We start from the raw sequence: 57,671 nt of genomic DNA, 5'->3' as shown, positions 1-57,671 counted from the left end.
GCAAGTTATGGGGAACTAGCCCAATACACTAAGGAACCTGCGATTAATCCCACACGCTGTGGCGGGAGGACTTATTCGCAAATCCCTTACCAAGCATAGAGCATAAAAAAAGCCCCTATTGTCAGCAATAGGGGCTTTTTAACACCTTCGAGAAAATAAGTATTACTTACTTTCTCGACGTGCTGCAATCTCTTCACGACGCACTCTTTGAGCAAGCTTGTCCAAAATACCATTCACGTATTTATGACTTTCAGAAGCACCAAAAGATTTCGCTAATTCAACAGATTCGTTAATCGCTACGCGGTAAGGGACATCCAAACGCTCAGCTAATTCATAAGAACCAATACGCAGAGTTGCTAGCTCAATCGGATCTAGCTCAGCTAGCGGGCGATCTAATAGCTCTTCAAATAAATCATCCAAACTTGTTGCTTTAGCAGTCACACCTTGCAGCAATTCACGGAAATATGCTTTATCACATTTACCAAGGTCGTGGTCTACAGCAAATTGCGCTTCAATATCATTTACTGGCGCGTGGTTCATTTGCCATTGATAAACAGCTTGTAATGCGAAGCTACGGGCTGCACTACGTAGTTGAGAACGTGAAGGCTTCTTCGCTTTACGCTTAGGCTGCTTTTTCTGTTCAGATGTTTTATCCACTTCGCTCATTTTTGCCTCAATATTGCAAATAGATGTACGCCTAACGCTTTTTAAGCAAAGCTAGGTCCACATCAATACTTGTCTTAGTCTATTCGATTTTTCTGTTTGTGCTGCAAGAATTTACAGCCCAAGAAAGAAGATGCGCGATTGTAGCAATTTTCATCAGACATTTCTTGGAAAATTGCCACAAAAAACGATAAATCTGAGTAGATTTATGAATATTTTTTAATCAGTAGTGAAACAAAAGGCGTTAGCTTAGCCCTCTCCCTCATCATCTTCATAACAAGGCTTAAGGGTTAATTTGATGTCTTTACCTAGCTGACTTAAATTAACCATTTCAAAATCAACTGCTTCCGCCATTGAGTCTAAAGGTAACTGCATTAAAGGGCGCGCATTCGAGCCTAAAAGTTTAGGTGCCATGTAAAGTACAACTTCATCAACCAACCCTTCTTGTAAAAAAGAGCCAGCAAGCACTGCCCCAGTTTCAACTAGAACTTCATTGATACCTTGATCAGCAAGACTTTCCATCGCAGCAACAAGGTCAATACCACCCTCTTCGGCGACTTGAGCATAAGTAACATCCACCCCTTTTTTCACTAACGCTTTATGATGGTCGGCTTCAGCAAGGTCTTCAAGGCAAAAAATTTGCACCTGATTGCTTGGGTACAAGATCTTAGATTCAGGAGGGATAGACAAGGCCGTATCCATAACAACACGTTTAGGCTGGCGTACACTCTTACTTTGCGCAGGTTGGTTATTACTATCAATGCGTACCGTCATACTCGGGTCATCAGCCATAACGGAACCAATGCCTGTCACAATCGCATCACTTTGTGCTCTCAGCTTTTGTACATCAAGACGTGCATCTGGCCCAGTAATCCATTGAGATTCACCCGATTCCATTGCCGTTCTACCATCTAGGCTCATAGCGAGTTTTAATCTCACATAAGGCAAGCCGTCTGTCATACGTTTAATAAAACCTGGATTCAAAGCCAAGACTTCGGCTTCCATAACTGGGCCAATAACCTCAATACCCGCTTCTTTAAGCATAGCCAAGCCACGGCCAGCAACTTCAGGGTTTGGGTCCTGCATACCATAGACAAGTCGACTTACATTCGCCTTAATCAAAGCTTTGGCACATGGACCTGTTTTACCCTGATGACTACATGGCTCTAAAGTAACGTAAGCAGTGCAGCCTTGTGTATCGCCATTAGCATTCGCGATAGCATTCACTTCAGCATGCCCTTCACCTGCAAACTTATGATATCCCTCTGCGACTAACTGAGAGTCTCTCACCAAAACACAACCCACTCTTGGGTTTGGATGGGTGGTGTATAGACCTTTCTTAGCCAGTTGAATTGCCTTGGCCATCCAATAATGATGGTTGTGATGGTCTGCAGTACTCATAATTCACCTAATTGAGGTTAACTTTTTTTATGATTTGAAAGCGTCTCTTGGGAGTCATTTTCAAGTCGTTCAATTTCGTCTTTAAATTCACTGATATCTTTAAAGCTGCGATAAACAGATGCAAAGCGCACATAAGCAACCTGATCCAGCTTTTGTAATTGTTGCATCACAGCTTCGCCTACAGCACGAGAAGAAAGCTCTCGTTCGCCCGTCGCTTGTAACGCTTCTTTGATTCGAATAATCGCCGTTTCAATATTTTCGATACTGACAGGCCTTTTTTCTAAGGCTCTTTGAATACCTCGACGCAGTTTTTCCTCATCAAAAGGTACTCGACTACCATCATTTTTAATGAGTTTAGGCATTTGCAGTTCAGCGAACTCAAAAGTAGTAAAGCGCTCTTGGCAGGCATTGCAAGTACGACGGCGTCGAACTTGAGCTCCTTCAGACACCAATCTGGAATCTAAAACCTTAGTCTCTTGAGCGCCACAAAAAGGACATCGCATGACTCATCCTATCGATTTTATTGTAGAGGTCTGGTTGCTTAAAAAAGTGAATAACCACAACCATTTAATTAAGATTCATAATATCAACCCCAGCCTCAGATAGCTACTAGATGCCCGCTCCCACCTAGGTTAAAACCAGACAGATAAAAACCTAGAAATCCCCCTCAAGTATTGCTACCTTGGATCAGTTATTAACGGCTTAAATTAAGGAAAAGGAATGTCATTAGTTGAGCTATCCGGTCTTGTCGCGGCACTATGTTGGACTATCACCAGCCTAATGGCCCCTAAGCTCATTATCGACTTTGGTATATTCCGTTTTAATACACTGCGTATTGTCATGTCTAGCATCGTGCTTTTGCTCATCGCTATGGTAACGCAAACCTTTGACGCCAGTTTATGGGCGCACAAAGGGCAACTGATAATTTCAGGACTCATCGGCATATTTATCGGTGACACTCTTCTATTTAGCTCAGTTCACAGATTAGGGCCAAGACGTGCTGGCGTTCTGTTTGCTACCAATGCCCCCATGTCCATCATCATTGCTTGGTTCATATTTGACGAATCCTTAAGCTATATAGAACTATTCGCCTGTGCATTAGTGACCTCTGGTGCCATGATTGCCATTCTTTATGGTAAACGTAAGAACCTAGTGGAAAACAGCAAAGCAACCCCTTTAGAAGAAACAAGAGGCAATTTATGGGTTGGAGTGGCAATCGCCCTGAGCGCTGCTTTATGTCAGGTATTTGGCGCTATTTTAAGTAAACCAGCCCTCCTCGCAGGCGCTGACCCTATGGCAGCCTCAGCTATTCGATGCACCGCCGCGGCACTTGCGCTGCTGATTGCTTACAACCTTTATTTTCACAAACAAAATAAAACCGCATTGTTTTCTTGGAAAGCTATTTCGTTTACTTCTTATTTAGGAGCCTTTGCCACAGGGTTTATTGGCATGGTGATTGGCATGAGTATTTTAGTTTGGGGCATAGGTAACGGAGACATAGGCATAGTCACAACCTTATCTGCGACTGTACCTGTACTTATCCTGCCGATTCTCTGGATTACCACAGGCCAAAGACCTGCCATAGGCGCTTGGATAGGAGCATCACTGGTAGTTGTTGGCGCTGCTCTTATTGTGCTTTATTAAGGTGCCTTCTAATTACAGGCTTTCACAGATTAATGCGGTTAAAATATTTTGACCGCATTGCCCCTGTGCTATCCTTAGTCCACTTTCATCTTTGTAGCGGGTTCTCGACCTTTCAGATAGCTTCGAGAACACATATCAACCCATTAAAAGTAAGTATTCACTCATGGCTCAATTCGTATATAGCATGAATCGCGTAGGTAAGATTGTTCCACCTAAACGCGAAATATTAAAAGACATTTCTCTTTCTTTCTTCCCAGGTGCAAAAATTGGTGTTTTGGGTCTAAATGGCTCAGGTAAATCCACTTTACTACGCATCATGGCAGGTGTTGACCAAGAACACGTGGGTGAAGCTCGCCCTATGCCCGGCATCAAGATTGGTTACCTAGAACAGGAACCTAAACTTGATCCAACGAAAGATGTACGTGGCATAGTAGAAGAAGCATTTACAGATGTGATCGAAGCCATGGCTCGCTTGGATGCCGTCTATGCAGAATACGCAGAACCAGATGCTGACTTTGATGCCCTAGCTAAAGAGCAAGGCCAACTTGAAGCCCTGATCGAAGCAAAAGAAGGTCATAACCTTGATCGTGCCTTAGAAGTTGCAGCAGATGCTTTGCGTCTTCCTGCTTGGGATGCAAATGTCGAGCACCTTTCAGGTGGTGAGCGTCGCCGTGTTGCCCTATGTCGCCTATTACTAGATAAGCCAGACATGATCCTTTTAGACGAGCCAACTAACCATTTGGATGCTGAATCTGTTGCCTGGTTGGAACGCTTCCTAAAAGATTACCCAGGTACCGTTGTGGCTATTACCCACGACCGTTACTTCCTTGATAATGCTGCAGGCTGGATTCTAGAGCTTGACCGTGGCCATGGTATTCCATACGAAGGTAACTACTCTTCTTGGCTAGAGCAAAAAGATGCTCGTCTTGAAATGGAAGCTAAACAACAAGCATCCCATAAACGTGCCATCAAATCTGAACTTGAATGGGTTCGTCAAAATGCGAAAGGACGCCAGTCTAAATCTAAGTCGCGTTTAGCTCGCTTTGAAGAGATGAACTCTAAAGACTTCCAAGAACGTAATGAAACTAACGAACTATACATTCCACCTGGTCCACGTCTAGGTAGCAAGGTTATTGATATCGAAAATGTCAGCAAAGGCTTTGGTGATAGAGTACTCATCGAAGACCTAAACCTATCTATGCCACAAGGTGCGATTGTTGGGGTTGTAGGTGGTAACGGTGCGGGTAAATCAACCTTATTCAAAATGATCACAGGTCAAGAACAACCAGACTCAGGCACAGTAACGCTAGGTGAAACAGTACAACTTGCCTATGTAGATCAGATGCGTGAACTGGATGGTGAAAAAACCGTATGGGAAGAAATTTCAGACGGTTCTGACATGATAATGATCAACAACTTTAAAGTGTCTTCACGTGCTTATATTGGCCGCTTTAACTTTAAAGGGTCTGATCAGCAAAAGCTTGTGAAGCACCTATCTGGTGGTGAGCGTAACCGTTTACACCTAGCAAAACTGCTAAAAGAAGGCGGCAACGTTTTACTATTGGACGAACCGACCAACGACTTGGATGTGGAAACATTACGTGCTCTGGAAGACGCCCTATTGGCTTTCCCAGGTGCAGCGATTGTTATTTCCCACGACCGTTGGTTCCTAGACCGTATCGCCACTCATATTCTTGCATACGAAGGTGACTCTAAAGCGGTCTTCTTTGAAGGTAACTATGCGGAATACGAAGTTGACTACAAGCAACGTACTGGTAACGAAGCAACACCAACTCGTATCAAGTACAAGCGCATTGACGCTTAAACGACGCCCTGAATAACGTTTAAGTCGCCAGACTAGATTAAGCCCTCAAACATGATATGTTTAGAGGGCTTTTTTCATTTTGGCATTCAGTAAACAGCTGAAATTCAAATGCTTGAACACTCTAATTCGTCTTTTGAAAAGGATTTTGTATGCAGTTATCCGCGCAAGAAGTTAAAGCAGCTCTCCCATGGCAGGACCTTGTTGAAGCCTTAAGAGACATCTTTACCCGTAAAGTTACCTCCCCTGTCCGTCATCACCATGTACTGAATGTTCCTCAAGAGAAAGACGCCATGTTATTGCTAATGCCGGCTTGGCTTGAAGGTGAATACTGTGGTGTAAAACAAGTATTTGTATTCCCCAGTAATAATGACAAAGGGCTGCCAGGCCTTACCAGTAACTACTTATTGAGCTCAGGTAAAACTGGCGCCAACCTCGCCCAACTAGAAGGTAATGAATTAACTTCACGCAGAACAGCCGCAGCCTCAGCATTAGCCTCTTCCTATTTATCAAGACAAGATGCATCTCGTCTGCTTATGGTGGGCTCAGGGCGCATGGCACGTAATCTTATTGCCGCACATAGATCCGTTCGCTCTATTACCCACGTCAGTGTGTATAACCGCAATTTAGCAGGCGCAGAGAAGCTCGTTGAAGACTTGATAGAAGCAGGCATCACAGCCAAAGTTTGCAGACCTGATGAACTAGCCCAAGAAGCAGCAAACGCTGATATCATTAGCTGTGCCACCATGAGCAAAGAGCCCATCATTAAAGGTGACTGGTTAAACCCTGGCTGTCACCTTGATTTGGTGGGTGGTTTTACCCCAGAGATGCAAGAAGCCGATAACGCAGCATTGAAAAAAGCCAAGGTATTTGTTGATACCAGAGCAGGAGCGTTGAGCGAAGCAGGCGATATTATTATTCCGTTGAAAGCCGGTGTGATTCAAAAAGAAGACATTCAAGCCGAGTTTACTGAGCTTTGCTCCAATGCTCATAAAGGGCGAAACGCTTATCCAGATGCAGAGAAAATTATCACAGTTTTTAAGTCAGTAGGTGACTCAAGAGAAGACCTCGCCGCCGCAATATTAGCCTATCAAAGTTTAAGTAAATAGAACCTAAAACCTCACCATAAAAAAGCCTGATTAAGTGACTTAATCAGGCTTTTTACTTTTCACGCAAAAATACCAGCAGAGACTAAAAACCCGTGACCGCCAAAAGTTTCTCAGCGATGTAATCTATGTGAGCTTCTTGCATGCCAGCGATATTAATTCGACCGCTATCAACAAGGTAAATAGCATGCTCCTGTCTCAAGGCTTGTGCATGCTCTGGGGTAATACCTAAAACAGAAAACATACCCTTATGCTGAGCAATAAAGTCAAAGTGTGGGTTACCACTCTTCTCTCGTAAAGCACCGGCTAGCTGCTCTCTTAAACCTTGCACACGATGGCGCATCGCATCTACTTCATCAAGCCAAGTCTGCTTTAGCGTTTGATCTCGCAAAATCATATCCACCAAGGCAGCACCATGGTCAGGTGGCATGGTATAGGTACTTCTCGCACACTCTAACATGCGAGATTTGATCTTATTGCTTTGCTCAAGACTCTTGCCCACTATCACAGCCAAACCTGTACGTTCACGATAGAGGCCAAAGTTCTTGGAGCAAGAGCTTGCCACTAAATAAGACTCAACTCTTTCGGCCAGATACCTAAAACCCGTGACATCAGCATCCATACCATCGCCAAAGCCTTGGTAAGCAATATCAATAAAGGGTAAAAAGCCCTGTTTCTGAGCTAATTCAGTGACAGCTTGCCAATCTTCAAATGATAAATCAGCCCCTGTTGGGTTGTGGCAGCAGCCATGCAAGAGAACCACATCATTAGCACCCGCTTGGCTAATGTCTGCCAACATAGCTTGGCTATTGACCAACTTAGTTTCAGGGTCAAAGTAAGCGTAATAACGCACTTTAAGACCAGCTGTTTTCATAATTGGCGCATGGTTAGCGTAACTAAGATCCGACAGCCAAACGGTTGCATCTGGGGCAGATAGCTTAATCACATCAGCTAACATTCGAAGCGCACCACTTGCACCCGGTGTTTGAACACCAACCGAACGCGCTTTACTCTCGCCCTCACCAATTAATAAATCCATCATGGCAGCATTAAAGGATTCGTTTCCTGGCATGCCGACATAGACTTTAGAGTTTTGTTCTTCAAGCAAACGTGCCTCAGCCTGTTTGATCGCCTGCATAACCGGAGTATTACCTTGATTATCGCGGTAAACCCCTATGCCCAAATCAATTTTATGGGCTCTTTCATCCGCGCGACAAGCTACCGACAAAGATAATATCGGGTCTGCGGCAGCAGCATCCAAGTTGTCTAAAATCATCTTATTACCTTAACAAGCTAATTATTTATTTTTTGAAAAACCAAATTTTATTTAGTTTTACACCACTAGCACATAGAACACCAAAACAAATCAAAGACATGGACAAAACACCATTGATAGATAATGTCTCCGCCAAAATAGGATAAGCAGCCACAGAGGCAATGACAGGGGTTAAAGAGCCAATAGCCGCCGTATTTTCTGCTCCAATTTGGCGAATAGCAAAGCCATAGCTAAAACCCGTCACCAAGCCCACCATGATTCCTTGAATCAAAAACTGTGTTCCAATCAGAGACATATCTAATGTTTGATTTGCTCCGAACACACCTGAATCTAGTAGCCCAAAAGCAAAAAGAAGCAGTAACAAACTACAAGACACTAAGCCTAATAATCCCGTAGCAGCCAGTGGAGGCAGGCCGGACACACGCAGGCTAACAGTAAACAAAGCCCAGCAAAAACTTGCCCCTAAAAAGTATAAATCCCCTGTTAGAACCTGGCCTGAGCCTGCAAAAAATGACTCAGCAAGTAAGGTCAGTATGCCTATCGCAATGGCAGCAAGTCCCATAAAGCGTTGTGAGCTTAAAGGTTCCTTGTATATCAAAACCGCAATCCCAGTCACAAATAAGGGAAAGGTACCTGGAATTAATAGCCCAGCATGGGAAACGGGAGCGAAATGCATACCTTGTGAAGCAAGATAGAAAAAAGGTACTCCTGCACCCAAGCTTATTCCACCCAAAATATGCAATGGCACTTTACGAATTTGCGCGCGGGCTTGATATGTAAAGTAAGCAAAGATAAGAGCTGGCATGCCATATCGCATCATAGAAAGATCGAACATAGTCAGGCTTGAAGTCGCCCCCATTTTGACAGAAATAAGCCAACTGGCCCAAATACAGGCGGTCACTAGGGCTGACATTACCCCTAAATGGTACTGTCTTCCTTGGGCGAGGACGCGATAAGCAGGAACAGTATTTGAACTAGACATGGAACACCTCAAGATCGAAATTGGCTTAACAAAAGACTTAAGTAAACGTTTTTAAAGTAAACTGAATTAATCTCATTATTAATCAAAGTCGACGAGCATGTCCTTGCTAAATTAGCCAATATAAAAGGCATATTTAGCAGATATCACTCATTTTAAATGCTAATATTTTCAAACATGCCAATATCAAACACATATGAGAGAGACGAGATGGATGCGATCGATTTTAATATCATTCAAGCGCTGCAAGAAGATGGCCGCTTAAGCAATGTTGAGTTGGCTGAAAGAGTAAATTTATCCCCTTCTCCTTGTTTACGTCGCGTAAAACGACTGGAGCAAGAAGGCGTCATAACCAGCTATAGAGCAAATTTAGATAGAGAGAAGTCAGGCCTGCCCATGACTATCTTTGTTGACGTTACCTTAGACAACAATAAGGACCATGCCAGTACCGAATTTGAACAGGCCGTGCTTGAAAAAGACTATGTCATTTCTTGTTTTCTTGTTTCCGGCGTGGCCGACTATCGCCTTGAAATTGTCACCAAAGATTTAAAAGGTTATGAAAAGGCTTTGCATCAAACCCAAGCACTACCCCATGTAAAAAGTATCAATAGTAACTTTGCTATAAGAACCGTGAAAACAGCCGCCAGCCTACCACTTGTTTTTGATGGCTAGCAGCTTTTTATATAAAAAGGCTTTTACCTGCTCGCTGAGGCGGGAGAGCTTATTCACATACATCTCAAGCTTGGTTATTAAAATTAGCTTCTAACTTGATACCTGACGGGTCATGAAAAAATACTTGGTAGATTCCTATCTGAGATACTTCTTGAAGATGATACTCAACGCCAAGCGTCTCTAATTTGTGGGTAAAAGCTTCGAGCCCTGTGAGGCTAAAAGCGATGTGATCCAGCGCACCTAGAGCATGCTTTCTGTCTTCATCCTGTGTTAAGTGCAGTATGGGTTTAGCATCAAAATATAACCAATACCCTTGGTTAGAAAAGTTAGGCCTAAACCCCACTTCCAGTCCAAACAGATGAATATAAAAGTCTTTTACTTCCTCTAACAAGGCCATAGGAGCAGAGATATTAAAATGTGCAAACTGCATTTTTTTAGTCCATTTAAATTGTAACCAACACAATAAAATAGCCCCATCAATAATGCAGCTTTTATTTAACCTTTTAACCGACACAAATTGTATTTTTACCCTCTTTTTTGGCCTGATAAAGTGCGGAATCAGCCGCTTGGCACATTTGCGTAAAGTCCTGAAAATCGCAACACTTTGCCCAACCAGCACTAAAGCTCACATTGAATTGAATTTGATTATGATGAAATATGAGCTTAGAAAAGCTTTCCCTAATCTCATTCATAAACTTAAGCTGCTGTTTATGGCTATCACTCTTTAATACCAACATAAACTCTTCACCACCGTAGCGGCCAATCTTGTCTGTTTTACTCAAACGACCTTTTAACAGCTGACTTAATGCAACAATCACCTTATCTCCCGCAGCATGACCGTAGGTATCATTCACAAATTTAAAGTTATCGAGATCTATCATCATGATGGAGGTAGACATTTGCGTCTGCCTAGAAAAATTAAAGGCCTTCAAAGCAGCTGAAACAATATTTTTATGGTTGAGAAGGCCAGTTAAACTATCTTGCATAGTCAACCGCCGAATATTCAGACTGCGCTTTATACGGCTTTTGACTTGCAACACGATTGCCTCAATCGGTAGGTTTTTAGGCAACAGGTCATCACACTCACCCTTAATTGCCTCAAGCTTATTATCTAGCGAGTTATCCGAGCTCAAAAAGATAATGGGAACAGCACTAAAATGCTCAAATTGGCGAATAATCCGCGCTAGCTCTATCCCAGTTACTTCAGGCATATTGATATCAAACATAAATAAATCGGGCTCAAATGACTGCATTTCCTTAATCAAAACAATAGGATTAGTTGTAGCAAAAACATCCAGCCCCTCATTTTCTAACGTTGATTTCAAATAGTTTAATACCGAAATTTGATCATCAACAATGCAAACCCTTGAGTTAGCACTCTTATCTAGTTTCAATTCTGTTCGTACATGATTTACCACCCGAGTAAGCTCAAGAGGCTTGACATAATGCTTTCTAAAGTGCGATCTCACACTCCTTAATCGACTATAAAAATCATCATGAGTTAAATATAAAAAGCAGGGGATTTTTTGCAGATACAAACGCTCAGCCAAGGCGAATGCGTCTTCGTCTAGTCTATCTATAGCTGACTGGCCTATGATCACCAAGTCTGGTGTACGTTGCTGTATTTCAATATTCGCGACGTCAAACGAAGAAAACGCTTGAGCATCAAAGTTAAATTCCACAAGGGATTGGGCCAAACTTTGAGCTTCAGAAAAAATATTATCTATGATGGCAATAAAGGTAAGAGAGTCACTTACAGGTGAAGACGAGTCAATTTTCATTCAATGATCCTTTTGATAAACAAAACCATTCCCTATGTCTAAAAATATAGCCTTTCTATGCAGAACTGCAGAAAGTATTTAAAGATTAGTAAAATTTATAGTTTTGAGTATTTAAAAGAGAAAAAAACTGAATTGATTTACAAAAAATTTCACCCAAGTAGTGAAAAGAGCCACACCTTTATTATCTTAAAAGTGTGGCATATGGTGATTATTTCTAGACCTTTTTACTTAGAAAGTACTCTTAAACGGCTTTCAAACTCGCCCCTATCTACATAACAACCATGCAGATAACGCGCACCAGATTGAGGATCGAAGGCATCACGGCCATGTAGTACACGACGATTATCAAACACCACCATTTCACCACCTTTAAGCATAACGGACACCTTATATTCTGGGTCCTTCGTCATTTTCATAAAGGTTTGATAAGCCCGATAGTAAGCGTGCATTAATTCAGGTGCGATATCCAAAGTGCTGGCTAAATGAGGGTTAAAACAAATTTCATTAACCTGCCCTTGATCATCAAGGTTGATAACGGCTTTACGACTGCGTATGTCATAATCTTCGTCATGAAAACGACAAGGGATCTGGGTGTTCACTAATAAATCAAAGGCGACAATATCCGCACGGCGTAAATCTTCTGCGACAGCAAAACCATCACAAAAAATAGAACCGCCCCCTTCTGCATCATTGGTCAAACAATGTAAGAATTGATAACCAGGCGGTAACTCCTGATTAGTTAGATCCGTATGTAATGGTAAAGCAATTGAAGTATAAGCCAGGTTATTTGGCTTAGGTTTTGACTTAACTTCAAACTCCACACCAAAGTTTGTCTCTCTTAAAAAGCCAACTTTTTGTGCCACCTGAGTACCCGCTTTAACATCATCAGCGAGTCCATCGACGATAGACAAACCATAGGCTTGGGTATCTCTTAACCAAGTAAGCAAGGCATTATCTTGCGTTAAAATGTCATTCGCATTAGAACGAGGAATATCACCTCCTGTAAGATCACTACGCCACAAGGTCGCATCACTTAAAGCAGGATCAGGTACGGTTTTACCTGGCTGATTCGCAAATAACCAAGCCAAACTAAATTCTGCGGTATAAGATTCCTCTAGCCAACTTAGACGTATATGCTCTTGGTCTAGCGCAAAATCACAAATATCATCGTCCAAATTAATGCGGGTTAAATCAAACTGTCGCTCTTTTGTGTCCGGATGAAAGCCTGCAGGGTCATTATCTCTCAGCCACACATAAGGGAAGTAGCTAGATTCAGTGTTTGTCCAGTGAATCACTAGCATACGAAGTGACGAGTCAAGTTGGGCTTTTAATACAGTAGGCACAGCATTATTAAATACAGAAGTCGTCATGAAGACACCATTCATAAAATTGATTAATTAGAAAAATAGAAAAGATTCGCACAGGGGCGAATAAAGCAAATTAATACTGTGGGGAAGGCCACCAATCGCTGGCTTTAAGATGAGGATGGCCTGCTCGTTGGCCAATCACAGTGATCATATCAATCCATTACTCTGTAATAAGGTATCTAAGATTTTGAATGTAAATTTTCCCTGTAAACAAGTCAATCCATTAACCTAGATGATTTCATTTTTATGGCTAAATAACGCATGAATCATAATGAAGAAGCAAAGCCCATCAAAACAATGTCTAAATTGGCGCTTCATCCGCTCTTAATGTCAGTACTTCATAGCCAGTTTCCGTCACTAAAATAGTATGTTCCCACTGAGCAGAAAGCTTTTTATCTCTGGTGACGACCGTCCAACCATCTTTTTTCGTTTTCACCTTAGCCTGACCCTGGTTAATCATAGGTTCAATCGTGAATGTCATACCTGGCTCCAGTACCAACCCAGTGCCAGATTGACCATAATGTAAAACCTGTGGTGCTTCATGCATTTCACGGCCAATACCATGGCCGCAATATTCTTTGACGACAGAATAACCGGATGATTGCGCATGAGCTTGAATAGCAGCACCTATATCACCAAGACGAGCACCAGGTTTAACCTGACGAATACCAAAACAAAGGCATTCATAAGTCTTTTTAACCAAGGCTTTAGCTATGGGGCTAGCGTTAGGCATAAGGTACATCTTACTAGAATCAGCAATAAAACCGTTCTTTTCTAAGGTCACATCAATATTGACTATATCGGCACCTTTTAAGCGATACGTACTTGGCACACCATGACACACCACCTCATTGACCGAAGCATTAAGACTAAACTGATAATCATATTGCCCTTTGCTTGCGGGTCGAGCAGCAAGCTCATTACAAATATAGCTTTCTACCTTTTGATCTATCTCTAGCGTCGTAGTTCCAACCTTTATATAGCCATCGAGCATATCAAATACCTTAGCTAACAGTTGGCCAGATTCACGCATCAGATTGATTTCTGTTTCAGACTTAATGATGGCTTTATCCATTTTTTATTCCTTATGAGTGCCTTTAAGTTAAAGCCCGCAACTGTGTTTCTTCTACTTGATCAGTTTGGCTGATCTCATCTTCTAGCTTCAGCTGCATCTGAATAATGTCATTAAAAGTTAAAGTTGGATTCATCTCAGCTAAACGTCCCATTTTTAACCAAAATTCAGCCTGCGAGTTGATTGACCGTGACATGACATTGCTCGTTTTACGAATCTCATCATGTAAAGGGTCCGAAATTTTTACTATTCCCATAATTTAAACCTTATACGAATTGCTATATTTTATATATAAATCGAATCATAACGCTATATTTTATATTTAGATAGTGTTTTGCCCTTTTCTATTCACCTAACAAGATAAGCTGCAGAAAAAGTTAACCTTTTTGTAAATACTGAACTAATCTTAAATTACACAGCTTAGCTGGCGCGATTAAGCTTTTGAGTTTGCCAATGATCTAACAGGGAAAAATAAGAGCTTTAATCTTTGATATGGTTTCCTTAGTTCACCTCTTCTTGCACCCTATATCACTGATATAGGGTGCTTTTTTATATTAGGCTGACAAAATATTGGCAAACTAACTATCGTTCTCATTAACAACTGAGACCCTACCTCATAATGATAACGAAAACCATTCGTAAGAGATTGAAAAATAACACTTTTTCATAAGATTTCACTTTCTTTATTTGAAATTCACACTATAATTGCGTACAAACTTTAAACAATCATATCTGTGTTGCGAGGGTATTATGCAAGGTAGCAAGCAGGTCATTACGGCCTTAAACAAAGTTCTTAAAACTGAGTTAACCTCGATTAACCAGTACTTTTTACATGCACGCATGTGCAAGAATTGGGGCTTAGACGCGCTTAATTCTAAAAACTACAAAAAATCGATTAAGGACATGAAACAATCTGACGACCTGATCGAACGTGTTCTTTTTCTAGAAGGTTTACCTAATCTTCAACAACTAGGCCACCTAAATATTGGTGAAACACCGGTTGAGATTATTAGTTGCAACCTTAAGTTTCAAACAGAGCAAATTGCCGAGCTAAAAGATGCAATTGCCTTGTGTGAAAAAGAACAAGACTATATTAGCCGCGACTTATTAGAAGATATTCTTGAATATGAAGAAGAGCATTTAGACTGGCTTGAAACGCAAGAATACCTTATTGCCAATACTGGCTTAGAAAACTACTTACAATCTCAAGTTTAACAAGGAGAGCTTAGATGAAAGGCAACCAACAGGTTATCGATGCACTAAATAAATTGCTTGCCAATGAGCTGACAGCAATGGACCAGTACTTCATTCACTCTCGTATGTATGATGATTGGGGTTTAAGTAAGCTGTATGAGCGCATTGATCACGAATTTGATGATGAAAAAGGCCATGCTGCCAAATTGATCGAACGCATTCTTTTCTTGGAAGGCACACCTAACCTAGTCACACGTGAAGCTATCCGTGTCGGTAAAGATGTACCAGAAATGCTAGAAAACGACCTTAAAGTCGAATATGAAGTAGCAGCCATGCTAAAAGAAACCATCAAGATCTGTGAAGACGTACAAGACTATAACACGCGTGAAATGCTAGAAGTTTTACTGGATGATACAGAGATTGATCACGCTTACTGGCTAGAAAAGCAACTTGGGCTTATCAAGATGCTTGGTTTACCAAACTACCTTCAGTCGCAAATGTAAGCTGAAAGTTCGTCTTTTTTAGCGATTAGGCAATAAAAAACCACCTTATGACCTAGATTCATAAGGTGGTTTTTTTATGTCTAATTTTATATCTAGTTATTAGCAGTGTTTCTAATCGATTTCCTTAAATAGGACGGCCTAAAAGGCGATTTAATTCTTGATGTTTTTGTGACATAAGCTCAGCGCATTTCGACATCAATGCAGGCACATCCCTTTCGGTTAATCCTTTAGTCGAAATAGGCGCCAACATCTCAACCAATACCTTGCCATTATTCCAACGATGCCAATTCACTTGTCTATGAGTATTACTACACACAACAGGAACGATAGGAACCCCAGCTTGAATAGCAGCATGAAAAGCCCCTGCTTTAAAAGGTAAAAAACCACGCCCTCGACTCCTTGAGCCTTCTGGAAACATCCATATGGATAAGCCTGTTTCACGCATTTTATCCACCACTTGATCTATGGTGGCAATAGCCTTTTTACGGTTTGATCGATTGAGCAAAAAATTCCCAGTAATCCAATATAAAAGACCAAAGATAGGAATCCAAACAATACTTTTTTTACCAATCGTAACGGTTCTTTTAGGGACAGCATGCACCAGAGTGAAGAGATCAAAGTTGTTTTGATGATTTGCAATATAAACGGCTTGTCCTACACTTTCAGCAACCTGATCTTTAATGACATTTACCTGCAAACCAAATACTCGGCTTGCCTGCTGAAACCACTTAGTAACAAGGTATACCCTGTTTTTAGATTGATAATAAAAAGGAAAAACCAACAAACCGTAAAAGGTAACCGCAAGTAGTAATAGAGTAAGTAGAATCACCCTAATGGGAAATAGCATAAATAAACCTAATTAGAACGAATAGATCATTATAGCGTCATTCAGTTTTATTAATAAGTTTAATTGGATATTAAGTGATTAAAAGTACAGGTTTGACACAAAAACAACACAAACCTGCATTAATCCTACCTTTTGCAATAAAAAGGTACATAAGATTTCAAACTGTAAAAAAAATACAATTATACTTATGACTTAATCATGGACATGACGTTATGATTATTAACATAATATTAATCATTTTTAGATGAAGTCTAAAATTCTATTATCAGTTATTTTTTTACAAGATCTTTAAGAAGTAAATCAATAACCTAATTGAGATATTTACCATGCTTAATCGTATTAAAATTGCTCATAAAATCTATTTCCTAGGGGCTTCTTTATTAGGCCTTATTTTCCTTGTGGGGATGCTTGGTTTAACTCAGATGAAGAAAATTGGCGTTGAAATTGTCGATATTGCTGAAGTTAATATCCCTTTAAATAATCTAATGACTCAAATTACTGAGCACCAATTAGCTCAAGTTATAGAGCTAGAAAGGTCTGTTTTATACGGCGTTCTAATTGAAACGAACGCTGGTGAGTATAAGAAAAGCAGAGATAAACACATCAAAAAAATGAAAACTCTTTCTAAAAAAATAGAACATGAAATTGCTGAAGCAGAAGAGTTGATTCAAGCGGCATTGGACATTGCTCACTCACAAGCGGCCATTGATAAACTTGAATCTTTAGCAGTTACGATGAAAGTCATTGAAAAAAGCTTTTTACAAACTGAAAAAGAATCTTTTCAGGTTGCTGACTTATTGGAAAGTCATAAGATGAAAGAAGCGTTAACTCTTCTGCCTACCTTAGAAAAGCATCAAGATGAACTTGATAAAGAACTTATCGGTGTATTAGCTGACATTCAAGAATTCACAGCAAAGTCAGCATTGAAAGCAGAACATGACGAGCTTAATGCAATCAATATGATTACCGTATCATTAATCGCATCAGTCATTTTTGCTTTGGCTATTTCTATACTCGTTGGTAAAACGGTTATCAAACCAATAGCAAATTTACAAAACCGATTAACAGAAATTACAACAGGTGATGGCGACCTAACCTTAAGAATTAATAGCAATAGCCTAGATGAAATAGGTAAGCTTTCGAACTCGTTTGATAGTTTTATCGAACGCTTGGCAAACACCATTCAAAGAATTACGGATTCATCAACAGCGCTTGCTGACTCATCAAATACTGCCTTAAGAATCACAGCAGAAACTCAAAGCTCAATCAAAACCCAACAAGGTGAAACAAGTATTGTTTCTAATGCTGTCTCCGAGATGAATACAGCCACTCAAGAAGTTGCACTTAACACAGCATCAGCGGCACAAATCGCCGAAAGAGTGAAAGAAAGCGTTGATAAGGGCAAGCGTTCTGCCAATGAAACACAAGAAATCATCAGAGAAATGGCTGATGAAGTGACACGCACTTCAAAAGATATTGAAACACTAGCCAAAGAAACAGAAAGTATCGGCACAGTACTGGATGCCATTAGAGGTATTGCAGAGCAAACTAACTTACTCGCTCTAAATGCTGCCATTGAGGCAGCCCGTGCAGGTGAAACAGGTAGAGGCTTTGCAGTTGTTGCCGATGAAGTACGATCTTTAGCGCAAAGGACACAAGAATCAACGGTAGACATTCAAGAATTGGTTGAGAAACTACAACGCGAGGCAAGCCAAGCGGTTGCCAGTATGCAAAATGGCAATACCACTACAGAAGCTTGTCTTGCGAAAAGCACTGAAACCAGCCATTCATTTGAAGAAGCTTATGAAGCTGTTAGCCAGATTTCTGATTTAAATACACAGATTGCAGCCGCTGTTGAAGAGCAATCTCAGGTAGCATCAGAAATAACCAATAACCTTAATAACATACAAGAAATTGCATTACAGACCACTACAGGCGCTGAAGAGTCAGCAGAAGCGAATCAACAAATAGCTGATCAAGTGATTGAACTAAATAATAATATCCATCAGTTTAAAGTTTAGTTCCCTTACTATTCGATCATAAAATCAAAGCCAGCTATGCTTTGCATAGCTGGCTTTTTTTATACTCTGCTCACCATTTCCTTTCTTACATCGCTTTTTAACTTCGGCTTTATCACCATAAAGTATCTAATTACGTCAATATGTTGCAGTATTGTGACAGCAACGACATAGATACTATTTATATCAAACGTCTTTGTTATGTAATAGAAGTGACATCTTTTGCGGTTTAAATAGCTTCGCTATTGAATGCAGCAAAATGTTAACCAAGAAAAGCGTTACCTGATATTCAATAAGCGTCATACAAAATAATCATAAAAAAACAATCAAACGTTTGTAAGAGGGATATATGAATAAGCTCAGTAAAGCACTATTAACCGGAACATTAATAGCTAGTTTACCTATGACATCTGTTGCATCAGAGATCAAAAATGTGATCTTGATGATAGGCGATGGCATGGGGCCGCAACAGGTAGGTTTATTAGAAACCTATGCCAAACATGCGCCTAACTCCATTTATAAGGGACGCACAACCTCCCTAGCTCAATTAGCAAAAGAAGGCGTTATCGGCGCTTCTTTAACTAACCCAAGTGATGCCATAGTCGTTGACTCAGCGTGCTCAGCAACTCAACTTGCTACCGGCATCTATACAGGCTCAGAAGTAATAGGGATAGATGAAGACGGTAACCATGTTGAAACCATTCTAGAAAAAGCTCAGCGTCTTGGTAAAGCGACAGGGCTTATTTCAGACACTCGTCTTACTCATGCGACACCTGCCGCATTTGCAGCACACCAGCCCCATAGATCACTTGAAAATGACATTGCGGTCGACATGCTAGAAACAGGCGTTGATGTCATGCTATCTGGTGGATTAAGAAACTTTATTCCAAAGTCCACCAATGATAAGGGTGCGGTTTATAACGAATTGAAAGACATGACAGAAGGTAGTGTTTATCTAAAGTCTAAACGTAAAGATGAACGTAACCTACTCGTTGAAGCCGAAGATGCAGGTTATGACCTAGCCTTTAACCGTGCTCAATTAAATGCTCAAACAGGTGATAAGTTACTCGGTTTGTTTGCTTATTCAGGCATGGCGGATGGTACTGAGCATCGTCTAAACAAGGATTCCGCTGAACGAACACAACCCACTCTAAAAGAAATGACAGAAAAAGCCCTATCTGTATTAGAAAAAGATGAAGACGGCTTCTTCCTCATGATTGAAGGTGGGCAAATCGACTGGGCAGGCCACTCAAATGATGCAGGTTCCATGCTCAATGAGTTAGTAAAATTTGATGAAGCTGTCGGCAGTGTTTACCAGTGGGCAGCGGGTCGTGATGATACACTAATCATAGTAACGGCAGACCATGAAACAGGCTCATTCGGATTTAGTTACTCCTCTGAGAACTTACCAGAAGCACAAAAACGTTCAGGGAAAGCTTTTGAGAATCAAGACTACAAGCCTAACTTCAACTTTGGTGGGTTTGATATTCTAGATGCCCTTTATAATCAAAAAATGAGCTTCTATGCTATGACAAGCAAGTTTGGCAAACTGGATAAAGCAGAACAAACGCCTGCAAACTTAGTCAAGATTGTTAACGCTAATTCAGACTTCAAAATTGATGAAGCACAAGCCAAGCGCATTCTTATGGATAAGGAAAACCCTTACCATTCACAAGGCCACAAGTATTTGTCAGCCAAGACAGTCCCTGCTATTACTGATTTCGATGCTTTCTTCCCTTACAACGATAGAGGCAACCTGATCGGTCGTGAGCTTGCTACCTCGCAAAACATTGTTTGGGGCACAGGGACTCACACAGCAGTGCCAGTGAATGTCTTCGCTTGGGGGCCTGCAAATAAAGTGCTGCCTGTTTCTTCTATCATGCATCACTCTGAACTGGGCCAGTACATGAAGAATCAGATCAACTAAGCTTTTGGTTGCTAAGAGGCTTCACCCTCAGCGCCATAAAAAAAGTCAACTTAGGTTGGCTTTTTTTATGGCTGAATGAGCATTTTATTAGCTAAATCAATAACAAAAGCTGTAACAAAACTATGTTAGTAAATCATATAAGCCTTGCTATTAAGGTTAAAGCTCGTTAGATTTATAATCATTGTTAATCATATAAACTTTTGTTAGCGAGGTACTTTATGTCTGAACAAGAAAACAGAGTATTAATGGCTGTCAAAAAGAGCCCATTAGCCTCTCAACAAGAGCTTGCTAATCAGCTTGGCATGAGCCGTGAATCAGTGGCAGGTCACATAATGCGACTCACCAATAAAGGCTTCATTTTAGGCAAAGGCTATATCGTTCCTAAAGATAACAATATCGTTGTTATCGGTGGTTGCAACTTAGATATTTGCGGCCGTTCATTGACAGAGCTACGGCTTGAAGATTCAAACCTTGGCCAGATACACCAAAGCCCAGGTGGAGTAGGCCGAAACATAGCTGAGAACTTATCTCGCCTTGGGCAAGATGTCTCACTTGTCAGTGCGATTGGCCAAGATAAGTCTGGTGATTGGTTATTAGAGCAGTGTCGCTCTAGTGGCATCAATATGGATGCCGTCATTCGCCACCCTGATTTTAGTACCAGTACCTACTTAGCCATCAATGACCCTCAAGGCCAGCTTGTAGCCGCTGTATCTGATATGGAAATAATTGATACCTTAGATGGCGCACAGTTAAGTAACAAGCAGTCTTTGTTACTGTCAGCTCAGACACTCTTACTTGAAGCAAACTTAAGTGAATCCTGCATTAGTTGGTTAGCTCAGCTTAATTGCCAAGGCAAACTTTATGCGGATGCGGTTTCAGTACAAAAGTCGACTCGCCTTAAGCCAATACTAAAAAGGCTGACGGGATTAAAGGTTAACCGTGACGAAGCAAAAGCCATCACAGGGTTAACCGAAGCCCACGACTCAGCACTCATTCATGCACTACTCTCGTTGGGTGTAAAAAACATTTTACTTAGCCTTGGCTCTGAAGGTGTGATCTTTGCGAATGCTCATCAAAGCGTGTCTTATGGCGTATTTGAAATTGATGCAGTGAGTGACACAGGTGCAGGCGACGCGCTATTTGCAGGCTTTATTCACGCAGAGCTTAACGGATGGCCAATTGATAAGGCATTAGAGTTTGCCAGTGCATGCTCAGCCATGACACTAGAATCAGATGCCGCCAACAACCCAAATATTAGTCAAAAAAATATTGAAAAATGGATAGCCAAGAAATGAAACAGTATCTAGATATCAGCCCAGAAGTAGCAGAAGCTCTTGCCAACAACAAGCCTGTTGTCGCCTTAGAAAGTACCATTATTTCACATGGTATGCCTTGGCCTCAAAATGCTGAAACAGCAAAAAAAGTAGAACAGATCATTCGTGATAATGGTGCAGTACCAGCCACCATTGCAATTCTAGATGGTCGTTTAAAAGCAGGCCTTAGTCATGAAGAAATAGACACACTAGGCCAAGCAGGCCTTTCTGTTATCAAATGCTCTCGTCGTGATTTACCTTTTGTTGTGGCAACTAAGCAACATGGTGCAACCACAGTAGCGGCAACCATGATAGTTGCCGCAATGGCTGGCATTAAAGTCTTTGCGACAGGCGGTATTGGTGGCGTTCACCGAGGCGCTGAAACCAGTTTTGATATTTCTGCTGACTTGCAAGAACTTGCTAAAACCAATGTTGCTGTTGTCTGCGCTGGCGCGAAATCCATTCTGGACCTTGGTCTTACCCGTGAGTACTTAGAAACTCAAGGTGTCCCTGTATTAGGTTTTAATACAGATAAACTGCCTGCATTCTATACCCGTGAAAGTGATCACACAGTAGATTACAACCTTAGTAGCGCAACTCAGATTGCCGATTTCCTAAAAGCAAAATGGGATATGAAGCTAGAAGGTGGTGTGGTTGTCACTAACCCGATTCCACATGAGTTTGCTATGGATAAAGCGGCGATTGACCAAGCGGTTGAACAAGCTTTAGCAGAGTCTGTGGAACAAAACATCGGTGGTAAAGAATCAACTCCTTTCTTACTAGCCCGTGTTGCTGAGTTAACGGGCGGTAACAGCTTAGCAAGTAATATAGAGCTCGTCTTTAACAATGCTAAACTTGCCTCTAAAATCGCTGCTGACCTGGTCACTGACTAAGTCATAAACGATCGTGTTAAAACTAAAAAGGCGCATCCTGCTATAGGATGCGCCTTTTTATTGGCTCTCAAACGGGTTGTTTATTTCCAGTAATTATCTGCCCAATAATCTCTTTGATCTGGCATTAAGAAGGTCCAAGCGACAAACCGGCTAACCTTTTGACCTTGCGCCATTTCAACCGTTTTCACTTCCTTGGCACCCACCTGCTTTAGTTTGCGGTATATGCCAGATAAGTTTGCCTGTTTAGAGACTAAACTGGTAAACCAGTAACAATGCTCACCAAAGTCGACACTTTGGGTAATCATGTCATTAATAAAGCGCTCTTCCCCACCTTCACACCAAAGCTCATTGTCTTGGCCGCCAAAGTTAAGGCCTTGCTTAGACGGTATTTTTTGCCCCTGATTTAAGCCTTTCCACTTACGCTGAGATTCCGCTTGCATCTTCGCATTAGAGCTATGAAAAGGAGGGTTACATAATGTCAGATCAAAGCGCTCATCTTGTTTCCAAATGCCTTCAAACATGAGCCTATTAGACGTCTGCAATCGACAATCTATATTGCCATTTAAGCAGGTATTTGAAGACACTATCGCGTTAGCTGTATCGATTGCGACCTTGTTAATGTCACTACCAACAAATTGCCACTGATATTCCCTATGACCAATAATAGGGTAAACGCAGTTAGCACCAACACCAATATCCAAGGCCTTTATCCCCTTGCCTCTGGGAATGTCTCCTTGATTACTCGTAGCAAGAAGATCCGCTAGATGGTGAATATAATCAGCACGCCCAGGAATAGGTGGACACAAGTAACCCTCAGGTATGTCCCAAAAGCTCACCCCGTAAAAGTGATTCAGAAGGGCTCGATTAAGTGCCTTTACCGCTTTTGCATCAGCAAAGTCGATAGACTCATTACCAAACTTGTTGGTTCTGATAAAAGGTGCCAGTTCAGCACTAGAATCAGCTAGCAAGGCAAAGTCATACCTCGCCCTATGGGGGTTACGAGGATGTAACTCTAGCTTCTGATTACGTGAACCACGTTTTGGTTGATGTTTTGCTTTGGTCATAAAGGCATCAATAACAATAGGAAAGGCCTAGTATACCCCATCAATAGTCTCTCTGGCAGGTTATAAAAAATACACAACTAAGGTCTCTTAGCTTTGCTTTAAGCTCTGCTACTCAATAACAAGCCAATAAAGCCTCTTAACAGTTAAAAGCTATTAGCCTTATTTATAAAATTTTAGTTTTTGACAAGGCATTTTAAGCAGACACCCTCTAAACTTAGATTTAGGACAACTCTTACATATCAAGCTCTAAAAGGAGAAACAGTGTATGAAAGAGACATTGCAAATACGAGATATCATGTCTAGAGATGCTTATTATGTGACTCAACAGACCAGCATCAACGATCTAATACAAGGTCTTTCAAGTCATAAGTTATCGGGTGCCCCCGTGGCGGATAAGTACGGTAATCTAATTGGATTTGTATCAGAGCAGGATGTACTGCCACAACTTCTACAGAATGCCTATTATTGCAATCAGCCCAACTCTATCGAATCTGTCATGCAAACGGATGTGCTAACAGTGAAACCCACTGATACCGTCATGACCTTAGCTAAAATGATGTTAGATAGAAAACCGAAAGTTTATCCTGTCGTAGAAGACAGACGCATTATTGGCATAGTAACCAGGCATCAGATAGCGGTTGCCTTAATTGAAAGCCAAAAGAATTGTGTGCCTGTCTAGACCATCAAGGTCTTCTTGGCTTTAGGCAATCAAACTAGCCAGAAGGGCCAAAGCGTTAGGCCTAACACAAAGACGATGGCAACTAGGGTAAAACCAAACTCAACCGGATTATGGCGGCATTGTCGCCATAAGGAAGGCAGCAGCCTCATGTCAGGCATATTGGCTTGATAAGCTTCTCGCCTTTCTTTTTGATCCGCTTCAATTAACGCTCTAGCCTTGTCGAAATCTTCATTATTGCGAATCCAAATTGCCGCCAAGGAAATTTGCCAGCGACCTGCTGTGGTTTCATAAAACTCAATTTCATTCTCCATAAGCAACTGACGAATGTCATTTGCTTCATCCTCTTCCACATATTTTAGCGAGAAGATTATTTTGGCCATACTGGAGCTTCCTTCGAGTGTCTTTAAGGTGGCACATAATAAGCAAAAGCTTTTTATAAAGGTATCTTTTAGCTTAAACATCATTAAAAAAAGCCCATAACCTAAAGGTTATGGGCTTTGCTCTTTCTTACTCGTCAACCTGATTTACTTTAGCAAGGCAGCAACAGCATCCGCATAAGCTTGATCCGCTTTGGCAAATTGCGCCAACATACGAGATTGAATCGACTCATTTGCCTGGGATAGACCACCAGCAATATTCTTTGCTAGCTGTGCTTTTTGATCATCATTCATCAAGCGGAATAAGTCCCCAGCTTGAGAGTAGTAGTCTTCCTCATCTTGGCTGTGAGCACCTATCCAAGCATCTTCAAGCACTGGCATCATAGGCGCTTGTAAATTGGCATTTGGTTTAGGCTCATTAGCTCTGTCATTAGGATAGAAGTTCACTTCAGGCTGTGAACCGTGACCATAAGGGCAAGCACTCGCCCCCGCATTGACGCTAGCAAACGCACCATCTCTTTGATAATGATTCACTGGGCATTTAGGTGCATTAACCGGAATATGGCTTGCATGAGTCCCAACACGATATCTATGAGCATCTTGATAAGCTAACAGTCTTGCCTGTAGCATTTTATCTGGAGAGGCACCTATGCCAGGCACCAAATTACTTGGCGCAAAGGTCGCTTGCTCTGTCTCAGCAAAGTAGTTATCAACATTACGATTAAGCTCTAGCTTACCCACTTCGATCAAAGGCACATCAGCATGTGGCCATACCTTGGTTAGGTCAAAAGGGTTAATCGCAAAGTTAGCCGCTTGACTCTCTGTCATCACCTGTAACTTGACTGTCCAACTCGGGAAATCACCGCTATCAATTGCTTCAACTAAATCCTGCTGAGCGCCATGGGCAGGTTTTAAAGCGGCCTCTTCTTCCGTTAATGTCTTCACCCCCTGATCTGTTTTCAAGTGCCACTTAACCCAGACTCGTTCCCCGTCTTGATTCCAAAAACTCAAAGTATGAGAACCAAAACCATGCATGTGCCTAAGGCTGGCTGGAATGCCTCGATCCGACATAAGAATGGTCATTTGGTGCAAAGATTGTGGGTAGTTCGCCCAGAACTCAAACATGTTTGCTGGGTTAGGTAAGTTGGTTCTGGCATCTTTTTTCTGAGAATGAATAAAGTCAGGAAACTTAATCGGATCATTTAGGAAAAAGATGGGGGTATTATTCCCCACTAGGTCAAAATTACCTTCTTGAGTGTAAAACTTAACAGCAAAGCCTCTAGGATCACGTGCATAATCTGATGAGTCTTGTCCTTATGAGCAATAATCAATTTCAATATAATATATGAAATACAATTAATTCATTAGAATACAGTGACTTATGAAACCTATATATAATTTTATCTTTACCACTTTTATAGATTTTGTTAAAAACAATCGACTACTCTCGATTCCAGCAGTAAAGTGATCGCTTATCTTTTACAGAAAATTTAGATGTTGAAAAATATCATTATTAGGTCCAAAATTTAAGTAGTTGGAAACATACCCAACTAAGAGTAAGAGCGAGATCGTTTTGATTGCGAGTTTAACCACTCTAAATACCTCGCCTCCCGTTGACTACTTAACTACCTAGATAAATACCATACCTAGTATGCTTTTATCTATTGTGGATGCCAGCGCCCTGCAAGACAGAGATAAACAACAAAAGTTGATAATAGGAATCATAGAATAAACGAGGGCCTCTTTTACGACAAAGTTCAAGAGGCCTTTTTGTCTGCTTTATTCAGAAAAAACCTAAGTAAAGTAATGGCAATTGTAAATTCGGTAAGCACTATTAGTGATAGTGACTGAAAAAACTAAATAATCCAAGGAGTTACCTTCAAGTTTAATTATTGAGTCTACTTTGTGGAAGGACGACTCAAGAATAATCCTAAAAAACCACCAACTCCTACAGCTAGTAAAATCCAAAACAGTTTTGGATTTTTTTCTACGAGTGTATATATTGCGGCTAGAGTGGTTGCGCCTGTGATGGTATAAAATACTTGTTTAGAGCTTATCTTTTCGTTTCCGGCCCAGTTAACAAAATGCTCACAATTCTGTGATGTAACGGAGTATTTCCAAACCCCTATTTTAGACCTAGCTCTTTTAATGATATTTTCAGGAGATAATATAGGTGTATCCGCAACAACTTTAGTAGGCTGGCCATTTACCACTTTATCCCATGGCTCTTCCATTACAGTACCAGTTCTTTTAGTAGCAGAAATAAGCATCAGCTTTCCCTCTGAACAAAGTTTATCTGAAACAATGGACCAATGTTGATACGTTGAAAAATTAGATACGATGAAATCCCCTGGCTTTGCAATTGCTTCCGCTTCAGTTCCTATTTCAAAGTTCATACTACTTAAAAGCAAAGATTGTTCACTCATTAAATCATCCTTAATTATTTATTTTTTACAGCCTACATAAATTAGATTCATATTGTATTTAACTTAAAACTATTACAATAATATTTGGGCCACTTACTCTTTTTCAAGAGCTTAAGCTGTTTATCAAAGTATAGGAATCTCATTTACCCCATGTGGTGATTGTTTAATCTGATGAGTTGTTTTGAACGACATAAAAAAAGGTGAGAGCCTAGCCCATAAGCCTAAGTTCAAGCTTTAGATACCTCAGAATTGAACTTAGAGCTGCTGACTAGTTCCCTCTATCTCTGGCAATAAAAAAGACTTAAGATTATCTACTTAATCATTAGTCGCTGATGACATTAAGTAAAAGTTCTTAGGGAGAAGATATAGATGATATTTATACGAGATAATGGGGAACTAAAAAATATTGTTAGATGGGAAGATATCATTGAGCGCGCTAATTTCAAAGACAACCATAATCTAGCTAATGCTTCTTTGAGTGATATTATCGGATATTATGAACTACCAACCATGATTCGCTGTGGTTTAAGTAGCTGTCACACCGAACACAAAAAAGGCTACTTGGTTAGCCTTAATGATGGATGTGAAATAAATATCGGTCATACATGTGGAAGCAATGCATTCGATGTCGAATTTGAAAAATTATCAAAAGAGTTTCAAAACTTTAGACAGATCGAAGAATGTAAGGTTACGATAAATAAAGCTAAAACGAAAACAGCTCAATGGGATAGAGACCTTAATAGAATACTTGATGGTAAACGTGGAGCGAAATGGGCAAGTAGACAGTTAAAAGCGTTGGTTACCGGTTCAATAATTGGTAAAGCCACTGCCAACTACCTAAATCTTATGGTTAAGCATCGTAATGCAAAAATAGAAATTAATGAAGAGCTTACTGACAAATGGGAAATTGCACAGAGAAAAGAAGCAAACCCTAGAATGCACTTTGATGAGTTAAAGTGGACTAAAAAATCAATTGGCTACCTTGATCATATAGAAGCCTTATTTCCTGAAAACGACTTACAACACCTATTAATTAAAAGAACACAAAAAAACATTCGATTAATCGAAGAGTGTGATCCCTATCGTATGTCATTAGCTCAGTTAACATTGATTAGAAAGACAGCGAATGACATACCAAAGGACATGGAAAATTGTGACTTAGCTTTAATAAAGGCCAAACAATTTCTATCTCATAGCAACCTAAAAAAATTACTCCCTATTTTTGATGATCAGGTCCAGTTTAACCATATAGACAAATCTGATTTTGAAAACTTTCTTAAAAATATGTACAAGAGTAGTCCCAAAAAAAGCACATTAGCTTAGCATCTCATTAAGTTTTTTATGCCACTAATCCGTTTAATGTGGAGAGTAATGCTAATAATCCGAGTTATTAGTATCTATAACTAAATAAAGTTGATCACTCACTCACCTACATATGAAAACTTTTAATTGCTCGGATATGTAATAATAGTTTAAATTTAAGTGCATTTTTTGATAGATTCAGTCTCATTCAAGTGATGAATTTGAGTTAGAGAATTAAACTTATTATCTGTGATAAATCAACAAAACATACGTTTATAGGGAAAAAATGAACATTCGCGAATTTATAGGAAAGTACCGTAACCACCCTGTTTTATTTGTTGGTGCAGGTATAAGTTTACGTTATCTTAATAATGCTTTTACATGGAATGGCTTGTTAAAGCATGTGGCCTATGAGCTCAAAGGAAATAATGAATTTTATCTTGATATTAAAGCTGAGTGTCAGTCTAACGGGAAATATGACTACACAAAACTTGCAACAAAATTGGAGCAGGAATTCAATACTGATCTAGGTAGAGATAGAAATGGTAAATTTAAGGAAGTTAATGATATTTTTTATCGTGAAATGGAAAATGAAAATTATCTAAGTCGCTTCAAAATTTATATATCTCAATTAGTTAGTGAGCTTAACTATAAAGAAGCTATGAATGAAGAATTAACTGAACTAAAAAAAGTTCGTAAAAATATTGGCTCTGTAATTACTACAAATTACGATGCGCTTATTGAAGATATTTTTGGTTTTGAGCCATTAGTAGGGAACGATATTCTACTTAGCAATCCATATGGCTCTGTTTATAAAATTCATGGCTCTTGTACTGACCCTTCCAAGGTGATTATTACTGAAGAAGACTATGAACAATTTAACGAAAAGTATGAATTAATCAGAGCTCAATTATTATCAATATTTATACATAACCCTATCATATTCATGGGGTATGGTATTGGTGATGAAAATATAAAAAGTTTACTTAAAACAATCTTTACCTATGTTGAGCCAAATTCAGAAACTGCAGAGCGGATTAGAAATAATTTTTTATTAGTTGAGTTTGAAGACGGCTCTCGATCACATGAAATTAGTGAGCATGATATAGATTTAGAAGGCTTTTCGACTATCCGAATCAACAAGCTAAAAACAGATGATTTTAACGAAATTTACAAATCACTTTCCAATTTAAACCTCCCTGTTTCAGCAATGGATATTAGAAAAGTACAAAGTATTGTTAAAGATATCTATTCAGGAGCAAGTGATGACGGCACGAGTATTAAAGTAAACATTACAGAAGACATTAACTCACTAAGTAATAGTGACAAAATTCTTGTAATAGGTTCTTCTAAATCGATTACATATGAACATAAAAATTCTTCAAGCTTCATATCTGAATATTTCCAAATTATAGAAGAGTCTAACCATCAGTTACTACAATTAATTGATAAAATAAACATTGCTAAGACCCAGTGGTTTCCTATCTATGCTTTCGACACAATTCATCCTGATTTAAAAAAAGCTACACACTTAAAGACTCAACAACTTCGTAAAATAGAAGAATACTTACTAACACTTTCTTGTTCAGTACAAACAACTCATAAGCTTTTACAAGATATTTATGATGATGAATCAGTAACCAGAACAAATAAGATAAGCTCAATTCTGTGGTCAACATGGAATGATGCTGTAAATTTGGAGGAAGTAGAAAAACTTTTGCTATCTATGCCTGACAAAAAAGGGACTGATTACCGCAGGTTGCTTTGCGCATATGATTACAAAAGATACTGTAAATAACTGATTTAACAAATACAAGCTAAAGGGTCATCTTTATTTTCGAAATAAAGTTGATTAATCGGCAAGGGATAAGCCTGCTGTGAGTTTATAATTGTAGCTATTAATTGGACTGATAATGAGTGACAAATATAATGCAAGAAGCCTTATACATACAGAGCAAGGAAAAAAGTGGCTTCTTCAGTTTAATAGACAGGATCAGGAAGCTGCCGCCCACCTTGCCAACTCTCTAACCTTAGTTTCTCAATCTGAATTCAGACGGAACTTACAGAATAAGATAATAAAAGTGTCAGAAGGGATTGATGGAAAAGTTGCATTATTTTCAGTTAGAGAAATCAAAAAAAACAACTGTAGAGAAGTCATTCCATTTTATCATCAAGTAAAAGTTAGCGAAGATGGACAGACAGTAAATTCAGTTGAAGACTCTGCTGACTTAGGCAGCGAGGCAATCGTAGCGCAACTTATCAGGCAAATGAGTAAGGCTAATCCCTCTAAATATCTAAATCACCCTTCACTCGAAGCTCTCAGAAGCTCTCGGTGTAATTACATAATATTTGTAGATGACTTTATTGGATCTGGAAGAAGGGTTCGAGACTTTCTAACAAGCTTTTGGTTGGTTCCAAGTGTTGTTTCGTGGCTATCAACAAAGCACATTAATTTTAAAGTGATAGCGTACTCAGGCACAGAAACTGGTATTTCTTGGGTTAATGAACATAAATCAAATCCTGAAGTGCTAATCCATATGGAAGCACCGACAATAAATAGTATGTTTTGGCCGTCATATAAAAAAGATGAAGTTATCGAGTTATGTCGAAAATATGGTCGTATAGCAAACAAAAATAAAAAGAACATGTGGCTTGGCTTTAAACAATCTATGGCAACTTTAGTGTTTGAGCATGGCTGCCCGAACAATACACCACTCATTTTATGGGAGCCGACTAAAGGCAATAATCAATGGATAGGCCTTTTTCCTAACAGGGCTATTACAGCCAATACAATGTCAGTCTTTCCACCAGAGGTTGTTCAAGGCGATCCAATAAAAATACTACAAAACATAGGACAAAAAACACTTGCTAAATCTGGCGCCATGACCAGAAGAGGAGAGTTTGGTCAAACTGTTTTAATAGTTTTAGCATTAATAGCAAAAAGTAAAAGAAAACGTGCGTCTCTATGCTTTGCTACAGGCTTGAGTGTAGATAATTTTGAACGAGTAATTGAAAGATGTATTAAGTGGCAATACTTAACACCACAACGAAGAATCACGCAAAAAGGTTTAAGGGAACTAGCAGCAGCAAGAAAACTAAAGCCTAAAGAGTCAAAATCGCTTGATATAGGGAGCTTTAGTTATTACCCTTCGCAATTGAGAGAGGCTGCATATGATTAGTGATAGCAAGCAACTTACTCTAAGTTGCTGTAGTTACTTTAGTGGTGACTACTGGGGTATGGATTTCCTGATCCTCATGGAAAAGCTTACGCTTGGCTGGAGGGTGAATACTCTGCCGTATACCCACGTAAGCCTAAGGCCGCCAGAGCACTCATCCGCCTGCGGCGGTGTTTCGGAGTAATTATATGTGGTCTCCTCAACTTTATTTAAAACTTGGAATCCAAGAGGGACATTCTACAGAATTACTTGAAAGAGCTATTTCTCAAAGTGACGCTGTTATCAATTCCGAATATTCTCTCCCATCAATCCTATCTTTAAAACACTTAGCAGTTCGAACTGGCGTGAGTTACGAGAGCCTTAGAAGTATTGTTAGCCGCTCTGCGCCTAAAACATATAATAAGTTTTCTATTCGAAAGCGATCAGGTGGTCGCCGTTATATCCATGTCCCTAGCCTAGAGTTAATGCATGCTCAACGCTGGATAAATGAACACATTTTAAAAAAAATTAAAGTCCATCCTTCAAGCCATGCATTTATTGAAGGTAGCTCTATTCAAAAATGTGCTTCAAAACATTGTGGAGCTAAGTGGTTAATCAAGTTAGATATAACCGATTTTTTTGAATCTATTTCTGAAATTCAAATATTTCGGTCATTTAAAGAGTTAGGATATCAACCTTTAGTATCTTTCGAATTAGCTAGACTTTGTACGGTGCCTACTCACCATAAGAGCCAACGTAGGCATTACATACAGTGGAGATCTTGGTATAGAAACGAATCTATAACTGATTATAACAAGAGCTTAATTGGGTATTTACCTCAAGGAGCCCCAACAAGTCCTTTGTTATCAAATATAGTTATGAGAAAAAATGATGAGGAGCTAAAAAAATTAGCGCATAAATTTAAACTCACATATACAAGGTATAGTGATGACTTAAGTTTCTCAACGAGATCAAAAAATTTTGATAGGTATAAAGCCAAAGAATTAGTATTTGAGGTATATAGAATATTATCTAAATCAGGATATCTTCCACAATACAGAAAAACCAAAGTAATCTCACCAAGCAGTAAAAAAGTAATACTAGGGCTTAATGTTGATGGTGACACTCCTAGGTTACAAAAAGAGTTTAAGGACCGTTTGAGACAGCACTTTTATTATATAAAGAAACTTGGACTTGATGAACATATCATAAACAGAGAATTTGATTCTGTATGGGGTTTTAAATCTCATCTCCGAGGAATGATTGATTACGCAAATATGATTGAGCCTGAATATGCAAAGAAACAACTTGAGACATTCAAGTCAATTGATTGGCCTATTTAATGTATATTTTTTGATTTACCAGAGATAGCTTGTAAGTGGCAGTTCAGTCCTCTGGCCTTTTTCTCACTAGATCATTTAAGTCAATATTAGGTATTTCACTAGCATTCGAAAATATTCTTTCGATCATTCGTAGTTGCTCTGCATTATTTCTTTCAAGCAGGACAACTTCAGCTCTCAATGATTCGATTTGCTCTATTAGACTTACTTCGGAGGCTGTTACCTTTGTATATATTGCAGGTGTTGCACCTCTTAGTAGAGCCTTTCTAGTTCGATATTCGGAGTCTATCCCTACGTATGTTGTAAGAGTTTGTCTTGTAGTCTTAAGGCCTATTTCTAGCTCAATAGCTTTTACAAGAGCAGACCAAGTTAGTTTGCCACGCCATGTTGCAATAATTTTCTCTATTTTCTGTTGCGACTCAGCAGAAACCTTTGGGGTAGCCATTTATATTTCCCCTTTGTTAACTCCAAATGAAGAAAGTAAGTTTGTTAACTCTAAGTTATCAATTTTATCTTTTGTTGATGGACTTTTTGAAAGAAAATCTGATAGCTCAACTTTAAAATTAGGAAGCTCAACACGTACCTCTTCTACTTGTCTTGATGTTAAGTCCGTAAGGATAAAGCTTGTATCAGTCCCCCTGAATCGAATAATAGTTCCTTTAGCTTTTTGAAGCATCAACTCAACAAGTTTGAATAAGATTTCAGTGTTTCTTGAATGGATGATGTACCATTCCTGCATTGCTTTAGAGCTAGATAATCTTGGATCTCCTTTAATAGACTTAAGTCGCTCTATCTGAAATTCCTTGTCTTTATTTAAGAAATTAATTGCATCAGTATCACCAGCGATATGGCATGACTGACTGCACATAAAGCACTGACTAGAAAAGTCATTTAAGTAATCACAAGGAGTAACATTTAGTTCTTGTGTGCAAACACCTGTTGAAGTAATTGTTGCCGGAAAGTGAGTAGTGACGGATATATCTTTCATTGTAATTATCTTTATATCAACACTATCAATTGATTCCTGAGTCGGATTTATTATTGCTCTAACCCGATTAGTTTTATCTGTTTCTGGTACATGAATATATGTATATGTTTGCTCATTACTTACTCTACCAGACCAAGCAGAAATTATTTCAATCGGTATATTGCTCTTAAAAGCTAATGTATTTGCATAATGCCGAAGTGAGTGAGGCTTTAAACCCAATTCCCTTGAAAAATTATAATCTTCAAAAATTGTTTTCGTTGCTTTAGACTTTTGGGGCGATAACTTTCTTAATGTAATACTTGAAAGGTACGAGGGGGGGAGAATCGCATACATGCTCTTACCAAGATTATATGGACCACTTAACCTCCCTGAATCTTTTCCTGTGGGAGATTTACCAAGTACCCTTGCTGCAAAAAAGCTCCCATTACAGCAGAATAATGATGACTCTAACCTAACAGATTTATCGTCAAGGAAGAATAAAGGGAAGCTAGGTAATGCAACTTTAGTCAAATAATAGATCCATATGGCTTCTAACTCAGAGATCGATATATAATAATTATTCTTAAATAAATTATGAAACTCCCCTCTATTTAATGAATGATCGAAAAGTTTGCCAATACTTCCTCTACGCCCCATTGAAGTTCTGATCAAATCATCTTTTTCTAAAAGATAAACAGGCTTGCTTTCCCAGTACTTAGAATTACCGTATTGCTTTAAAGTAGGTTTAATCATGCTCCTTTTAAGAACACTAATCCTAATATCTTCGTTATAGAACCCCAAGATATAGCCAAGCTGAAATAAATGAATATTCTGCCCTAACTTAAAGCGGTTTTTACGGTCACTACAAACCTCAAAACCAGATAGAAGTAACTTTAAAGATTGATTAGGATTCTGATAAAAGCGGCAAAGTATTCGTGAAGGTTCACTGGCAAAATTAAAAAAATTCACAGCTTTTTCAACCTGTTTAGATAAGGCAGAAAGAAGGTGATTTTTATTATTTTTATAGCCCTTACTGCCAATCCAATCGAGGTAATAAATAGGAGGCTGATTTCCCTCTTTATATGACTTCAGTTTTTGTTTCGGTATAAGAAATGTTTCAGCGTTTAATCTATTTGGGGATGATAATGCTAACAGAGACGTAGTTGTGACCAATGCAGATAGAGGGTCAACAATACTCCCTTCCTTGATCGTCCCATCCAAGTTTACATCTTTGAATACTTCGTTAAAAATTGCTCCTATCGTAATAATAGAAGCGTCCTTTGGAAGTTTATCAAAGCGTTGGTCGACAACATTTCCACCCGTTCTATCTCGATTTTCACTGAAATGAGTAGTAAAACGTGGGGTAAGTTGGTTTTCAAAAAGAAAATCTACGAAAGCTTTATGATCATTCCTTCCTTTTATTGAATAATAAAGCTCTTGGTTTAATTGATACAGACTACACTTTATTACACTAAGCAGTTTTCTAGCGCCAAGGGCTTCTCTTTGTTTACTTTTTGCGGATATCTGCTTGTTTGATAGTTGAATAACAAAGACTTTAAATAAGTAATTATATGGATATGAGAGAGCATTCAATCTATTAAGTGTTCTTCCACTGTTTGGTATTGTTGCTAGAAATTTTACTTTTCGACCTGAGTTAGGATCTATATAAAACCATACAAGATCATCAAAATCAGCAACTTGGTTATTTGGGCCCGAAAATTGATTTAAATTATAGCTACGATATTTTTCTATAAGTTCCTTTAAACGTAGTTCGTATCTATTCAACATTGGCTTGAACTCTTTTAAGGAGCATGTCATCACATAGCGCGATTGTATAATTAATTAAGGTAATCTGCTTATTCAGTTTTTCAAGGCTATGACTCTGTAACGGGGCGATTAATGCAGTTCTATTTACATCCCGTTTTTTTTCAGCAGCCGATAATACTGCTCGATGATCAGCTTCTAAAAAAGGTTTGAAGTTTTCACAACCATAACAACCTAAAGGCCTACCAAGCTTTGTAGAGCACCTATTACATGATGTTTGGCTAGAAGCTTCACCTACTACATTAAAGTCATTGTCATAAATATAATGCCCATTAAAATCAAGCTCACTAATAGGAGAATTAAAGGCTTTTTTTAAAAAACTATTACCTATATACCGCTTATCAATCATTGTTCTTGTTTTGAAATCCATATCAATATAAGACTGTACTGCTTGCATCGTGACTCCAGTAATTTTAGCTAGCTGTGGCTTACTCAACCCATCCCTAGCGCCACGAGTTAATATTGTATGTCTTAACCTATTTGACGTTGCTTTAGCTATGGCTACCCTTTCAGACTTAATTATATGTTGCTCTAGAGATTTACCAATTGAACTACTGTTAACATGAAAAGCTACGGATTTATCAGTAAAAACCTCTTTAATTTCATCTATAGAATTAACCTTCAACTCAAATAAGCTTCGGTGAAGAAATATTGGCATATTCTGCAAAAGTTTTATAAGTTGCTTTTCATTTACTGAATGGCCATTAAGCTCAAGCCACAGTTTAACCCCTTCAGCATAAAGCTTTTTAAAGTTTAGAAGTTCATTGGAAAGCCTTTCATGCAATGGTATACCGTACTTTTCTGGTTGCTCTCTAATACCAGATTTTGAATCCTTCGCAATATAAACCCTCACCTGCAACAACGGCTTCCCCAATGAAGCAGCCATATCGTGCGTTACAATTCTTTTTTCGTTGAAGGATGAAGTTAGTGGAATTAAGTCGCTCCACTTCATACGCTGCAATTGAACAGGTCGTCTTATAATGGAAGTCAGTAGTTTTGCGCTAATGGCATAGCTGATAGAAGAGAATTTTTGGCTTTTATAGAAATCAAAATCATATTCTATAAACCAATTAAAGTTTTCTATTTTTTTATTAATGACTGATATAAAGGAGTCAAATTCAATGTCAGATAAAGAACCTTTTAAGGGGTCCAAATGGTTGTTCGTTTCTTTATTTAAATGTTTACTCGTAAAGTCATGATGAGATGAATACGCCCTATAACCTAATTTTTTTATTCTACAAAAGAGAGAATTTAGCCCTTTTTTATGCCCCGTTGATAGGTTGCTCCACATAGCTTTTAACTGGTGTAATAGCGGAATTCCGTCAGCTAAATATTGCTTTGCAACAAAAATGTTACCCACTAGGGTTGAGGCTGAAAGTTTTTGAACACTATACTTAAAAACGTCAAGCATCATATTGTATTCGTCTTCAGGCATATTACTCGAATGAAGCCATCCCATCTCGATCTTATAGCCTTTATCCTTATTCGGTAGAAGTATCCATTCTTCATCCAAAGCATTAATTTCAAGACCGGAATTGGCAATAAAAATATTTTTTTGACTATGCACTAATCTTTTTATACCGATCGTCTCTTCATTATTCATTGCTTGTTAACTCGCTCTTGATGGGCTTTTGACACTTCTCGCACCTGCTCAAATAAACGTTTTTCATTGTAAACTTGACCCATGCTAGAGTTAGCAGACCATCCCATAGCATATTTTCTAACATCTTCAATCAATCTTGAGTCCATTCCACTCGACCTTCCTTTTTCATCAAATATCTCGTTCCATTTATGGCGAAGCATGTGCGGGTGAATTCGAAAACTTAGAGCTTTGGATAGCCTTAGGAATATCGCATTAACAGACTTAAGGGATAGGGGGTTGCCAGAGGTATTTCGGGAGTTTTTTTCGCTTACAAAAATAAAATCATGATAGCTGGAGCGTTCAAAATTCAAACGAATATGATTTATATAGAATTTTATCTGTTTGAGTAATTCGGGGTCTACAACCGCAAGGTGAGACTTTGTTTTTTGATTTGGCATGTAGTTACGTGTGTCTGTTTTATCATAACCAGAGCGATAAATTTCGATCTCATCAAAAGTCCCATAAAAATGGCAATCTGAAATCTTAAGCTTAGCTAAAGCTCCCCTTCTAATTCCCGATTGAATTAATAAAGATACAATCAAGTAATTTCTTATCTTCGAGGATTTAAATGGGTTTTTAGAAGAGGATGGTAAAATCATTTCCAAAAGCTCTAGAAACTTATCATTTGGTATTACTGACTCATTAATCCTTTTCACGGCTAACGAGAAGTTTTTTCCAAACCCCTCTTCACAAAGCTTCATTCTCGAAATAAGAGTATCGAACTTATTCTGAAGTTGTTCACCTACCAAATAATCATGATGAAAGTGATTGAACAACCATTCACTATATTCTCTGAGTCTTCTTAAACGACCTTGGATAGTCTCTGGCCTTACCTGAGAGTGAATACGTGAGTTTGCAGAAATAATGTTTCGAATATCCTTATTTTCAATGCTAAAACTGGCTATATCTACACCTTTTCTTCCATTAATTGGATAGTAGCAATGACGAAAGAAGGCGTTATATTCTTCATTAGAAAGCAATCGCTGAGAAGCAAAGCGGCTTGGTAAATCATTGAAAAAACTAATGACAAAGATCAGTTCATTCACATAACGTCTAATAGTATTAGGCGCTTTAGATATTAGTATCATGTTGATATAAGTAGATATGTAGGGATCGATAGGACAATCCATTTCATCAACGATGCTAAAAAATTGACGAGAATTGTATTTAAAATGCTTAATCTTCATAGACTAAATATATAGGATGACTATCAGATTAAGTAAGTTTTGTTCAGAAATGCTGTTTTGTAAAATATCTTTTTAGCATGTATCAAGCTTTATAAGCCACCTAGCGTTCTTTGGATATTTCTAAATTTTACAAAAAATTTATTGGTTATAATTGACCACCGCCAACTGTCGAGAAACGAACAAAAACAGGCGTCTGTTGACCTTCGCTTTGCAAGAAGTTCGCTATCGTTAAATCCGCAAGGCTTTTATTTAACGTGAAGGTACCATAGGCACCTGTGCCACGGGCATGTACGACACGTTCTGGTAATCTTTCACGGTTAAAGTGCGCTAGCTTTTCAAACAAATAATGGTTGTCGAAAGTTAGCGGGCCACGGGCACCTACGCTAATACTGTTATTGTCATCCGCCACTGGTGCACCATTAGCAGAGGTTAGCTGTACATTTTGAGATTTATTATCTTGCATCTTGATTCCCACCTTATAGAAACGTTAATCCGCTGTAGCAAACCAGTTAAGCCCTGATACGCTGCGACAACTTCACTATAAGATGAGAGCAAAAATAGATAAAATTAATTACATAAATACATTCAATAGCAATTAACTAATGAGATTACTCACAAACCTCCATTAACGCTGAGTTAAGGCAGATGAATATTCTGTTCTTAGTTTTGCCTTTTGCACCTTGCCCATGGTGTTACGCGGCAACTCATCCACAAACAAGATAGATTTAGGTCGTTTATAGGCCGCCAAAGAGGCGCTACACAGGGCCCTGATTCCAGCTTCGTCATTATCCTCACCTTTAGCAACAACGATAGCCACAACTGCCTCACCAAAGTCAGCGTGAGGCACACCCATCACAGCACTTTCAAGCACAGATGCATGCTCATCAATCACCAATTCAACTTCTTTAGGATAAACATTGTAGCCACCGGAAATGATCAGGTCTTTAGAGCGACCTACTATGGTCAAATAAGCGTCATCATCAAGGCAGCCAAGATCACCTGTGATAAACCAGCCATCAGATCTAAGCTCTTCGGCTGTTTTTTCTGGCATCTGCCAATAACCCGTAAATAAATTTGGGCCTCTTACTTCTATTTGCCCAACCTCACCACTAGTCAAACTCAAACCTGTTTCTGAGTCTGTTATTTTGACTTCGACTCCAGGTAAAGCCAGTCCGACTGTGCCGGGGCGTCGCTCACCGTCATAAGGGTTAGAAGTATTCATATTGGTTTCTGTCATACCATATCTTTCTAAGATGGCATGCCCTGTCTTTTGCTGCCAAGCCTGATGCGTTTCTGCTAATAAAGGTGCAGAGCCAGAGACAAAAAGACGCATATTGGCGACTCTGTCTTTGGTTAATTCCGCATGCTTTAACAAGCGCACATAAAAGGTTGGAACCCCCATTAAGACACTCGCTTTAGGCAAACAGGCTACTATTTCATCAAGGTCAAATCGGTTTAGGAAATACAAGGAAGAGCCAGCACACAAGGTAATATTTAAGGCGACAAATAAACCATGGATGTGAAAGATAGGTAAAGCATGAATCAAGCGATCTTGCGGGCTAAACTGCCAATGCTCAACCAAGGTAAGTGCATTAGCGGCCAATGCCTCGTGAGATAACATGGCACCTTTGGAACGGCCTGTCGTACCAGAAGTATACAAGATGGCGGCAAGATCATTTGCCTCTCTAGGCACGGCATCAAACCCTGCGCTTTCTAATTCCCTTCGCTCAAACAGGGAACCAGCCAAGCCTGAGGCATCAAGTGTCAATAATGTCTTTACCTTAGCATGGGACGCTATTGGGCCCATGACCTGTTCAACGCCTTGGTCACAGACAAATACCTTAGGGCTGGCATCCGTTAAAAAGTACTCAACTTCGGCTGCTGTATAGTCTGTATTTAAGGGGAGAAAAACACCGCCAGACAAAATACAGCCAAGATACAGCTCAACAGTGGTGATGGACTTCCCCACCTGTACGGCAACTCTATCACCAGGCTCAACACCGGCTTTAATTAAGACCTTCGCTGTTTTTTCAGCATTGGCAAACAAGGCGGTATAAGTTACTTCTTCGCCCGATGTAAGATAGGCAAAGACAGCATCATCTTGCTTTAATGATGTCGAGCGCAAAATGCTTGCTAAGTAATTTGAATGATACAAGGTTCTCTCCATTAATCTGCTTTCCCTAAACGTTTCACCTCTGAAGACGCACTCACGATACCTTCACATAAGAAAGCCTCATGGTTTTTCTCGATATAATCGAGATCATACTCATAGTTCACCATCACACCCCAAGAGTTTGCTTGCCCTCGTTTAGATGGATCAGCCCAAACATTAATCTGCTGTAGTCTGGCACCATTTCCTAAATGGAAGTTAGATACGGGGTCATAAGGTCTGCCTTTTTTATTTTTCGCTTCTAATAAGAAACGCGCTGCCAAGTGAGAAACAGAAGCCTTTTGCTGTGTCATAAAATCAAGGTCAAACAGTGTTTCTTGCTGATCCAATGTCTCAATCAAATCTTTATATTGCTCAGTCAATTCATCATCAGAGTGAGCCCAGCGCCGTAAGCCAGGAACAGGCGACATGGTGACAAAACGCTTAAGCTCTGGCAGTTCACGTTTTAGCTCTTCCACCACCTGCTTAATTAGGAAGTTACCAAAGGAAATCCCTCTTAAGCCTGCCTGACAATTTGAAATAGAGTAAAACACAGCCGTGCTTGCCTCTTGTGGCATCAAGCCCTCTCTTTCTTCCGCAAGGATAGCGCCTATGGTATCTGGCATGTCAGAGGTTAAAGCTACCTCAACAAAGATTAGAGGCTCGTCTACTAGTGATGGATGAAAGAAAGCATAAAGGCGTCTATCTTGCGCAGCGACTCGACGTCGTAAATCATCCCAACCCTGTATTTCATGCACGGCTTCATAGGCAATGATTTTTTCAAGAATATTGGCAGAAGTAGACCAATCGATTCTTTCTAAACGTAAAAAACCTCGGTTAAACCAAGAAGAGAACAAGTGACGTATGTCTTTATCTAAGGCCGCTAAAGCTGGCTCTTTTTTCATATGTCGAATCAGGTCTTCACGCATCCCCACTAAGGCAGCTGTCCCTCCTGGGGCAAGATTTAGGCGTCTGACTAATTCTTGTGATCTTGGCTCTGAAGCAAAATGAATATTGCGGGTGCGCTCATCATCTGGGGTCTCTTGCCAAGCATCAAGCGCCGCTTTCAAGGCGACTTGATCAACACCAAACTCTTGGCAAATTGCTTGAAAGAAAGCCAGCTTTTGCGCTTGATCTAATGTCTTGAAGTCATCCAGAATTTCTTTGGAACGGGCAAGCCCTGTGGCTTCCCCTAAGTTTGATAGCAGGGCTTCACATTTTTGTGTGAGTGTTTGCTCACTGGTCTGATTACTGTCTAACATGGCACTGCCGATTTCAGTCACTCTCGAGACTAAATCTTCAATCATATTGCTCCAACGTGGCATAGGCCCTACCCCTTTTTCAAACGTTTTATCACCAAACCTAAGTTTAACGGATTGTATCGCTATAGAGGCTGAGAATTAGCCATTCTTTAGAAATATTGGTTATCACTCTTATAACTTGGTAAAAAAGTAAGTTTAAAAGGTTTCAGTTTTTCTGAGTTTTTCTAACTAACCTCTTGTTATAGCCAGTAATTTCACGGGCATATTAGTGAAACTTAATTAGGGTTATACTCATTATTCTTCTATTGAGATAAACAAGGTTGCTTGTGACAAACTCAACAAAAAAAATTGCCATCTTTGTCGATGTCCAAAACATCTATTACACCTCAAGGCATACTTTTGCGAAGCACTTTAATTACCAAAAATTTTGGGATGAGATAGCCGCCCAAGGTGATATTGTTGCAGCCTATGCCTATGCCATAGACAGGGGCGATACCAAGCAAGCTCAGTTCCAACAAATTCTTCGTGGTATTGGGTTCGAAGTAAAATTAAAGCCCTTTATTCAACGCCGCGATGGTTCAGCCAAGGGAGATTGGGACGTAGGTATTACCATCGATGTGCTCGCCGCTGCACCAGATGTAGATATTATTGTCTTAGCCTCTGGTGATGGAGATTTTGCCTTATTACTTGATGCTGCAAGAGAAAAGCATCAATGCCAAAGCCATGTTTATGGAGTTGATAAACTCACCGCTGCGGGCTTAATTGATTCTTGCGATTACTATCGCCAAATCAACAGCAGCCTCTTAATGTGAGAAGTAGGTAAGGCGAAAATCGATCTCGCTTCCTAACAAAATGGCCTATTATTGTATTGAGTCACTCTGGCTTTATTGCCGTATTTTATAGAGGTTTATCCTATGTCGAACCATGAAAAAATTAACTATGTCGAATTGCCTGCAAAGGATTTAGCCATAACAAAAACTTTTTTCTCGACGCTCTTTAATTGGTCTTTTACCGATTATGGCCCTGAATACACAGCTTTCTCTGATACCAGCGCTGGGTTAAATGGAGGCTTCTTTAGATCTGACCTTGCCAGCAACAGCCAACATGGCGGTGCCTTGATTGTGCTTTATAGTGAAGACTTAGAAGAGACGCTTGATAAAATACAAGCCTTTGAGGGCGGCAGCATCAATAAAGATATTTTTCATTTCCCCGGTGGCCGTCGCTTCCACTTTTTAGACCCTAATGGTAATGAGTTTGCGGTTTGGTCCGACATAGGTATCGAAGTCGCTTAACCCTAGTTACCAAATTAAACCCTGATCTGATATTACTTATACTGAACCATGCTCATTAACACTTTATGAGCTGATTTCGCTCACTTGTCGATAAATACTTTAATCGGGTAAACTTCGCTTCCATTCAGGGATCCTGTCCCTCCTAGGAAACTGTTTCATCGACAAGAGAGCCTAATGACTGCCCCTAAACTTGCCTACCAAAATAAACTTCAACAAGCCGACTTTATTCTAGATGAAGCACAGCAAGAGGCACTTGAAGCACTCGAAATACGTTATTGGCAGCTCAAAGAAGCAAAAGCTCAAGCACCCACAGACATCAAATCAGAAGACTTGTTGGCAAGTGAGGCTGAAGTCGATCAGTCAGAAACACAAAATACGCCAATTCAAGGCTTATATATGTGGGGGGATGTAGGTCGAGGCAAAACCTTTTTGATGGATATTTTTTATCAGGGCTTACCCGAGCAAGGTAAGTTACGTTTGCATTTCCATCACTTTATGGCACAAGTTCATAAAGAAATGCGCGCGATTAGTGGCCAGTCGAATCCGCTACTTCAGGTTGCTGAGAAGCTGGCAAGACAATATCAGATAATTTGTTTTGATGAGTTTTTTGTTTCAGATATTGCTGACGCCATGATTCTTGGCCAATTATTTAAAGGTTTGTTTGACCATGGCGTTACCTTAGTAGCAACGTCGAATATTCCTATCAATCGTCTGTATTGGGAAGGAGTACAACGACAACAGTTCGAACAAACGATCGACTTGCTAGAAAACCATTGTCAGCAAATAAACCTACGTGGCAGTGAAGATCACAGGTTACGCCATCTAGACCAAGCTCAGACCTATTTCGTCAAGGATGAGATCGACTTTTCAGCACTCTTTGCACAACTCAATCAAAGCTCAGATTCCCTTGTTACCAAACAAGAAAGCATTAGTATTTGTAATAGAGATATTCCCACAATACAACATGCTAGCAAGCTAGTCTGGTTTGACTTTAATAGCCTGTGTAATAGCCCGAGATCACAGCTAGATTATATTGAAATCGCCGCTCAGTTTGACACTATAATGCTCTCTGGTGTGCCAGCCCTTGGCGGTGAGGTCAGTGAACAAATTAAAGCCAGAGGCACAGAAGATGGCAGTTTCGAACCTAACCAGACCAGTGAAAGGAAGATTTCTTTTGCGCCAGAAGATGACTCTGCCCGCCGCTTTATTAGCCTAATTGATGAGCTTTATGACTGCCATAAAACCCTTTATTTAATGGCCGATGTCCCATTAGATGGGCTTTATCATGGTGGTGCTTTAAGCTTCGAGTTCCGTCGCGCCATTAGCCGCCTAGTCGAGATGCAAAGCAAACAATACCTTTCTAATCAAACATAGATCAGACATAGAAGCCTTACCCTTTTCCATGGAGCAGACATGTTTGAGTCTGCTCTGTGACATAATTTAGCCATTAAACTGACACATTTTTGTCATCACCCACCGCTAGCCTAAAGATTCGTCTTTTTCGATAGTGCTAGGAGCATGACAGTGATTCAAGTTGAACAGATTTTAGAAACAAGAAATCCTTACTTGTTATCTAAGTCCCCTTTACTGAAAAGTTCAGCGGTCAGTATTTTGAAACAACTGCTCCATCAAGATGAAGTCAACGCCTTTCTCGATGAACACAAAGAGGCTTCGGGTTTTGAGTTTATCGATAAGGTACTAGAGCACTTTAATTTTGCTTATCAAGTTAGCCAATTAGATAGACCAAATATTCCAGCAACTGGCAGAGTACTTATCATAGCGAACCATCCTTTGGGTGCATTAGATGGCTTAGCCTTAGTTAAACTGATTAGCGAAATCAGACCTGATGTCAAAATCATTGCCAATGACTTATTAGCAGAATTTGATTCATTAAAGCCTTTGGTTTTACCTGTGAATAACATGGAAGGCAAAGCGGGCCGCAAACAAATCCAAGAGATAATGCAGAGCCTACATAACGATGAAGCTGTCATTATGTTCCCCGCAGGAGAAGTGTCCCGTTTATCGAGTCGAGGTATTCATGACACCAAGTGGAATCAGAGCTATTTAAAGCTAGCACAAAAGACCAACAGCCCTATTTTACCGGTACATATTAGCGGCCGTAACTCATTCTTGTTTTATACCAGTTCATTGCTTTATCGGCCTTTATCTACCATACAGCTGGCAAATGAAATGTTTAAACAGCAAGATCGCAGCATTAATTTCAAAATAGGTCAAGCAATCGAGATACAGCAGCTCGCTGGTATGCCTATCTCCAATAAAGAAAAGAACAAGCTGGTTAAGCGCCATTTATATCGTATCGCTAAAGGCAAAAAGCCTTTACTTCAAACTCAAAAAACCATCGCCCACCCTCAAAGCAGGCAGCAAATTAAGCAAGAGTTAAAGCAAGCAGAGCTACTGGGGAAAAGTAACGATGGTAAGCTTATTTACTTGTTTGATTACCACTCTCAGTCTGCCACCATGCAAGAAATTGGCAGACTCAGAGAGATATCTTTTCGCCAAGTAGGTGAAGGCACAGGCCAAGCCTACGACCTAGATGAGTATGACAAAATCTATCGTCATCTTGTTTTATGGGATGACGAAGAGTTGGAAATCGTCGGCGCTTATCGCATCGGCGAAACAGCACGCTATTTAGAAGAAGGTTTAGAGAATGATATTTATAGCGCTGAGCTGTTCAATTATGACAAAAAAATGGCCCCATATTTTGCCCAAGGCATAGAATTAGGTCGCAGCTTCGTACAACCTAAATACTGGGGAAAACGCAGTTTAGATTACCTTTGGTATGGTATTGGCGCTTATTTAAATCGTCACCCCAATATACGTTATCTGTTTGGCCCTGTGAGCTTGAGTAACCATTACCCAGCTTTTGCTAAAGATCTAATCGTCAGCTTTTATCAGCGCCACTTTGCTGACAATGATAAGCTCGCGCACTCATTCACGCCCTACCACATCGGCAGTGAAAACAAGGCTGTCATAGAAGCTTTATTTAAAGGTGAATCTTACAAGGAAGATTTCACCACATTAAAAGAACAACTTAAGCACCTAAATGCCGTGGTACCTACTTTGTACAAGCAGTACAGTGAGATATGTGAAGAAGGTGGCGTCAGATTTTTAGATTTTGGTGTCGATGCTGAATTTGGTTATTGCATAGATGGGTTAGTATTAGTCGATATCAATATGATTAAAGCCAGTAAGAATCAAAGGTACAGAGGCGAAAAATAAACACCTACTGTGCCTTTAGGTCGGCCCGATATCTTGCTTCGGGCTGCTTTCTTGGGCCAACGCATCTTGCTCTGCTTTTTTAATCACACGCTTGTAGACCACATAAACAGCTAACTTAATAACAATTAAAACAGCCACAACAATATAAGCAATACTTTCAGGGTCCATAACCATCTCCTCTAAACAGATGCCTCAAACATAAGATAAATTTATCTTTGAAACATTGATCTATAACAGACAAAGCTAATATAAGCCTATCAGTTACTGAACCGGGTTAAAATAATACGCACTAAACTGACATGAATTACCGAATCATTACATATCTTAAAGTTATTCGATATCAGCATACTTGTTATGATTAGAGCTTATTGGGAAGCTGAATTATTAATGTTTAAGCTGGTGAAAAAAATAACAATTAAAGTGAGACAAAATGAAAGCGGATTTACTTATTCAAGTCGTGCTCCCTGCAGCTCTATTTATCATAATGCTTGGTATGGGGCTGTCACTTAAACCTTTAGATTTCAAACTCGTCATAGCCAAACCTAAAGCAGCGCTACTAGGGGTATTAGCCCAAATGCTGATGCTTCCCATACTGGCTTACCTCATTATTTTAAGCTTAAACATTGAAGGCCCTTTAGCTGTTGGCCTCATGATTCTCGCTTTATGTCCTGGTGGCACCACTTCAAATTTATACACTTATTTGGCCAAGGGGGATGTCGCCCTTTCTGTCACGCTCACCTCAGTGGTTAGCTTGATTGCACCTTTTAGCGTGCCTTTCATATTACTTATTTTCATGGACTTACTATTAGGGGCTGGCGAGCAGGTAAATCTGCCCATAGTAAAAACCATCATTCAACTGCTTGTGATTACTGTCTTACCCATATGCTTAGGCATGTTGATTTTCCGCTTTAAACCCGGCTTTGCAATCTCTGCTGAAAAGTTTGTCAAAATATTTTCCGTCGCCTTTTTGCTATTAATTGTGGCGGGAATTGTCGCTAAAAACATTAACCACATGGGTAGTTACTTCGCACAAATGGGGCTTGCGACCTTGCTACTCAATGTTGTTTGCATGCTATTGGGCTTTACCCTAGCAAGATTGGCAAAGCTCAACTTGGCGCAGCAAAAGTCCATCGCCATAGAAGTTGGTTTTCAAAACGGCACCTTAGCCATAGTCATCGCTCTTACCTTGTTACAAAACACGGAAATGGCTATCGCTGCTACCTGCTACTCATTACTCATGTTTGTCACAGGTGCGGTTTTCACACTGATTTTAGGTAGATTTAATGGTGCTGAAGCACCTGAATTAGCCAATAAATAATATTTATCATTGGCTAGTCCCAACGGCTAGCCAATGATTTTTTGTTAAAGCCTTTGCCTTATTTGTGGGCAATAAAACTGAAGTCCTGCCTTTTTGCCCCAGTTTTTTCCATTTCTTTTACCTAAGAAAAAAGCGCAAGCCTACTTTTCTATTATCAATTCCCCGCTATCATAATATTGTCCCTTATCTGTCATATAGACTAGATAACATAAGTAAGGATTGCCTTTATCTGGCGCAAGAATTGCAGTAAAGCATCTAGGTATTTCTTGTTTTGTCACGACATGGAGTTAAGCATGATTGAAAAAAAATATTTAAAAAGTAAGCCAGTTTGCAAAGTAAAATTCGCCCTAAGTAAAGAGCAAGTAGCCGATGCAAAAAGCATAATGCTAGTGGGTGAGTTTAATAATTGGGATGTGGCTGCCACACCGATGCGCAAACAAAAGTCAGGCGTCTTTGCCTCTACTTTAGATTTGGCTATTGATCAGACCTACCAATTTCGTTATCTGATAGACGGTAATATTTGGATTAATGATGACAAGGCAGATGACTATGTCGCCAGCCAAGTCAGCCATGAGTCCAACTGCGTTGTTCATGTCTAACGCATAAATTGGCTTAACTACACATTAAGCCAAGCAAGTTTGCCTCTTAGTCGCCTAAGAAGACATATTTAAAGACCACCTTTTAACCAATTAAGAGGTGGTTTTTTTGTGTCCTTAAAAGGTTAATCTGAATGATAAATTTACGACCTAAGCTTAGCTATTAGCACCAAGATTTAAACTGGATTTTCATGCGGGACTTACCTAGCGCAAAAAACCGTGTACAATGTTTTTATTAAATGAACGTTTAATAAAAGACTTTTATCTTAAAAATAGTCCAAACTAAAGCGTATCAACCTTATTTTTGTCGACTCGCAAGACTTCGTCAGGAGATTTTTATGACAACTCAACAACAGTATATTCACGGTCAGTATCAAGCCTCTACCAGTGGCGAAACTTTCGATACGACTAATCCTGCCACTGGCGAAGTTATTGCTAGTGTCGAACTTGCTTTAGCTGCTGAGCTTGAGGCCGCTGTTGAATCAGCAAAAGCGGGCCAAAAAGTTTGGGCGGCGATGAGTGCTGTAGAACGTGGTCGTATTCTAAAACGTGCTGCTGAGCTGTTACGTGAAAATAACGAAGAGTTGGCTAAGCTAGAAGTGCTAGACACAGGTAAGCCAATGCAAGAAGCAAACTGTGTTGATATTCTAAGTGGCGCAGATGTGATCGAATATTACGCTGGTCTTTGCGACAAGATCCAAGGTGAATACCAAGACCTTGGCGATGGTAACTTTTACTACACTCGCCGTGAAGCATTAGGTGTGTGTGCCGGTATTGGTGCTTGGAACTATCCAATTCAAATCGCTTGCTGGAAATCTGGCCCTGCTCTTGCGGCGGGTAATGCGATGATTTTCAAACCGTCTGAAGAAACGCCTTTAACAGCCCTTAAGCTTGCAGAAATCTATACTCAAGCAGGTTTGCCAGATGGCGTATTTAACGTACTTCAAGGGGATGCGAGAACAGGTCAACTTATTACCGCTCACCCTGGCATTGCCAAAGTGTCTTTCACAGGTGAATGTGGCACAGGTAAAAAAGTGATGACTTCTGCGGCACAAACACTTAAGCAAGTGACCATGGAACTTGGTGGCAAATCACCTATGATTATTTTCCCAGACACTGCGGTAGATGTGGCCGTTTCTGGTGCTATGCTGGCGAACTTCTACACCCAAGGTGAAGTTTGTACTAATGGTACTCGTGTCTTTGTTCACGAAGATATGATGGAAGCGTTTAAAGCTGAGCTGAAAGAACGTACAGAAAAAATGATCGTTGGCGATCCACAAGACTTGGAAACTCAAGTGGGCGCTTTGATTTCAAAAGATCACATGCATAAGGTGCTAGGCTTTATTGATGCCGCTAAAGATGCGGGTGCAACCTTGCTTTGCGGTGGCCATCAAGTGACTGAAAACGGCTTAGAAAAAGGTGCTTTTGTTGCGCCGACTGTATTTGTCGATTGCACAGATGATATGCCACAAGTTAAAGATGAGATCTTTGGCCCTGTTATGTCTGTTTTATCCTTTAAAGATGAAGACGAAGTCATCGCTCGCGCAAACGATACTAAATATGGTTTGGCTGCCGGTGTCTTCACTAAAGACTTTAGCCGTGCTCACCGTGTTATTGCGCAACTAGAAGCGGGCATTTGCTGGATCAATAACTGGGGTGCGTCACCTGCTGAAATGCCTGTAGGTGGTTATAAAGAATCAGGGATTGGCCGTGAAAATGGTGTAGAAACATTGCATCATTACACTCAAGTTAAGAGTGTGTATGTCACTTTAGAAGACATAGAGTCTCCGTACTAAGAAATAAACAGATTCATTCTCTTTTCGAGTCCCAAAAGAATTAGTATGCATTCATCTAGCAGGATGAATGCAAGTAGGTTAAAGCATGGCAAACGAAACATTTGATTACATCATAGTCGGTGCAGGCTCAGCAGGTTGCGTCTTAGCAGACAGGCTAACGGCATCGGGCGAGCATAAGGTACTGCTGCTAGAAGCGGGCGGTTCTGATAAAAGCATTTTTATCCAAATGCCGACTGCACTTTCTTATCCTATGAACACAGAAAAATATGCATGGCAGTTCCATACAGATAAGGAACCTTACGTTGATAACCGTGAAATGCATTGCCCTCGTGGCAAGGTGCTAGGCGGCGGCTCATCGATTAATGGCATGGTGTATGTGCGTGGTCATGCGTGCGACTTTGATGAATGGCAAGAACATGGTGCCCAAGGTTGGGATTACCAGAGCTGCCTACCTTACTTTAAGCGTGCTGAAACTTGGGTAAAAGGGGCTGATACTTATCGTGGTGGCAATGGTCCTGTTGGCACCAATAATGGTAACAACATGAGCATGAACCCTCTCTACCAAGCTTTTATCAATGCGGGTGTTGATGCGGGTTATGGCAGTACCGATGATTACAATGGCTACCGTCAAGAAGGCTTCGGCCCTATGCATATGACAGTAAAAGATGGTGTGCGTGCATCCACTTCTAATGCTTATTTAAGAACGGCCATGAAGCGTAGTAACCTGACATTACGTACAGGTGTGCTAACTCATAAAGTGATCTTTGATGGGGATACAGCAACAGGTATTCAGTTCGAAAAGAATGGCAAAGTCGAAGTAGCGAACGCAAGTAAAGAAGTCATCTTAAGCGCTGGCTCTATTGGCTCACCACAACTATTGCAACTGTCTGGTATTGGTCCAAAAGATGTTTTAGAAAAAGCCGGTGTACCGCTTTTCAAAGAGCTACCTGGTGTGGGTGAAAACCTGCAAGATCACCTTGAAGTTTACTTCCAATATGAGTGTAAGCAGCCTGTTTCTCTTAACTCTAAGTTAGGTTTAATCAGCAAAGGCATGATAGGTACTCGCTGGATTCTATTTAAAGATGGTTTGGGTTCTACCAACCACTTTGAATCTTGCGCCTTTATCCGTTCTCGTGCGGGTCTTAAATGGCCAAATATTCAATATCACTTCTTACCTGCGGCTATGCGTTACGATGGTCAAGCTGCGTTTGATGGCCATGGTTTCCAAGTACATGTGGGGCCAAACAAGCCAGAGAGTCGCGGTAAGGTTTGGATTGAAAATGCCGACCCTAAAGCCAAACCTCGCATTGTGTTTAACTATTTAAGCACAGAGCAAGACAGACAAGACTGGCGCGATACTATCCGTCTTAGCCGTGAAATCCTTCAGCAGGATTCTCTAACCGAGTTTCGTGGTGAAGAAATTCAGCCAGGCATGGCAGTTGAGTCTGATGAGCAAATTGATGCGTGGGTGAGACAGAATGTCGAAAGTGCTTATCACCCATCTTGTACATGTAAAATGGGGGCTGACTCAGACCCTATGGCAGTGCTCAATGCCAATTGTGAAGTACGCGGAGTTAACTCACTAAGAGTGGTTGATTCTTCAATCTTCCCGACAATCACGAACGGTAACCTTAACGGCCCTTCTATCATGGTGGCTGAAAAAGCCGCCGACATGATTCTAGGCAAAGCACCACTACCAAGTGAAGATGTGCCTGTCTGGATTCATCATGATTGGCAAACTAGCCAACGCTAATCTGTTTTTAGATGTAAAAAAGGCCGATTATTCGGCCTTTTTTATGCTTGGAATTAACTCGTAAACTTGGATAATGACAAGGCTTCTCTAATTGAACTCTCCATGGCATTGCACAATTCTGATTGCTTAGTATGTCGTAACAAAGCAATAGCAGAAGAAGGCAAAGGTGGAAAACCATCTGCCTCTGTTAAGATCCTCATATGAGGCTCAACAGAGTTAACCGATAGCATAGCAACCGCAATGCCAGCGTTTACCGCTGTTTTGATTCCGGCAATACTCTCACTTGAAAAGGTGACCTTGTAAGGACGATTTATATCTTCAAGGGCATCGATCGCCGCCTCTCGCCACCAGCATTCTCTATCATAAACGGCCAGAGGCACAGCTTGGCCATCAACTAGCTGCAACGACTCATGGGCGACCCAAACACTGTCTTCTTGCCAAAGCATGTCATCCTGCCCTTCTTCAGGAGAGGCCAGATACAAAGCGAGATCAAGCTCACCCGCTTGAATTGCTTGGGGGAATTGAGAGCTCAAACTACATCTCACACTTACCTCAACATCTGGGTTGTGCGCTAAAAAGTTACGTAAACTGGATTCTAAGATAGCAAGACCACAATCATCGGGAACACCCAAAGCTATTCTGCCAGACAGTTTATTACTAAAGAGGCCTGCGATTCGATTAACCTCTGCAATCAACTTACGAGCTTCAGGTAAAAGCCGATGACCTTCCTCCGTAAGCAACATGCCTCTTGGCTGTCGGTAAAACAGCTGGGTTGAAAATGACTCCTCCAGTTTTTTCACCTGAACACTGATCGCTGATTGGGTGCGATTTAGGTAATTTGCAGCCTGCGTCAGATTGCCAGTTTCGGCAATGGCAACAAAGGTTCTAAGTAGATCACTGTCTAACTGTGAGCGTTCGATATTTTTCATGTCAGCCATAATAATCATTCATTTTAAATATGATAATAACCTAGATAAGCTAATTATCAATCTCACTATTTAGGAAGTTACTTAAAATGACAAGCCGCATCAGCCACACCATGAGGCGAATAGATTTCAAGCCAGTTGCTGTGATCACCCTTTTTGCCATTGCCCTAATCCTGTCGCCGAACACCGTTTTTGGCGCCCTCCAATTTGCCGCCAATAATTTCATTAGTATCCTTCCTATGATGCTTGCAGGTCTATTACTCAGTGCCAGCATGACTGCCAGTAACGCCATAAGACTTCTAGTCAAAGGATTTGAAGGGAAAATGACAAGTATGATCATACTGTCTTCTGTGATTGGCGCAACGCTAGGTTGGTCCTTTGCCATAGCAAAAACCTTAGGTGCCGCCCTTGCTGGTCTTTTTGGGGGCCTTATCACGCTAAAACTTTGCCAATTAGGTTTTATGTCTGATCCGATGAAGCAAACCCACTTGAATTCAACGAATAAGAAACAATGCAATGCTTCAGGTTGTCACAGTGACAGCCCTGTTTTATGGCGATTTTGGCAAGAGCCCAGCAGAGTAAAAGTCTTTTTTAATACCTTGATGACAACAGGCAAGTTAATGCTCATCTGGCTTTCGCTGGCTTTCATCGCCGAATATTACATTAATCAATTTGTGCCATTAGATTGGCTACCAAACTTATTTGGTGCAGATAATGCTTGGGCTGTGCCGTTAGCTGCCTTAATCGGTGCTCCTATTTATCTAGATGGTTATGCCGCACTGCCTTTGATTCGCAGTTTAATGGATGCCGGAATGCGACCTGATGCCGCCTTAACTTTTTTAGTGGCAGGCGGTATCACCAGCGCCTGGGCTGCGATTCCCGTGTTTGCTTTAGTTAAAAAAGAAGTGTTTTTGCTTTACCTTGTTTTGGCGATAAGCGCATCAATCTTAGTGGGCTTAACCCTTGGTCACTTATTATAAGGCTAGCGATAAAAGTTAAATGAAGTCCTGCAGGCTAAGCAAACATGTATCGCCCTTGCGCCAACGAGCGCCTCTCTTTTTAAACTAGGTACTAGCTATAGTGCCTAGCTTCATCATATGATGTGAGGTAATAATTAAATTCAGAATAATAACAAAAACACATTTTAACCTATTCAAAAGGAAGCGCTATGTCTGACGTTAAATTAATCGATGATCGTGATATTGAATTTTTACTCTACGAATTTCTGGATACCCAAGCATTACTGGAACGACCTAGGTATCAAGAGCACTCACGAGAAATCTTTAACACCACATTAGACACAGCAAAAACCATAGCGCAAAAATACTTTGCTAATCACAACAGCAAAGGCGATGAGAATGAACCTAGCTTTGATGGAGAGAAAGTCCACCTGATTCCTGAGACGCAAGCGGCTTGGGATGCTTATGCTGAAGCAGGCTTTTTAGGTGCCGCTTATGACTTTGAAGAAGGCGGCTCGCAAATGCCAGAGATTATTCTGCGCGCGGCCATGGGCTATATTACGGCTGCCAATCCGTCTACTACCGTGTATCCTTTTTTAACCCTTGGTGCTGCTAACCTAGTGCGTAGTTTTGCTAGTGACGAGCACAAAGCAACCTACTTACCGCCTATGATGGATGGCCGCTTTGCAGGCACTATGGCACTGACAGAGCCTGGCCAAGGCTCAGCTCTTGCGGACATTACCACCAGCGCTAAACCACAAGCGGATGGCACTTATCGCATCTTTGGTCAGAAGATGTTTATTACCGGTGGCGATCAATCTCTCACCGATAACATCATTCATATGGTTCTTGCCCGAGTTGAAGGTGCGCCAGCGGGCACAAAAGGCATCTCCATGTTTATCTGCCCCAAAGTACTCATCAATGAAGATGGAAGTCTGGGTGAACGTAACGATGTGGCGTTAGCAGGCTTACTGCATAAAATGGGCTACAAAAATGCCACTTCTACCGTGCTTAATTTTGGTGAAAAAGATGGTGCTGTCGGCTATCTAGTAGGCGAAGAGAATAAAGGCCTGAGTTATATGTTCCAGCTGATGAACGAAGCTCGCATAAGTGTGGGTTCAGGTGCGAGTTTATTAGGCTATCAAGGTTATAACTACTCCCTAGAATATGCTCGTAACCGACCACAAGGTCGTCCACCAACAGACAGAGACCCTACCAGCAAGCAAGTAAATATTGTCGAGCATGCGGATGTACGTCGTATGCTACTGGCGCAAAAAGCCTACTCAGAAGGCTCTCTCGCATTATGCTTATACGCTTCCTCTTTGTTTGAAGACAGCCAAACAGGGGCAACAGAAGAAGACAGAAAAGCTGCCTTTACCCTATTGGACCTCATCACACCTATCGTAAAAAGCTTCCCATCTAAATACGGTTTAAAAGCCAATGAACTAGCGATACAAATTTTAGGTGGCTCAGGCTATATCCGTGAATACCCAGTTGAGCAGTACTATCGTGACAACCGCCTAAATGCTATCCACGAAGGCACAGATGGTATCCATGGGTTAGACCTATTGGCTCGTAAAGTGCCCATGAAAGACATGGCGGGCTATCAAGCCATGTCAAAAGAAATGAAGAAGATACTCAAAACCATTAAGCAAGATGTGAACCTGCAAGAAGGTCGTATTCGCGAGTTTGCAGACGCACTAAAAGCCGCACTGAAAACCTTAGACAATACCACCATGATGTTGATGATGACCCTAGGCAAAGGGAAAATTGATTTAGGCCTTGCCAATGCGAATCTATACCTGGATATGTTTGGTCGTGTATTAGTGAGCTGGGTATGGCTTAAACAAGCGGTACTCGCACAGCAAGCCCTTGACCTCAAACCGCACGAAGCAGATGAGCATTTCTATCAAGGTAAACTACAAGCAGCGCAATACTATATTCGTTGGGAGTTACCTGAAATAGAACATCAAGCCAAACTCCTACAAGCCAATGATGATACTTGCTTAGCCATGCAGGACGATTGGTTTTAAACCTCATTAATTAGCTAAGAGATCTAACTGAACCGAATCAAGAAATTGATTCGGTTTTTTTGTATCAAAAAACGATTTAGTTCTCTTTCTTAACGTCGCCAGCCAAATTAGTGTTCACGTTATTCAGATCTGAACCTAAAGATATCGCATCGTCTTTATGTTCAATCCCTGACTGGGAAACTTCGGAAGCAGCTAGCGTAATCGGCTTTTGCTCTGGCATGTCATCTGTCACTAATACTGACATAAGCACCTTGTCATAAAAGCCTCCATGTCTAAAACCTGCTTGGCGTTGAATGCCTTCGTGATGATAGCCTGAGTTTTCATAAGCTCTGATGGCAGCCTTGTTATCCACAAAAGCAGTGAGCTCTACTCTGTGTAAACCCAGATCACGAAAAGCATAACGGGTTACCAATTGAGTCACATTGGTTGCAACGCCTTTGCCCCAATAGTGCTTATCTCCAATAAGAATAAAATACTCAGCACTACGGTTTATTTGGCTCATAGACACTAAGCCTGTGTAACCCACCAACTTGCCTGTTTTGATACAGCAAATACCAAACAAGACCATTTTAGGGTCTTGATTAACCTTGCTGAGCCAAACACCAATATCACTTTGAGATTGAGGATAGGCATAAGAAGAGGTACTGAACTGGGTAATTTCCCTGTCCTGTGACCAGAGATAAAATACTTCTGCATCTTCAGCTTCAAGTGATCTAAGTGTGACCGCTTGACCTTTCATAAACATACTCTTCTCCTTGCGCTAACTGGATTTTCTCTAAATGTCTTCTCTCTAAATTAGCTCGAAGCCAAGGTGAAGTCACGTTCCTCTCAAACTTTACGCCAATAAAAAAGCCTTATTGGGCATAATGACACCCAATAAGGCTTTTCTTACTTAACGATATTGTTTCGCTTATTTTAATAAGAACTGAGCAAAACCATCATCAAGGTCTTTATCAAATTCAACATTGTCTGACGCAACCGCTTTACCTTTAGGAGAGGTTTTAAACACGACTTTTGCATTTGCTAGTGTGTCTGCAAAGTGCCAGTTACCATCTGCTTTAGGTGAAATCCTTGTTTGCGATAATAGGTAGTTAGCCACCACATCACGGTTCTTATCTGGCGCATCAATCACGATTGTTGAACCATCTAGATTAGGGAAATGACCGCCACCACCAGCACGATAATTATTGGTCGCAACCAAGAAGTCTTGGTTAAGGTCAATCGCCTTACCTTGGAAGGTAACATTCGTGATTCTGTGATTATCCGCGCTCACCATAGCACCTTTACTTTCATAACGAGCTGGCTGAGTCACATCGATTTGGTAATTAATACCGTCGATAACGTCAAAGTTATAAGTTGGGAAACCTGTATTTATCAATTGCTGAGTCGTACTCGAATCACTCGCGTCAATCTGATTAAACTGACCCGCAGAGAACTCAAGCCACTCAACGATTTGAGCACCGTTTAACTTAACCACTTTCAGGTCATTCGGGTAAATATAAAGGTCGCTGACATTTTTAAGGGCAATATCTCCTTTTTTCACATCTGTATAATAGTCTGCTCCACCTCGGCCACCCGCTTTAAATGGCGCACCTGCGGATAGGATAGGCAGGCCATCAAACGACGTGCCCTGAACGATATTTTTTACATACCAAGTTTGCGCTTGGTTCACTACTTGAATAGAAGGGTCATCCTGCACTAACGCAAAGAAGCTATTGATATCTGACGTGGTTTCACCCACTTTTTTACGCATATAAGCCAAGGTGCCTTGGTGATCTTCTTCTACCACATTGTTAATGTCGGCTGCGGCTTCAACTAAAGAAATACTCTTACGCCCTTCACGCTTTGCAATTGCGCGTACTGAGCCAGTACCATCAACCACTTCCCATTTGCCGTTTTCTTTTTC

General features: G+C 40.4%; 52 protein-coding genes and 1 pseudogene (2 of these 53 cut by a window edge). 26 read left to right on the top strand and 27 right to left on the bottom strand.

What is annotated here, in order from left to right; translation table 11 throughout:
• Positions 1-32, top strand: partial view of a DM13 domain-containing protein gene (locus TW85_RS05140; protein WP_238326162.1) — the 3' portion only. The gene continues 382 nt to the left of window position 1, outside the view; 32 of the gene's 414 nt are visible here — the last part of the coding sequence; its start codon lies beyond the left edge, outside the window; its stop codon occupies positions 30-32.
• A 130-nt stretch (positions 33-162) separates the two neighbouring features.
• Here TW85_RS05140 and nusB read toward each other — a convergent pair whose 3' ends face one another.
• From nusB to nrdR, 3 genes are all read right to left on the bottom strand, one after another.
• Entirely contained in the window at positions 163-666 is a 504-nt protein-coding gene (nusB, locus tag TW85_RS05135) for a transcription antitermination factor NusB (protein WP_046016017.1), read from the bottom strand.
• A gap of 246 nt (positions 667-912) precedes the next feature.
• Positions 913-2,064, bottom strand: a complete 1,152-nt coding sequence (gene ribD / locus TW85_RS05130; RefSeq protein ID WP_046016016.1) for a bifunctional diaminohydroxyphosphoribosylaminopyrimidine deaminase/5-amino-6-(5-phosphoribosylamino)uracil reductase RibD — start codon at positions 2,062-2,064, stop codon at positions 913-915.
• A 17-nt stretch (positions 2,065-2,081) separates the two neighbouring features.
• Positions 2,082-2,567 carry a transcriptional regulator NrdR gene (gene nrdR, locus TW85_RS05125; protein ID WP_046016015.1) on the bottom strand — a complete coding sequence of 162 codons (486 nt, stop codon included), beginning with the start codon at positions 2,565-2,567 and terminating at the stop codon, positions 2,082-2,084.
• A 217-nt stretch (positions 2,568-2,784) separates the two neighbouring features.
• On the opposite strand from nrdR, the gene TW85_RS05120 reads away from it, so the two are divergent.
• The 3 genes from TW85_RS05120 (at position 2,785) to TW85_RS05110 (ending at position 6,639) form a co-directional block, all read left to right on the top strand.
• Positions 2,785-3,708 carry a DMT family transporter gene (locus tag TW85_RS05120; RefSeq protein WP_046016014.1) on the top strand — a complete coding sequence of 308 codons (924 nt, stop codon included), beginning with the start codon at positions 2,785-2,787 and terminating at the stop codon, positions 3,706-3,708.
• A 163-nt stretch (positions 3,709-3,871) separates the two neighbouring features.
• Positions 3,872-5,533: an energy-dependent translational throttle protein EttA gene (ettA, locus tag TW85_RS05115; RefSeq protein ID WP_046016013.1), complete on the top strand. Its 1,662-nt coding sequence runs from the start codon at positions 3,872-3,874 to the stop codon at positions 5,531-5,533.
• A 149-nt stretch (positions 5,534-5,682) separates the two neighbouring features.
• Complete coding sequence (locus TW85_RS05110; protein WP_046016012.1) at positions 5,683-6,639, top strand: ornithine cyclodeaminase family protein; 957 nt, start codon at positions 5,683-5,685, stop codon at positions 6,637-6,639.
• 82 nt (positions 6,640-6,721) lie between these two features.
• Here TW85_RS05110 and TW85_RS05105 read toward each other — a convergent pair whose 3' ends face one another.
• Positions 6,722-7,912 carry an amino acid aminotransferase gene (locus TW85_RS05105; RefSeq protein WP_157196890.1) on the bottom strand — a complete coding sequence of 397 codons (1,191 nt, stop codon included), beginning with the start codon at positions 7,910-7,912 and terminating at the stop codon, positions 6,722-6,724.
• A gap of 25 nt (positions 7,913-7,937) precedes the next feature.
• Complete coding sequence (locus TW85_RS05100; protein WP_046016011.1) at positions 7,938-8,894, bottom strand: DMT family transporter; 957 nt, start codon at positions 8,892-8,894, stop codon at positions 7,938-7,940.
• A 207-nt stretch (positions 8,895-9,101) separates the two neighbouring features.
• Between TW85_RS05100 and TW85_RS05095 the strand changes: the two genes are divergently transcribed.
• Complete coding sequence (locus TW85_RS05095; RefSeq protein ID WP_046016010.1) at positions 9,102-9,563, top strand: Lrp/AsnC family transcriptional regulator; 462 nt, start codon at positions 9,102-9,104, stop codon at positions 9,561-9,563.
• 64 nt (positions 9,564-9,627) lie between these two features.
• Here TW85_RS05095 and TW85_RS05090 read toward each other — a convergent pair whose 3' ends face one another.
• The 5 genes from TW85_RS05090 to TW85_RS05070 form a co-directional block, all read right to left on the bottom strand.
• Entirely contained in the window at positions 9,628-9,993 is a 366-nt protein-coding gene (locus TW85_RS05090; protein WP_046016079.1) for a VOC family protein, read from the bottom strand.
• A gap of 73 nt (positions 9,994-10,066) precedes the next feature.
• Positions 10,067-11,344 (bottom strand): diguanylate cyclase, encoded by a 1,278-nt coding sequence (locus TW85_RS05085; protein ID WP_046016009.1) that lies wholly within the window; start codon positions 11,342-11,344, stop codon positions 10,067-10,069.
• Positions 11,345-11,568: 224 nt separating this feature from the next.
• Positions 11,569-12,714 (bottom strand): TauD/TfdA family dioxygenase, encoded by a 1,146-nt coding sequence (locus TW85_RS05080; protein ID WP_084616122.1) that lies wholly within the window; start codon positions 12,712-12,714, stop codon positions 11,569-11,571.
• Positions 12,715-13,012: 298 nt separating this feature from the next.
• A complete protein-coding gene (gene map / locus TW85_RS05075) occupies positions 13,013-13,786 on the bottom strand; it encodes a type I methionyl aminopeptidase (protein WP_046016008.1) in 774 nt (257 codons plus the stop codon).
• A gap of 22 nt (positions 13,787-13,808) precedes the next feature.
• Entirely contained in the window at positions 13,809-14,039 is a 231-nt protein-coding gene (locus TW85_RS05070; protein WP_046016007.1) for a ParD-like family protein, read from the bottom strand.
• Between the two features lie 494 nt (positions 14,040-14,533).
• Between TW85_RS05070 and bfr (TW85_RS05065) the strand changes: the two genes are divergently transcribed.
• Entirely contained in the window at positions 14,534-14,998 is a 465-nt protein-coding gene (gene bfr, locus TW85_RS05065; protein ID WP_046016006.1) for a bacterioferritin, read from the top strand.
• Positions 14,999-15,012: 14 nt separating this feature from the next.
• Entirely contained in the window at positions 15,013-15,480 is a 468-nt protein-coding gene (gene bfr, locus TW85_RS05060; protein WP_046016005.1) for a bacterioferritin, read from the top strand.
• Between the two features lie 124 nt (positions 15,481-15,604).
• Here the strand turns inward: bfr (TW85_RS05060) and TW85_RS05055 are convergent, their stop codons facing one another.
• Positions 15,605-16,327 (bottom strand): 1-acylglycerol-3-phosphate O-acyltransferase, encoded by a 723-nt coding sequence (locus TW85_RS05055; RefSeq protein ID WP_046016004.1) that lies wholly within the window; start codon positions 16,325-16,327, stop codon positions 15,605-15,607.
• Between the two features lie 326 nt (positions 16,328-16,653).
• Here TW85_RS05055 and TW85_RS05050 point away from each other — a divergent pair, with 326 nt between their 5' ends.
• The 4 genes from TW85_RS05050 (at position 16,654) to TW85_RS05035 (ending at position 22,478) form a co-directional block, all read left to right on the top strand.
• Positions 16,654-18,348 carry a methyl-accepting chemotaxis protein gene (locus TW85_RS05050; protein ID WP_052701878.1) on the top strand — a complete coding sequence of 565 codons (1,695 nt, stop codon included), beginning with the start codon at positions 16,654-16,656 and terminating at the stop codon, positions 18,346-18,348.
• A 346-nt stretch (positions 18,349-18,694) separates the two neighbouring features.
• Entirely contained in the window at positions 18,695-20,272 is a 1,578-nt protein-coding gene (locus TW85_RS05045) for an alkaline phosphatase (RefSeq protein WP_046016003.1), read from the top strand.
• Between the two features lie 218 nt (positions 20,273-20,490).
• Entirely contained in the window at positions 20,491-21,567 is a 1,077-nt protein-coding gene (locus TW85_RS05040) for a PfkB family carbohydrate kinase (protein WP_046016002.1), read from the top strand.
• Positions 21,564-22,478 (top strand): pseudouridine-5'-phosphate glycosidase, encoded by a 915-nt coding sequence (locus tag TW85_RS05035; RefSeq protein ID WP_046016001.1) that lies wholly within the window; start codon positions 21,564-21,566, stop codon positions 22,476-22,478. Before TW85_RS05040 ends, TW85_RS05035 begins: the two co-directional genes overlap by 4 nt.
• Positions 22,479-22,558: 80 nt before the next feature.
• On the opposite strand, the gene rlmF is transcribed toward TW85_RS05035, so the two are convergent.
• Positions 22,559-23,542, bottom strand: coding sequence for a 23S rRNA (adenine(1618)-N(6))-methyltransferase RlmF (gene rlmF / locus TW85_RS05030; RefSeq protein WP_046016000.1), 984 nt, complete (start codon positions 23,540-23,542; stop codon positions 22,559-22,561).
• Positions 23,543-23,807: 265 nt separating this feature from the next.
• Between rlmF and TW85_RS05025 the strand changes: the two genes are divergently transcribed.
• Positions 23,808-24,221 (top strand): CBS domain-containing protein, encoded by a 414-nt coding sequence (locus TW85_RS05025; RefSeq protein WP_046015999.1) that lies wholly within the window; start codon positions 23,808-23,810, stop codon positions 24,219-24,221.
• A 29-nt stretch (positions 24,222-24,250) separates the two neighbouring features.
• On the opposite strand, the gene TW85_RS05020 is transcribed toward TW85_RS05025, so the two are convergent.
• The 4 genes and pseudogenes from TW85_RS05020 to TW85_RS05010 all read right to left on the bottom strand — a co-directional run bounded on the left by TW85_RS05020 (position 24,251) and on the right by TW85_RS05010 (position 27,024).
• Positions 24,251-24,601, bottom strand: coding sequence for a DUF6164 family protein (locus TW85_RS05020; protein ID WP_046016076.1), 351 nt, complete (start codon positions 24,599-24,601; stop codon positions 24,251-24,253).
• A 144-nt stretch (positions 24,602-24,745) separates the two neighbouring features.
• Positions 24,746-24,979, bottom strand: coding sequence for a catalase-related domain-containing protein (locus TW85_RS26575; RefSeq protein ID WP_272947154.1), 234 nt, complete (start codon positions 24,977-24,979; stop codon positions 24,746-24,748).
• A gap of 108 nt (positions 24,980-25,087) precedes the next feature.
• Positions 25,088-25,897, bottom strand: a pseudogene (locus TW85_RS26435) (catalase); the annotation flags it as partial.
• A 599-nt stretch (positions 25,898-26,496) separates the two neighbouring features.
• Complete coding sequence (locus TW85_RS05010; protein ID WP_202904830.1) at positions 26,497-27,024, bottom strand: lecithin retinol acyltransferase family protein; 528 nt, start codon at positions 27,022-27,024, stop codon at positions 26,497-26,499.
• A gap of 369 nt (positions 27,025-27,393) precedes the next feature.
• Between TW85_RS05010 and TW85_RS05005 the strand changes: the two genes are divergently transcribed.
• From TW85_RS05005 to TW85_RS04990, 4 genes are all read left to right on the top strand, one after another.
• On the top strand, positions 27,394-28,347 hold the full coding sequence (locus tag TW85_RS05005; RefSeq protein ID WP_046015998.1) for a hypothetical protein: 954 nt from the start codon (positions 27,394-27,396) through the stop codon (positions 28,345-28,347).
• 265 nt (positions 28,348-28,612) lie between these two features.
• Positions 28,613-30,124, top strand: coding sequence for an SIR2 family protein (locus TW85_RS05000; RefSeq protein WP_046015997.1), 1,512 nt, complete (start codon positions 28,613-28,615; stop codon positions 30,122-30,124).
• A 115-nt stretch (positions 30,125-30,239) separates the two neighbouring features.
• Positions 30,240-31,505, top strand: coding sequence for a hypothetical protein (locus tag TW85_RS04995; protein ID WP_046015996.1), 1,266 nt, complete (start codon positions 30,240-30,242; stop codon positions 31,503-31,505).
• Positions 31,506-31,690: 185 nt separating this feature from the next.
• Positions 31,691-32,824: a reverse transcriptase family protein gene (locus tag TW85_RS04990; RefSeq protein WP_046015995.1), complete on the top strand. Its 1,134-nt coding sequence runs from the start codon at positions 31,691-31,693 to the stop codon at positions 32,822-32,824.
• Between the two features lie 43 nt (positions 32,825-32,867).
• Here TW85_RS04990 and TW85_RS04985 read toward each other — a convergent pair whose 3' ends face one another.
• The 7 genes from TW85_RS04985 to TW85_RS04955 form a co-directional block, all read right to left on the bottom strand.
• The gene (locus TW85_RS04985; RefSeq protein ID WP_046015994.1) at positions 32,868-33,266 is read right to left on the bottom strand and encodes a hypothetical protein; all 399 of its coding nucleotides are present in this window, start codon (positions 33,264-33,266) and stop codon (positions 32,868-32,870) included.
• A complete protein-coding gene (locus TW85_RS04980; RefSeq protein WP_046015993.1) occupies positions 33,267-35,576 on the bottom strand; it encodes a hypothetical protein in 2,310 nt (769 codons plus the stop codon). It abuts the gene before it with no gap.
• Positions 35,566-37,215, bottom strand: coding sequence for a site-specific integrase (locus TW85_RS04975; protein ID WP_046015992.1), 1,650 nt, complete (start codon positions 37,213-37,215; stop codon positions 35,566-35,568). Before TW85_RS04975 ends, TW85_RS04980 begins: the two co-directional genes overlap by 11 nt.
• A complete protein-coding gene (locus TW85_RS04970; RefSeq protein ID WP_202904829.1) occupies positions 37,212-38,300 on the bottom strand; it encodes a site-specific integrase in 1,089 nt (362 codons plus the stop codon). Before TW85_RS04970 ends, TW85_RS04975 begins: the two co-directional genes overlap by 4 nt.
• A 286-nt stretch (positions 38,301-38,586) precedes the next feature.
• Positions 38,587-38,904: a catalase gene (locus TW85_RS04965; RefSeq protein ID WP_046015990.1), complete on the bottom strand. Its 318-nt coding sequence runs from the start codon at positions 38,902-38,904 to the stop codon at positions 38,587-38,589.
• A gap of 162 nt (positions 38,905-39,066) precedes the next feature.
• Positions 39,067-40,596: a malonyl-CoA synthase gene (locus TW85_RS04960; RefSeq protein ID WP_046016073.1), complete on the bottom strand. Its 1,530-nt coding sequence runs from the start codon at positions 40,594-40,596 to the stop codon at positions 39,067-39,069.
• A gap of 11 nt (positions 40,597-40,607) precedes the next feature.
• Positions 40,608-41,915: a malonyl-CoA decarboxylase gene (locus TW85_RS04955; protein ID WP_084616120.1), complete on the bottom strand. Its 1,308-nt coding sequence runs from the start codon at positions 41,913-41,915 to the stop codon at positions 40,608-40,610.
• Between the two features lie 257 nt (positions 41,916-42,172).
• On the opposite strand from TW85_RS04955, the gene TW85_RS04950 reads away from it, so the two are divergent.
• From TW85_RS04950 to TW85_RS04935, 4 genes are all read left to right on the top strand, one after another.
• Positions 42,173-42,664: an NYN domain-containing protein gene (locus TW85_RS04950; RefSeq protein ID WP_046015989.1), complete on the top strand. Its 492-nt coding sequence runs from the start codon at positions 42,173-42,175 to the stop codon at positions 42,662-42,664.
• 102 nt (positions 42,665-42,766) lie between these two features.
• Positions 42,767-43,144: a VOC family protein gene (locus TW85_RS04945; protein ID WP_046015988.1), complete on the top strand. Its 378-nt coding sequence runs from the start codon at positions 42,767-42,769 to the stop codon at positions 43,142-43,144.
• 174 nt (positions 43,145-43,318) lie between these two features.
• Complete coding sequence (zapE, locus tag TW85_RS04940) at positions 43,319-44,518, top strand: cell division protein ZapE (protein WP_046015987.1); 1,200 nt, start codon at positions 43,319-43,321, stop codon at positions 44,516-44,518.
• Between the two features lie 144 nt (positions 44,519-44,662).
• On the top strand, positions 44,663-46,384 hold the full coding sequence (locus TW85_RS04935; protein WP_238326161.1) for a lysophospholipid acyltransferase family protein: 1,722 nt from the start codon (positions 44,663-44,665) through the stop codon (positions 46,382-46,384).
• A 15-nt stretch (positions 46,385-46,399) separates the two neighbouring features.
• On the opposite strand, the gene TW85_RS26135 is transcribed toward TW85_RS04935, so the two are convergent.
• Positions 46,400-46,552: a hypothetical protein gene (locus tag TW85_RS26135; RefSeq protein ID WP_157196889.1), complete on the bottom strand. Its 153-nt coding sequence runs from the start codon at positions 46,550-46,552 to the stop codon at positions 46,400-46,402.
• Between the two features lie 262 nt (positions 46,553-46,814).
• Here TW85_RS26135 and TW85_RS04930 point away from each other — a divergent pair, with 262 nt between their 5' ends.
• From TW85_RS04930 to betA, 4 genes are all read left to right on the top strand, one after another.
• Positions 46,815-47,702 (top strand): bile acid:sodium symporter family protein, encoded by an 888-nt coding sequence (locus TW85_RS04930; RefSeq protein ID WP_046015985.1) that lies wholly within the window; start codon positions 46,815-46,817, stop codon positions 47,700-47,702.
• A 293-nt stretch (positions 47,703-47,995) separates the two neighbouring features.
• A complete protein-coding gene (locus TW85_RS04925) occupies positions 47,996-48,301 on the top strand; it encodes an isoamylase early set domain-containing protein (protein WP_046015984.1) in 306 nt (101 codons plus the stop codon).
• A 335-nt stretch (positions 48,302-48,636) separates the two neighbouring features.
• Entirely contained in the window at positions 48,637-50,094 is a 1,458-nt protein-coding gene (gene betB, locus TW85_RS04920; RefSeq protein ID WP_046015983.1) for a betaine-aldehyde dehydrogenase, read from the top strand.
• 85 nt (positions 50,095-50,179) lie between these two features.
• Entirely contained in the window at positions 50,180-51,847 is a 1,668-nt protein-coding gene (gene betA, locus TW85_RS04915; protein ID WP_046015982.1) for a choline dehydrogenase, read from the top strand.
• A 53-nt stretch (positions 51,848-51,900) separates the two neighbouring features.
• On the opposite strand, the gene TW85_RS04910 is transcribed toward betA, so the two are convergent.
• Entirely contained in the window at positions 51,901-52,785 is an 885-nt protein-coding gene (locus TW85_RS04910; RefSeq protein WP_162197491.1) for a LysR substrate-binding domain-containing protein, read from the bottom strand.
• Positions 52,786-52,862: 77 nt separating this feature from the next.
• On the opposite strand from TW85_RS04910, the gene TW85_RS04905 reads away from it, so the two are divergent.
• Positions 52,863-53,753 carry a permease gene (locus tag TW85_RS04905; RefSeq protein ID WP_052701874.1) on the top strand — a complete coding sequence of 297 codons (891 nt, stop codon included), beginning with the start codon at positions 52,863-52,865 and terminating at the stop codon, positions 53,751-53,753.
• Between the two features lie 188 nt (positions 53,754-53,941).
• Positions 53,942-55,765 (top strand): acyl-CoA dehydrogenase, encoded by a 1,824-nt coding sequence (locus TW85_RS04900; RefSeq protein WP_046015981.1) that lies wholly within the window; start codon positions 53,942-53,944, stop codon positions 55,763-55,765.
• A gap of 76 nt (positions 55,766-55,841) precedes the next feature.
• Here the strand turns inward: TW85_RS04900 and TW85_RS04895 are convergent, their stop codons facing one another.
• Together TW85_RS04895 and TW85_RS04890 are read right to left on the bottom strand one after the other, a co-directional pair.
• Positions 55,842-56,510, bottom strand: coding sequence for a GNAT family protein (locus TW85_RS04895; RefSeq protein WP_071210264.1), 669 nt, complete (start codon positions 56,508-56,510; stop codon positions 55,842-55,844).
• A gap of 165 nt (positions 56,511-56,675) precedes the next feature.
• Positions 56,676-57,671 carry the 3' portion of a bifunctional 2',3'-cyclic-nucleotide 2'-phosphodiesterase/3'-nucleotidase gene (locus TW85_RS04890; RefSeq protein WP_046015980.1) on the bottom strand. 957 nt of this gene lie beyond the right edge of the window, so the window shows 996 of its 1,953 coding nt (coding positions 958-1,953); its start codon lies off the right edge, out of view; the stop codon is at positions 56,676-56,678.

The sequence above is a fragment of the Marinomonas sp. S3726 genome (genome assembly GCF_000967665.1).
Taxonomy (GTDB): Bacteria; Pseudomonadota; Gammaproteobacteria; order Pseudomonadales; family Marinomonadaceae; genus Marinomonas.
This window is presented reverse-complemented; position numbering and strand designations above follow the sequence as displayed.

Excerpts from the sequence above, each read along its gene's own strand:
- nusB (WP_046016017.1), bottom strand. The coding sequence starts at position 666 with ATGAGCGAAGTGGATAAAACATCTGAACAGAAAAAGCAGCCTAAGCGT.
- ribD (WP_046016016.1), bottom strand. The coding sequence starts at position 2,064 with ATGAGTACTGCAGACCATCACAACCATCATTATTGGATGGCCAAGGCA.
- nrdR (WP_046016015.1), bottom strand. The coding sequence starts at position 2,567 with ATGCGATGTCCTTTTTGTGGCGCTCAAGAGACTAAGGTTTTAGATTCC.
- TW85_RS05120 (WP_046016014.1), top strand. The coding sequence starts at position 2,785 with ATGTCATTAGTTGAGCTATCCGGTCTTGTCGCGGCACTATGTTGGACT.
- ettA (WP_046016013.1), top strand. The coding sequence starts at position 3,872 with ATGGCTCAATTCGTATATAGCATGAATCGCGTAGGTAAGATTGTTCCA.
- TW85_RS05110 (WP_046016012.1), top strand. The coding sequence starts at position 5,683 with ATGCAGTTATCCGCGCAAGAAGTTAAAGCAGCTCTCCCATGGCAGGAC.
- TW85_RS05105 (WP_157196890.1), bottom strand. The coding sequence starts at position 7,912 with ATGATTTTAGACAACTTGGATGCTGCTGCCGCAGACCCGATATTATCT.
- TW85_RS05100 (WP_046016011.1), bottom strand. The coding sequence starts at position 8,894 with ATGTCTAGTTCAAATACTGTTCCTGCTTATCGCGTCCTCGCCCAAGGA.
- TW85_RS05095 (WP_046016010.1), top strand. The coding sequence starts at position 9,102 with ATGGATGCGATCGATTTTAATATCATTCAAGCGCTGCAAGAAGATGGC.
- TW85_RS05090 (WP_046016079.1), bottom strand. The coding sequence starts at position 9,993 with ATGCAGTTTGCACATTTTAATATCTCTGCTCCTATGGCCTTGTTAGAG.
- TW85_RS05085 (WP_046016009.1), bottom strand. The coding sequence starts at position 11,344 with ATGAAAATTGACTCGTCTTCACCTGTAAGTGACTCTCTTACCTTTATT.
- TW85_RS05080 (WP_084616122.1), bottom strand. The coding sequence starts at position 12,714 with ATGACGACTTCTGTATTTAATAATGCTGTGCCTACTGTATTAAAAGCC.
- map (WP_046016008.1), bottom strand. The coding sequence starts at position 13,786 with ATGGATAAAGCCATCATTAAGTCTGAAACAGAAATCAATCTGATGCGT.
- TW85_RS05070 (WP_046016007.1), bottom strand. The coding sequence starts at position 14,039 with ATGGGAATAGTAAAAATTTCGGACCCTTTACATGATGAGATTCGTAAA.
- bfr (WP_046016006.1), top strand. The coding sequence starts at position 14,534 with ATGCAAGGTAGCAAGCAGGTCATTACGGCCTTAAACAAAGTTCTTAAA.
- bfr (WP_046016005.1), top strand. The coding sequence starts at position 15,013 with ATGAAAGGCAACCAACAGGTTATCGATGCACTAAATAAATTGCTTGCC.
- TW85_RS05055 (WP_046016004.1), bottom strand. The coding sequence starts at position 16,327 with ATGCTATTTCCCATTAGGGTGATTCTACTTACTCTATTACTACTTGCG.
- TW85_RS05050 (WP_052701878.1), top strand. The coding sequence starts at position 16,654 with ATGCTTAATCGTATTAAAATTGCTCATAAAATCTATTTCCTAGGGGCT.
- TW85_RS05045 (WP_046016003.1), top strand. The coding sequence starts at position 18,695 with ATGAATAAGCTCAGTAAAGCACTATTAACCGGAACATTAATAGCTAGT.
- TW85_RS05040 (WP_046016002.1), top strand. The coding sequence starts at position 20,491 with ATGTCTGAACAAGAAAACAGAGTATTAATGGCTGTCAAAAAGAGCCCA.
- TW85_RS05035 (WP_046016001.1), top strand. The coding sequence starts at position 21,564 with ATGAAACAGTATCTAGATATCAGCCCAGAAGTAGCAGAAGCTCTTGCC.
- rlmF (WP_046016000.1), bottom strand. The coding sequence starts at position 23,542 with ATGACCAAAGCAAAACATCAACCAAAACGTGGTTCACGTAATCAGAAG.
- TW85_RS05025 (WP_046015999.1), top strand. The coding sequence starts at position 23,808 with ATGAAAGAGACATTGCAAATACGAGATATCATGTCTAGAGATGCTTAT.
- TW85_RS05020 (WP_046016076.1), bottom strand. The coding sequence starts at position 24,601 with ATGGCCAAAATAATCTTCTCGCTAAAATATGTGGAAGAGGATGAAGCA.
- TW85_RS26575 (WP_272947154.1), bottom strand. The coding sequence starts at position 24,979 with ATGCCAGTGCTTGAAGATGCTTGGATAGGTGCTCACAGCCAAGATGAG.
- TW85_RS05010 (WP_202904830.1), bottom strand. The coding sequence starts at position 27,024 with ATGAGTGAACAATCTTTGCTTTTAAGTAGTATGAACTTTGAAATAGGA.
- TW85_RS05005 (WP_046015998.1), top strand. The coding sequence starts at position 27,394 with ATGATATTTATACGAGATAATGGGGAACTAAAAAATATTGTTAGATGG.
- TW85_RS05000 (WP_046015997.1), top strand. The coding sequence starts at position 28,613 with ATGAACATTCGCGAATTTATAGGAAAGTACCGTAACCACCCTGTTTTA.
- TW85_RS04995 (WP_046015996.1), top strand. The coding sequence starts at position 30,240 with ATGAGTGACAAATATAATGCAAGAAGCCTTATACATACAGAGCAAGGA.
- TW85_RS04990 (WP_046015995.1), top strand. The coding sequence starts at position 31,691 with ATGTGGTCTCCTCAACTTTATTTAAAACTTGGAATCCAAGAGGGACAT.
- TW85_RS04985 (WP_046015994.1), bottom strand. The coding sequence starts at position 33,266 with ATGGCTACCCCAAAGGTTTCTGCTGAGTCGCAACAGAAAATAGAGAAA.
- TW85_RS04980 (WP_046015993.1), bottom strand. The coding sequence starts at position 35,576 with ATGTTGAATAGATACGAACTACGTTTAAAGGAACTTATAGAAAAATAT.
- TW85_RS04975 (WP_046015992.1), bottom strand. The coding sequence starts at position 37,215 with ATGAATAATGAAGAGACGATCGGTATAAAAAGATTAGTGCATAGTCAA.
- TW85_RS04965 (WP_046015990.1), bottom strand. The coding sequence starts at position 38,904 with ATGCAAGATAATAAATCTCAAAATGTACAGCTAACCTCTGCTAATGGT.
- TW85_RS04955 (WP_084616120.1), bottom strand. The coding sequence starts at position 41,915 with ATGCCACGTTGGAGCAATATGATTGAAGATTTAGTCTCGAGAGTGACT.
- TW85_RS04945 (WP_046015988.1), top strand. The coding sequence starts at position 42,767 with ATGTCGAACCATGAAAAAATTAACTATGTCGAATTGCCTGCAAAGGAT.
- zapE (WP_046015987.1), top strand. The coding sequence starts at position 43,319 with ATGACTGCCCCTAAACTTGCCTACCAAAATAAACTTCAACAAGCCGAC.
- TW85_RS04935 (WP_238326161.1), top strand. The coding sequence starts at position 44,663 with ATGACAGTGATTCAAGTTGAACAGATTTTAGAAACAAGAAATCCTTAC.
- TW85_RS26135 (WP_157196889.1), bottom strand. The coding sequence starts at position 46,552 with ATGGACCCTGAAAGTATTGCTTATATTGTTGTGGCTGTTTTAATTGTT.
- TW85_RS04930 (WP_046015985.1), top strand. The coding sequence starts at position 46,815 with ATGAAAGCGGATTTACTTATTCAAGTCGTGCTCCCTGCAGCTCTATTT.
- TW85_RS04925 (WP_046015984.1), top strand. The coding sequence starts at position 47,996 with ATGATTGAAAAAAAATATTTAAAAAGTAAGCCAGTTTGCAAAGTAAAA.
- betB (WP_046015983.1), top strand. The coding sequence starts at position 48,637 with ATGACAACTCAACAACAGTATATTCACGGTCAGTATCAAGCCTCTACC.
- betA (WP_046015982.1), top strand. The coding sequence starts at position 50,180 with ATGGCAAACGAAACATTTGATTACATCATAGTCGGTGCAGGCTCAGCA.
- TW85_RS04910 (WP_162197491.1), bottom strand. The coding sequence starts at position 52,785 with ATGGCTGACATGAAAAATATCGAACGCTCACAGTTAGACAGTGATCTA.
- TW85_RS04905 (WP_052701874.1), top strand. The coding sequence starts at position 52,863 with ATGACAAGCCGCATCAGCCACACCATGAGGCGAATAGATTTCAAGCCA.
- TW85_RS04900 (WP_046015981.1), top strand. The coding sequence starts at position 53,942 with ATGTCTGACGTTAAATTAATCGATGATCGTGATATTGAATTTTTACTC.
- TW85_RS04895 (WP_071210264.1), bottom strand. The coding sequence starts at position 56,510 with ATGTTTATGAAAGGTCAAGCGGTCACACTTAGATCACTTGAAGCTGAA.